Source organism: Dechloromonas denitrificans, assembly GCF_001551835.1.
Lineage (GTDB): Bacteria > Pseudomonadota > Gammaproteobacteria > Burkholderiales > Rhodocyclaceae > Azonexus > Azonexus denitrificans.
In genome coordinates this window covers 1-54,107 of the sequence record NZ_LODL01000007.1, presented here as the reverse complement: position 1 = coordinate 54,107, position 54,107 = coordinate 1, and the positions used below count along the sequence as shown (strand labels likewise).

Sequence of the window (54,107 nt, the reverse complement as noted above, 5' to 3'; positions counted from 1 at the left end):
ATAGGCTTCTTTCAGGCGAGCAGGGCAACTGCCTTGATCTGGGCGCGCAGGGCGAGGCCGGGGCGAATCCCCAGGCGCTCGGCCGAACGCCGGGTAATCCGGGCCAGCAGCGGCTCGCCGGCAACATCGAGCTTGACCAGGACATGACCCGGCGTGGCGGTCGGCGCCAGGTCGACGACGACGGCGCCGACGCAGTTCAGGATGCTGGTGTGGACTTGCGGCACCAGCGCCAGGCTGACATCGCGGGCATGGATGCGGCAGCGCAGGAAGGTGCCGACCGGCTCGTCGTGGCGCGAAACGAAAATGGTGCCGCCGGGAAATTCAAGGCGGGTCAGGTCGTCCGCCTCGTGGGCGGCAACGCTGGCTTCGATGACGACGCCAGCATCGTCGGCAAAGGCGCTCGGCAGGTCGATGCGGCTCAACACCTCGTTGAGCCGGCCGCTGGCGACCACCTTGCCGTCGTCGAGCAGGACCAGGTGGTCAGCCAGGCGGGCGACTTCGTCCGGGGCATGGCTGACGTAGATGATCGGAATGGCCAGTTCGCGGTGCAGGCGTTCCAGGTAGGGCAGGATTTCCAGCTTGCGCTTGAGGTCGAGCGCCGCCAGCGGTTCGTCCATCAGCAGGATCTGCGGCCCGGCGAGCAGGGCGCGGGCGATGGCGACGCGCTGGCGTTCGCCGCCGGACAGTTGGGCCGGGTTGCGTGCTAGCAGGTGGTCGATGCCGAGCATTTCGGCGATTTCGGGCAGCGCGAAGCGCAGGCCGGCGGTGGACGCGCGTTTTTGGCCAAATTCCATATTGCCGCGCACCGACAGGTGCGGGAACAGGCTGGCTTCCTGGAAGACGACGCCGAGCGCGCGCTGGTGGGTCGGCACGAAACAGCCGGCCGCTTCGTCCTGCCAGACTTCGTCGCCGATCGCGAAATAGCCGTCCGCCGCCCGTTCGAGGCCGGCCATGGCGCGCAGGCAGGTCGTCTTGCCGGAGCCGGAGTGGCCGAAGAGGGCCGTGATGCCGCGCCCGGGCAGGGTCAGGTCGACGGCGAGGCTGAAATCGCGGCGCTCGATGCGGAAGCGGGCCTGGATGGCTGAACTCATAGGGCTTTGCGGCGGGCCGGGTTGAAGGTGTACAGGCCGAGCAGCACAACAAAGCTGAACAGCACCATGCCGCCGGCCAGCCAGTGGGCCTGGGTGTATTCGAGCGCTTCGACGTGGTCGTAGATCTGCACCGAAACGACGCGTGTTTTTTCCGGAATGTTGCCGCCGATCATCAGCACGATGCCGAATTCGCCGACGGTGTGGGCAAAGCCGAGGATGGCGCCGCTCAGGAAGCCGGGCCGGGCGAGCGGCACGGCCACCGACCAGAAGGCATCCCACGGGCTGGCGCGCAGCGTCGCGGCGACTTCGAGCGGCCGCTCGCCGATCGCTTCAAAGGCGTTCTGGATCGGCTGGACAACGAAGGGCAGCGAGTAGAACACTGAAGCGATGACCAGGCCGGGAAAGGTGAAGGGCAGCAGGCCGAGGCCGAGGGCCTGGGTCAGTTGGCCGAGCGGCCCGTGCGGCCCCATGGTGAGCAGCATGTAGAAGCCGAGCACGGTCGGCGGCAGCACCAGCGGCAGGGCGACGATGGCGCCGACCATGCCCTTGAACGGCGAGCGGGTGCGGGCCAGCCACCAGGCGATGGGGGTGCCGACGACGAGCAGCAGTGTCGTCACCACCGTGGCCAGCTTTAGCGTCAGCCAGACGGCGGCGAGGTCCGTACTTTCCATGATCAGTGGCGTGAGAAGAGATCGCGCAGTTTACACAGGCTGGTCGTGATGTCGAAGCGCGGGTCGGGCAATGCCTCGCCGGCCAGGATGCGGGTGATGGCGATGGCCGGGTCGCTTTCGCCGGTCAGCAGCACTTCGGCGCCGCGTTTTTTCATATGGCGGATGAAGCCGTCGCCGGCACTGGCACAGACGACGAGGTCGATGCCGTCGAGCGGATGCGGTGCGTTGTCTGCGAAAACGTGGAGCACCTGGTCCTTGTCCAGATCGACCCGCTGCGGGCCGGGCAGCAAGCGGTTGGCGCGGTGCTCGCTCAGGTCGTAAACCAGCCATTGTCGGGTTTGCCCGGCATGGCCGCTGACGGCGGAGAAGTCCTTGGTGGCAATGGCGATTTTCATGGTTCAGGGCTCGGTGGTGGTCGGCAGGGCAGTCAGGGTCACGGCCACGTCGCGCGGCGCGGCGAAATACGGCGCGCTACTGACGAGGATTTGAGCGCCGGCCCGGGCATAAGCCTCGGCATTGCCGGCGTTGACCCCACCAGCCGCAGCAAGTCGCGTGCCCGGAATTTGCCGATGCAGGCGGTCGACCGCGTCTACGGGCAGTTTTTCCAGCTGCAGGATGTCGGCGCCGGCCGCCGCCCAAGCCAGCGCCTCGGTTTCGTCACCGACCTCGACGACGATGGCCCGTTCCGGCCACTGCCGGCGCAGCCGGGCGATGCTGGCGGCCGGCGGCTGGTCGCCCAGAAAGGCGCGATGTTCGGCGAAGACGAGCAGGGTTTCCGACAGGCTCAGGCGATGCGGGCTGGCCCCGCCGCAGAGCACGGCTTTGATCGCGGCCGGCTTGGTGCCGGGAAAGTTCTTGCGGGTGCAGACGACGGCACAGTCGGGATCGCCGCGGCGGGCGGCGGCGACGATGGCCGCCGTCGCCGTGGCGATGCCCGACAGGTATTCGATCAGCGTCTGCGCCGTTTTCCACACGCCATGCAGGCTGCCGGCGGTGCCTTCCAGGCTCAGGATCTCGGCGCCGGCCGCGAGTGTTTCACCGCTGGCGGCAACGCGGCCGACCGGGCGCAGGCCGCGCAGCTCGCCCATTCGCAAGGCTTCTTCGCTGCCGCACAGCACCATGTCGTAGCGGGCGCGGAAAACCAGGCGGCCGGGCTGCGGGCCGATGCCGAGCGCAAAACTGGTCGCGTCGCCGCACGGCGCGTCGTCGTGCAGCAGGGCTTCGAGCTCGCGGTCGGGCAGGGTGTAGGGATTCATCGCATCACCGTGGCGGCTGCTCGGAAAAACTGTAAAAGGCGCGGCCCGGCGTCTGCTCGTCGCCATTCTGGACCTGCCGGTAGATCAGCCAGCGCTCGTCGCGCAGCCGCCAGGCATGTACCTGCTCGCCGTAGGCGACGACCCGGTAGAAGTCCTCGTCGTCGTCGCTCCGGCTTTCCTCCAGCAGGTAGCGGTGGGCGTAATAGCAGAGGGTGCCGTCAGCGTCGTGGCCGAGGCTGCGGCTGGCCGGCATCTCGTATTCGCGGTGCTCGGTGAAATCGAGGGCGACGATCACTTGTTCGCGCCAGTCGGCCGGCAGGTGCTGCTGCCAGTCGATGGCCGGCGGGCTGGCGCGCAGGCGGTCCGCCTTGGGCCCGGCCTCGGCCGGCTGGAGATGGGTGGCGTTCATGTCAGGGCAACTCGTAGCCGAAACTGCGGATCACTGCCTTCGCCTTGTCGCCTTTCAGGTAAGCGAGCAGGGCGCCGGCGGCCGCCTTGTTGTGGCCTTTGGCGAGCAGCACGGCATCCTGGCGGATCGGCTCGTAAAGGTTGGCCGGGACGATCCAGGCCGAGCCGCTGCTCACCTTGCCATCCTTGAGGACCTGCGACAGCGCGACGAAGCCGAGTTCGGCATTGCCGGTGGTGACAAATTGCTGCGTCTGCGAAATGTTTTCACCCTGCACGAAACGCGGCTGCAGGTTGCTCAGCAGGCCGAGCTTGGTCATCGCCTCGATGGCGGCGCTGCCGTAGGGTGCAGTCTTCGGGTTGGCCAACGCCAGGTGCTTGAACTGGCCGCTTTTCAGCACGTCGCCCTTGGCATCGACCAGCGCCGGATCGGTCGACCACAGCACCAGCTTGCCGATGGCGTAGGTGAAGCGGCTGCCGGCCAGGCCGAGTGCTTCCTTTTCCAGTCGGGCCGGCGTTTCGTCATCGGCGGCAAGCAGGATTTCGAAGGGCGCGCCATTGACGATCTGGGCGTAGAACTTGCCGGTGGCGCCGAAGGCGAGCACGGCCTTGTGGCCGGTGTCCTTCTCGAACTGGGCGGCAATCTGCTGCATCGGGGCGGTGAAATTGGCGGCGACGGCGACCTGGACTTCGTCGGCATGACTGAGAGTGGCGATTGCTACGGTCAACCCGAAAAAAAGGGCATTTTTCATCGGAAATTTCCTTTCAGGCGTAAAGACAAAGAATGACGGCGGAAGCCTTGAACACGGCGCAGGCCTGTTCGCCGACGGCGAGGCCGAGCTTTTCGACGCTGTCGTGCGTGACGACGGCGCAGACGCTGCGGCCGCCGGGCAGGGCAAGGGTGACTTCGGCATTGACCGGGCCGTCGTGGATGCGGGTGATCTCGCCCCACAGGTGGTTGCGCGCCGTGGTCCGGATGGTCGGGTCGCTGAGCAGCAGCACCGACGACGACTTGACCAGCGCGCTGATCTCCATGCCGATGCTCAGGCCGAGCGTTTCGGCCGATTCGCGGGTGATGACGGCGACCAGTTCGTTGGTTTCGTCGAGCTTCAGGCGAACTTCGAAATCGACATGGCCTTCGCGCAGGCCGACGATCTGGCCGGCAAACTGGTTGCGGGCGCTGGTCTTCATCGACATCCGCTTCAGCAGTTGGCGAAACTGCTGGAAATCGCTGGCCAGGCCGTCATTCATGCTCGCTGACAGGCGGTCGAGCGCCGCCTGGTATTCGGCTTCGAGCGCCCGGTAGAGCGCCACCGTCTTGTGGCCGTACTCGGTGAGCAGCGTGCCGCCGCCGTTCTTGCCGCCGGTCGAGCGGATGACCAGCGGCTGGTCGGCCAGATTGTTCATGGCGTCGATGGCGTCCCACGCCGACTTGTACGACAGCGGTACGGCCTTGGCGGCCTGCGAGATCGAGCCGTGCTTGTCGATGGCTTCGAGCAGGCGGATGCGGGTGTCGCCGAGAAAGCTGCCGAACTCGGTATCGACCTCCAGCCTGCTGCGCAAGCGATGTGCGATTTGATCCATTTTGTCGCCTTTGCTACGTTGTGTTGTCGTGTATATAACGATAGCGCAACTGCTGCGGTGGACGTCGAAATATTACCGATTTTGCCTGCGCGCTATGGTTGATATCGCGCAACGGGCTTCAGTACAGTGACGACGTGCCTGCTTTGTTTCGCTATGATGTTTCATATATAGCGAAAAGCGGGCCAGCCTACCAACGGTTTCAGGAGAGCAGCATGAAAATCAGCGCACGCAATGTATTCGAAGGGCAGATCACGGCTTTGCGCGATGGTCAGGTCAATGCCGAGGTCGAGGTGACGACGCCGGGTGGCGACCGCATCGTTGCCATCGTTACCGAGGGCAGCGTGCAGGCGCTGGGCCTTGCCGTTGGCCAGCCGGCCATCGCCTACGTCAAGGCGCCTTGGGTGATGCTGCTGGCCGGTGAAGGGGGCGTCAGATTCAGCGCCCGCAACCAGTTGGCGGGGACGGTCGATAGCCTGCACAAGGGCGCGGTGAACAGCGATGTCGCGATCCGGCTGACCGGCGGCTCGCTGGTCCATGCCGTGATCACCAACGAGGCGGTGCTGGAACTTGGCCTGAAGCCGGGCGTGCCGGCCTGTGCGTTGATCAAGGCCAGCCACGTCGTGCTCGGCGTGCCGGCCTAGGCGTCGAAATGCAGGGCCAGGCTGGCCAGTACCTTGGGTAGCGGCAGGTTTTCTTCCGATTCGAGAATGCCCGGCACCGGGTGCGGGTATTCGTAGAAGATGCCGTAGGTGCCGCTACGCTGGCCATGCAGATAAACATGGGCGCGCAATTTTTCCAGTTCGGTATGGCGCAGGGTGACGATGCATGGATCGGCGCCGTCGTCGGGCACGATGTCGCAGGCCTGGGCGATGCGTTCGTCGAGCGACACGAGGACCCGGCGGATTTCGCGGGATTTGGGGGCGGCCCAGGGATTCACGTTCATGGCATCAGCTCCGGTCGGATTTGGGCCAGCCAGCTCTCCAGGCGTTGCTCGGTGAAGACCGGCTGGTTGATCTGGTCGAGGGCCAGGCCGAGGAAGTCGTCGCCATCGAGGGCCAGCGAGCCGGCGAATTCATAGCCGGCCGCCGGCCAGCGGCCGACGACGCGGGCGCCGGCGGCGACCAGGGCATCGTGGATCAGGCCGATGGCATCGACGAACTCGTCGGGGTATTTCTTCTGGTCGCCGAGGCCGTAGATGGCGGCCACCTTGCCGCTCAGGTCGGCCTCCGCCAGCAGCGGCAGGAACTCTTCCCAGCTCGGCTGGCTGAGGCCGGTGGACAGCCCGGGCAGTTCGCCGTCGCCCAGCGTCGGGCTGCCCAGAATGAAGGCGTCGTAAGCGAGGAATTCGGCAAGCGTCGCCCGCCCGATATTGACCGGCGCCGCGGCATCGTCACCGAGCTTCTTGGCGATCTGCTTGGCGATCAGCCGGGTGCGGCCGGTATCGGTGCCGAAGAAAATGCCGATTCTGGGCATGGCGGCTCCTCAGGCGCTGACCGGTTCTTCCTGGGTCAGTTCTTCCGGCAGGCAGCCGACCGGGTGGCCGAGGCTGCCCTCCGGGCCGTTTTCGAACTGGACCAGATAGATTTCCTTGCTTTCATCCATCTCGGCGACGCCGAAGTGCACGACGACGCCGCGCAGGCCGGCCGGGGCGATCAGGCCTTCCTCTTCCTCGATGCCAGGCATGCCGCCGTCGTTGAAAATGTCTTCGGCGGCGAAGACCATGTCGCCAATCTCGTATTGAACCTTGTCCATGATCTCAGGCCCAGACATCGGCCGGCGCCAGCAGGCGGGCAACCGGTTGGTCGAACATCAGGTGCTCGTCGATGATGGTGCCGACGTCTTCCGGCTTGACGCCGGTGTACATGATGGCGTCCGGGTACACCAGCACGCTCGGCCCGAGGTGGCAGGGGCCGAGGCAGCCGGTGTTGGTCAGCTGGAAGCCGGAGGCCCACAGGTTGCGGGTCGTGAATTCGTCCGAGAAGGCCTGCCAGGTCTGGGCGCAGGCCTTGTCCTGGCAGGAGCCGCGCGGATGGCCAGCCGGGCGACCCTGGACGCAGACGAGTACGTGTTTCTTCGGTTTGGGCATCTTGATCTCCTTGTCGATGGCTAAGCCATTGCAAGGGTGATGCCAGGTTTAAAGCCAATTAAATCAGCGCCTTGGCCTCAAGGTGCCGTGTCGGGTTTGCGACAAAAGGCGCTGGCGGGCCTGTTCAGGCGGCTGCGGCGGCGAAACGTTCGGTCAGCCACTGGCCGATATTGGCGATTTCTTCCGGGCAGACCGAGTGCGCCATCGGGTAATCGAACCAGGTGATCGGGTAACCCTGCTCAGCCAGTTGCTGGCAAGCCTGGCGGCCGAGGGCGAGCGGCACGACGTCGTCCTCGCTGCCGTGGCCGGCGAAGATCGGCGTCTGCCGGTTGGCCTGGCAGAGCGCCGGTTCGAGCAGGGCCGGGGCCGGCAGGTAGCCGGACAGCGCGATGATGCCGGCCAGCTTTTCCGGGTAGGTCAGGCCCAGCGTATAGGCCATGGCGCCGCCCTGCGAAAAGCCGGCAAGGACGATATTTCGGCTCGGAATGCCGCGTTCGTTTTCGCGCTCGATCAAGCGCCGGATGGCCGCGCAACTGGCGCGAATGCCGGTTTCGTCAACGCCGCGGTTGATGCCGTCAATGTAGGTGATGTCGTACCAGGCCGGCATCACGTAGCCGCCGTTGCAGGTCACCGGCATGGCCGGCGCATGCGGGAAGACGAAGCGGATGCCGAGATCTTCCGGCAGACCGAGGTAAGGCACGATGGGGGCGAAATCGCTGCCATCGGCCCCGAGGCCATGCAGCCAGATGACGGCGAAGCGCGGCTGGGCGGTGGTTTCGAGTTCGATGGCGGGGAGCAGTTTGGACATGGCGGGAATTCCGGTGAGCGCGTCGGCCGGGGCGGCAGGGCGCGGCTAGTGGGCGGTCGGCAGGGCGAAGGGCAGTACGAAAGAGAAGCGGCTGCCCTTGCCGGGCTGGCTCTCGATCCGCAGGGTGCCACCGAGCAGTTCGATCAGCTTGCGGGCAATCGGCAGGCCGACGCCGATGCCGCCATGCCGGCGGATGCTGCTGCCGTCGGCCTGGACCAGCAGGCCACTGAGCAGCGCCAGCTTGTCGGTCGGAATGCCGGGGCCGGTGTCGGCGACACAAAACTCGACTTCGGCTTGCTCAGCCTCGCTGCGGATCAGTCGAGCCGAAGTCCGGATCGTGCCGCGCTCGGTGAATTTGACGGCGTTGCCGGCCAGGTGGCTGAGGATCTTGCGCAGGTTTTCGATGTCACCGAGCAGCAGCGGCGGCAGCAGCGGGTCGGTTTCCTCAAGCAGGGTCAGCCCCTTGGCCTCGGCGGCGGCCTGTTCGTCACGCAGCAGGCTGGCGAGTATTTCACCGCTGGCGAAGAGTTCTGCCTCCGTGCTGAAGTGGCCGGCTTCGAGGGCGGACAGTTCGATCAGGTGGCTGATCTGGCGCAGCATGTCGTCGGCCGACTGGCGCAGCGGGGCGAGCAGTTCGCGCTGGCTGTCGCTCAGCGGCTCGTGCGAGAGCAGTTCGGCCATGCCGATGATGCCGTTCATCGGTGTCCGCAACTCGTGGCTGATATTGGCCAGAAACTCGGTCTTGGCGCGATTCGAACTCTCGGCGACAGCCTTCGCCTGTTGCAGGTTGGCGACCAGGCCGTCCTTTTCGTGCTCCAGCCGGAAGCTGGTTTGCAGCGTGTCGTTGAAGTGGTCGGCGCTGCGCGTGGCGCCGAGCAGAAAGATCAGCGCCATGATGCTGGCGGCGATGTGCATCGGGTCGTTGCCCAGGAGACCGACGATGACGGCGATATTGACCGGCCAGGTGTAGAGGCGAAAGGCCAGGCGGTCGGCGGCGAGCACCGGGATGGCGCCGGCTACCATGCCGGCCATGACGAAGGCGGTAAACAGTTGCAGCGCGATATTGCCGGCCAGCATCAGCAGCAGTGCGCCGGCCGCCCAGACCAGGCCGCCGGCGGCCGCCCCGAGCAGGGCGCGTTGCTGCCAGAAGCCGACTTCGGCCAGTCGTTCGGCTGGGCTGGCTTGGCGGTAGCGTTCGCCAAGTGCGATGCGCAGGCCGGCGACGAACACTGCCAGGCCGCCCCATAGTGCCAAGGCATGGCCGCTATAAAGCTGATAGCCGATCCAGACGAAAAAACCGGCATTGAGAATCGAGATGATCTGCCCGAGCCGCACATTGCGGTAGAGCAGTTCAACCTGGCGATGCAGGACGAAAGGGTCGGGCGCCCGGCTCAATGGATGGTTTCGTCGAACAGGCGGGCGACGTCTTCGGCCGAGAAGCGGTAATCGTGATTGCAGATGTCGTCGCGTATCAGGATTTCGCCGTGCTGGGCCAGGATCGTTTCGGCATCGGCCCGGCCCAGGCTGCGGATCATGTCGCGCACCTTGGTCCAGTCTTCCGGACAGTGATAGACAATCGGGCTCGGGTCGTAGAGGCGAATGCCCCGCTGTTCGATTTCTTCGTGGAACAGGCGGCCGAGCAGGGCTTCGGCATCCAGTTCGAGCAGTTCCGCCGGCTTGACGGTACTCGCCAGGTGGCTGATCCGTTGCCAGCCGTCCGGGTCGTGCTGATCGGCCTCCGGCATCTTCTGCAGGAACAGGCAGGCAGCGGCTTGCGGGCTGGCTGAGGCGAACAGGCGCGAGGGCTGTTGCTCGGACTGTTCGAGGTAGTGTTCGAAAATCGCGGCGATGCTGTCGCCGACCATCGGGACGTAGCTCTGGTAAGGCTGGCGGGCATCCGGCAGGTCAAGGCTCATCATCAACTGGCCGCCCTGCTGGGCGCCGAGCAGTTCCGGTACCGGCGCCGGCAGCACGACCGGGTTGCTGCGCGCCATGCCGCGCATCTGCAGTTGTTCGTTGCAGTCCATGACCAGCAACTGGATCGGGCCGTTGCCGCGCAGTTGCAGCGTCAGGCGGCCGGGCTGCTTGAGCTGGCCGGCGATCAGCGCGGTGACGGCGGCGGTTTCGCCGAGCAGTTGGGCGACGGTCGGCTGGTAGTTGCGGTCGACCTGCATCTGTTGCCAGGCGTCGCCGAGATGGACGACGGCGCCCCGGATGTCGAGGCCTTCGAACAGGAAGCGACGGACGGTGCTGGCGCTCATTTCAGTTCCTCCGCATAGGTTGCCGGGCTGAAGCCGACCAGCAACTGATCGCCACTGTCGAGCACCGGGCGCTTGATCAGGCTCGGGTATTGCGCCATTAGCTGCAGCGCCTTGCCTTCGTCGACATCGGCCCGCTCTGCGTCGCTCAGCTTCTTCCACATCAGGCCGCGCCGGTTGAGCAGCTTTTCCCAGCCGGCCCGCGCGTTCCAGTCGGCCAGATGCGCCGCGGCGACGCCGGCCTTCTTGTAGTCGTGAAATTCATAGGCGACGCCATTGTCTTCCAGCCAGTTAAAGGCCTTCTTCATGGTGTCGCAATTCTTGATGCCAAAAACCTTGATCATCGCTGCCAGTGTTCGTTCGAAAAAAACGCATGATAGCAGCCTGTCCGCCGCCGACCGAAGCGGCAGAAAAGGCTTGGCGTTAGCGGAACTCGAAGGCTTCGCGATGGAAGGCGGTGTGGGGCAGGCCGCTGCCGATCAGCTGGCGGCCGAGGGCGCGGCCCCAGGCGGCGGGGCCGCAGAACCAGACGCTGCTGCCGGGCTTGAGGCAGGCCTTGATCTCAGCCGGGTCGAGCGGGCCGTCATGTTCGGTCAGGCGCCGGTGCAGGCGCACGCCGGCCTTGCGGCACAGTGCTTCCAGCTGATCGGGAAAGGTCGTGGCGCGGGCGGTGCAGTAGAAGAAGTCGGTATCGGCTGCGGCCGGCGGGTTGGCCGCCCGTTCATCGAGCCGGGCGAGGAAAGGGGTGATGCCGATGCCACCGGCGACCCAGATTTGCGGCGCCGGCTGAGTGCTGCGGTCGACGTGCTCCTGGGCGGCAAAATCGAATTGCCCGTAAGGCCCTTCCAGGGTCAGCATCTGGCCGCTGCGCAGCAGGTTGGGCAGTTGCGCCGTGAAGTCACCGAGCGCCTTGACGGCCAGCGTCAGCGTACCGTCGGCTGCCTGCCAGGCCGAGGCGATGGTGAAAGGATGGGCGCCTTCGCCGGATTCGCCGAAGTCGGCGAACAGGAACTGGCCGGCGCGATGCCCCGGCCAGGTCGTCAGCGGCCGGCAGACGATTTCCAGCAACTGCCCTTGATGGCGGTGCAGCGCTTCGATTCGGGCCGGGTATTGGCGCCGGCGGCCGATCCGCCCGCTCAGCGAAAGCAGGGCGGCGCTGACGCCGGTTGCGGCCAGTGCCACCGTCAGCCAGCCGAGTGGCTGGCGCCAGAACGGGGCGGGCATCAGCATCAGACCATGAAAGACGCCGGCCAGGAAAACCAGGCCGAAAGCCTTGTGCACCAGCCTGAACCAGCGGTAGGGAATGCGCCTGATCAGGGCGATGACGACCATGCCGAGCAGAATGTAGCCGGCCCATTCGCCGACATCCTTGGCCAGGTCGACCCAGACGTCGGGCGGGCCTTTCGGGCCGCGCACCCGCGGTGCCAGCAGGCCGGCCTTGGCCAGTTTCTTGGGCAGCCATTCGCTCATCCAGTGGCTGAAAACGAGAACGCCGCTACCGATGCCGATGTATTTGTGCAGGCGGTAGAGCTTGTCGAGGCCGCCGAAGCGCTGTTCCAGCCAGCCCGGACGGGCGGCGAGCAGCATGCCGGCGCTCATCCAGCACAGGGCAAGGATGCCGGAAAGGATGACGATGGCCCGGCGCCAGTCCCAGAAGCCGGGATTGGTGGCGAGCAGGTCGGGCAAAACGAAAATGGCCCAGAGTCCGAGCGGGAGCAGGGCGAGCAGTAACAGCGGGCGTTTCATGGTGAGTTTTTGTACAGTTTTTTGAAGGGTGAACTGTACGCCGCCAGCATGTAAAAAGATGTTGGCAGGCTGTCGCCAGATGTAAGCAAATGCAACCCGCCCACCGTTGCGGCGAGCAAACAATATGGGTCTCAGGCATATTGTTTTCAGATGAGCAAAGCCATTGGCAACAAAAGAGAAGGCCCTCGGGGCTATACGCCAAACCAAGGGCCTTGCCAGCAGTTACTTCAAATCACCCTCCACGCTCCCACTCCGTAGAGCGTTTCAGCCAAGAGCATGAACTGATGCGATTCATCTTGCTGATAATTATTAGGCTGGAGAAACCGGGTGGAGTTCCGGTATTTTGCTATTTACTTCACCGCTAACCGACGAACCTGAGCCTGAGCGTCGCCATGGCCCATCAAGACGGTGGCAGAGCCTTGATGGAGCGAAGTATGTTGCGCGTAATCTCTTGCCGCTTTGAGAGGTCATTTAATCTGTTCGGCGTGTCGATGTTCAGTGCGAAAAATACCGGTCCAGTTGGCCACTCGACCCAGCCTACCCACCAGCCAATTTTTCCACTCCAGCCGGTCTTGGCCCGCAGTATCCAATCACGGCCGGCCTCATTCACCATCACGTCCTTGACGAGTCGCTGATGCTCGACCCGGAATGGCAGTTCATTACGATAGAGATGACCCAAAAACGATATCTGTTCATTTGCCGAAATTGCTAGGTCGCCTTCGACCCAGAAAGGTTTGCTGCCTTCAGCAACTGCGTTGCCATATGCAATCTTTCGCATGTACTCAATTTCACGCGCATCGCCAAGCTGTCTAGCAAATCGTTCGTAGACCCAGACAGTCGAATTACGCATCGCGGAGCGTAGGTTCTGGTCCTCATTCCACGCCTCTGTCGAACGCTTGATACCATCCCACGGGATTACCTGGAACTCATCACGGAGAATTCCCGCGTCAAGAGCAAACAAGCTGTGAGGAATTTTGAAGGTTGAAGCCGGCGAGTAGCGACGAGCTGCGCGCTCCGCGTCGTAAACGAACGCTACGTCCTTCCCGTTGCGGTTGTCCAGGACAACGATGGTGCCTTGTGCCTCAGCTTCGGCAAAGAAACGGGACCAGTCTGCGCGCTCTTGTGAAGTAGGGGCCGCGAGCGCCCCAAACGCAAGGACGGTTGATAGGACAAAGAGAATAAGGCTACGTCGATTCATTGTGCTAATTGTAGTTGTCTAACCAAGCTCGAATGACTGGTCGGTACCAGATTCCGGTCGCGCTGCCTGTGAATTGCAACCGGCGGTATTGGGTCGAAAGCGCTAGCCACCGCAAATCGTCAATGAACACTGACAGGCAAAAAGGCGACTTTTTAGCCGCCTTTTTGCTTTTTGCCGATTTTACCGGTCGACCGCAGGGGTAGTCTTTCCACCCCGGGGCGTAGCGCTTACTTCTTCAGCTTGGCGAAGGCGGCGGCCATCGCGTTGCCGGACGGGGCCGGGCCGCTGCTCCTTTGTTGTTGGCGAGGGTTCGCGGCACCGCGGCTGGCCGGGGCGTTGTCGTGGCGTTTGGCCTGGGTCGGTTCGTCGCCCATGCGCATGGTCAGCGCGATGCGCTGGCGTTGCAGGTCGACTTCGAGCACCTTGACCTTGACGATCTGGCCGGCCTTGACCACTTCGTGCGGGTCCTTGACGAAGGTGTTGGACAGTGCAGAGACGTGCACCAGGCCGTCCTGATGGACGCCGATATCGACGAAGGCGCCGAAGGCCGCGACGTTGGTGACGACGCCTTCGAGGATCATCCCCGGCCGCAGGTCGCCGACCTTTTCGACGCCATCGGCGAAGGTCGCCGTCTTGAACTCGGGGCGCGGGTCGCGGCCCGGTTTTTCCAGTTCCTTGAAAATGTCCTGCACGGTCGGCAGACCGAAGCGCTCGTCGGTGTATTTGGCCGGGTTGAGGCCTTTCAGGGCGCGGCTGTCGCCGAGGATTTCCTTGATCGACTTCTTCAGGTCGACAATGATTTTCTCGACGACCGGATAGGCTTCCGGGTGCACCGAAGAGCTGTCGAGCGGGTTGTCGCCGTTCGGAACGCGCAGGAAGCCGGCGGCCTGTTCGAAAGTCTTGTCGCCGAGGCGCGGCACTTTCTTCAGGTCGTTGCGGCTCTTGAAGGCGCCGTTGCTGTCGCGGTAGCTGACAATGTTGGCGGCCAGCCCGGCGTTCAGTCCGGAGATGCGGGTGAGCAGCGGAATCGAGGCGGTGTTGACGTCGACGCCCACCGCATTGACGCAGTCTTCGACGACGGCATCAAGGTTGCGCGCCAGCTTGGTCTGCGAGACGTCGTGCTGGTACTGGCCGACGCCGATCGACTTCGGCTCGATCTTGACCAGTTCGGCCAGCGGGTCTTGCAGGCGGCGGGCAATCGACACGGCGCCACGGATCGAGACGTCGAGATCGGGGAATTCCTTGGCGGCGAATTCGGAGGCGGAATAGACCGAGGCACCGGCTTCCGAGACGACGATCTTGGTCAGCCGCGCTTCCGGGTAGCGCTTCATGACGTCCTGTACCAGCTTGTCGGTTTCGCGGCTGGCCGTGCCGTTGCCGATGGCAACCAGGGTGACCTGATGCTTGGCGGCGAGGCGGGCGATGGTGGCCAGTGAGCCGTCCCAGTCGCAGCGCGGCTCGTGCGGGTAGATGGTGGCGTGGTCGAGCATCTTGCCGGTGGCGTCGACGATGGCGATCTTGCAGCCGGTGCGGATGCCCGGGTCGATGCCCATCGTGACGTGCTGGCCGGCCGGGGCGGCGAGCAGCAGGTCCTTCAGGTTGCGGCCAAAGACGCGGATCGCTTCCTCCTCGGCCCGTTCGCGCAGCTCGTTCATCAGTTCGAGTTCGAGGTGGGTATAGACCTTGACCTTCCAGGTCCAGCGCACGGTGTCGGCCAGCCACTTGTCGGCCGGGCGGCTCTGCGCCTTGATGCCGAAGCGGGCGGCGATGCGCTGCTCGCACGGATTGGGGCCGGGCTTGATGTTTTCTTCGTCGAGTTCGGAATCGAGCACCAGCGCGACCTGCAGCATGCCTTCGTTGCGACCGCGGAGCAGGGCCAGTGCGCGGTGCGAGGGCATGCTGGCAATCGGCTCGGCGAAGTCGAACCAGTCGCGGAACTTGGCGCCTTCGGTTTCCTTGCCTTCGACGACGGTCGACCGGACGTGGCCGTGTTCGTTGAGGTATTCGCGCAAGGTTTGCAGCAGCAGGGCGTCTTCGGCGAACTTTTCCATCAGGATCTGGCGGGCGCCGTCGAGCACTGCGCGGGCGTCGGCAAAGCCGGCCTCGGCGTTGATGAACTTCTCGGCTTCGTCATCCGGCGTCAGGTTTGGGTCTTCGAGCAGGCCCAGCGCCAGCGGCTCGATGCCGGCTTCGCGGGCGATCTGGGCCTTGGTCCGGCGTTTCTGCTTGTATGGCAGGTACAAGTCTTCCAGACGCTGCTTGGTTTCGGCATCGCCAATCTCGGCCTTCAGTTCCGGCGTCAGCTTGCCCTGTTCCTCAATGCTGGCCAGGATGGCGCTGCGGCGGTCTTCCAGGTCGCGCAGATAGGTCAGGCGTTCTTCAAGGTTGCGCAGCTGGGTGTCGTCCAGGCCGTCGGTGGCCTCCTTGCGGTAGCGCGAGATGAAGGGCACGGTGGCGCCTTCGTCGAGCAGGGCGATGGCGGCGTTGACCTGGGCCGGGCGGACGCCCAGCTCGATGGCGATGCGATGTTCTATCGGTGGCAGCATGGGTGCGGCAGTGCAGCAAAAAAGGGGGGTGAACTATGCGCAATCCGGGCCGAAAATACAACAGCGTTTCATTGGTGTAGCATGCTGAGCAGAAGTATTTCAATGACAAGGAGGAACAAGATGAAAGTTGAAACCTATTTGTTCGGCGCCGTAGAAATCAGTCCGGAAAAAGTCATCAACTTCCCGAGCGGCCTGGTCGGCTTCGAGGAAAGCAAGCGCTACACGCTGGTCCACGAAGACGACAAGGCCGAGGCGGCCAGTTTCACGCTGCAGTCGCTGGACGATCCCAACCTGGCCTTCCAGATCGTCGATCCGGCAACGCTGGGCTTCAATTATGAACTGCTGTTGAGCGATGCCGAGAATGCGCTGCTGCAGTCGCCGGCGACCGAGGACATCGCGGTGATGCAGTTGCTGTTCAAGAAGGAAGTCGATGGCAAGGCGGTGATCAGCCCCAATCTGCGGGCGCCGCTGGTCATCAACACGCGGGCCCGGGTCGGCCTGCAGAAGGTGATGGAATCGCTGCGGCCGAACATCACGCTGTCCAATCTGTCGAGCGCCGTCTGAACCTCGACCGCGCTTGAAAATGCGGGGCTGCGGCCCCGCGTTGTCGTTTACAGCGGCGTCAGCGTCGTACGGTAACGGCTGGCGTTATCGACATAGTGTTCGGCTGACTTTTGCAGATTGGCGACTTCGGCGTCGCTCAGTTCGCGCACCACCTTGCCCGGCGAGCCGACGATCAGCACGCGGTCGGGGAAGACCTTGCCTTCCGGGATCAGCGTGTTGGCGCCAACGATGCAACCCTTGCCGATTACCGCCCGGTTGAGGATCACCGAGCCGATCCCGATCAGACTGCCGTCGCCGACCGTGCAGCCGTGCAGCATGACGAGATGGCCGACGGTGACGTTGTTGCCGATGCGCATCGGCACCCCTTCGTCGGTATGCAGCACGGAGCCATCCTGGATATTGGTGTTGGCGCCGATGTGAATCGGATCGTTGTCGCCGCGCAGCGTGGCGTTGAACCAGATCGAAGCGTTGGCACCGAGCCGGATGTCGCCGATCACCGTCGCATTGGGGGCAACCCAGGCGTTTTCACCGAGTTGGGGCTGTTTGTCGCCGAGGCGGAACAGGGGCATGTCGTCTCCATTTTCTGAAAATTGGCCATTTTGCGGCGTCGACCGCAGGCATGACCCGATTCTACGGCGGCTGCGGATGCGGACCCAAGCGGATGAACTTTCAGTCGCCCCGGCCATTTTATTCCTTGGACATTTTCGCCTTCGTTTCCTAAGCTCAAACGACGGGGCCGCCGGCTCGGTGTGCCTGATTCAAGTCGCTCTGCCGAAGAGGAGAACACGATGATTCCCTGGTTCTGGATTTGGTCTCCGCAGTTGCATTACCCGTGGAGCGGCAGCGTTGCCCAGCAGATCGAGCCGAATACCAACTGGTTTTTCGACGCGATATTGCCAACTTCTGGCGTGGCCCGGATCGAAAAAAAGGCTTTCGAGCGCGCCTCCTACGGCAAGCAGCTCGGGCTGATTACCGAAGTCCTGCTTGAGTTGAGCGCGAAGGGCAAGATCGACTCGGCCAAGGTGACGAAGTCGCTTAAAGATCTGCGCCAGATTCATGACGATATCGAGACGCTGAAGAAAAAGGAATTCGCCGCCACGGCGCGCAGCATCGCCGACGATATCGAACGCCTGAAGGAGCAAAGTCCGGCCGAGTACGCCTTGCTGATGCAGCGTCTCGGCCGTTGATTACCAGACGACCGGAGGAGAAAACCATGCAGATCAGCGAGCAAGTCATCCGCAATGCACTGCCACTCTGCCGCGACCCGGCCGGCTGGGCGCCGGTGCTATCGGCCGCCATGCAGCATTACGAGATCAACACGCCGGCTCGCATCGCCAGCTTTCTGGCGCAGACGGGGCACGAGTCGGGGCAGTTCAACCGCCTGGTCGAAAGCCTCTATTACACGACCCCGCAACGCCTAATGAAGGTCTGGCCGAAGCGCTTTCCGAGCGAGGCAATTGCCGCCCCTTACGTCAAGAACGAGGAGCGCCTGGCAAATTATGTCTATGCCAATCGTCTCGGCAACGGCGATGCGCGCTCCGGCGACGGCTACAAGTACCGCGGTCGCGGGCTGATTCAGGTCACCGGGCGGAGCAATTACGCCGCCTGCGCCAAGGCGCTCGGCCTCGATCTGCTGAATGACCCGGGGCTGCTCATCCAGCCGCAGTATGCCGCCCTCAGCGCCGCCTGGTTCTGGAACTCACGGGGTTTGAATGCGCTGGCCGACGACCGGACCGGCGATGACGACCTCGAGGATTTTACAGTCATTACCCGCTCCATTAACGGTGGTACGCAGGGCTTGAAAGAACGGCTGGCGCTGCTCAATGCACTTGAGCGTCAGCTCGCCTGATGGCCCGGGCCATGAAAAAACCAGCTGCTTTATCCGCCTCGGCGGCGGGGCGTCGCCCGTCGGTTGTGACTAATCCAAGTAAAGAGGAAAAACAAATGGCGATCTTCCGGGAAAAGCCCTATACGGGCATCAATTTTGTCGTCGATCTGGGCAATGGCGATGAGTTCGGGCCGGAAAGCGGGTTGTGCGAGGTGGTTTTTCCCGAAGCCCGTGTGCAGATGCTGGATTACCGCAACGGCAACGACAAGGAGTCGCAACCACGTAAGCTCCAGACGCTGACCCGCTACGGCAACCTGTTGCTGCGCCGCGGCGTGATCGGCTCCCTGCTTTGGTACCAGTGGTGGAATGCCTTGCGTAACCAGGACATCAAGGCGACCCGCACCATCACTGTGAAACTGCTCAACGAAGATCGTAGCGAGGTCGTACTGATCTGGAAGTTCTTGCAGGCGAGACCGGTTAATTATCAAGTCTCGCCCCTGAATGCGCTGGGCTTGGAGCCGCTGATGGAATCCCTGGAAGTTGCCTTCGACCGTTTCGAAATGGAATGAAGTCTCAGGCGGCGACCGTATCGCTCCCGCTCAGGCGCTGAACGATCAGGCTGCCGACCATGTCGCCCTCGACATTGACGGCGGTCCGGACAGTGTCAAGGATGCGGTCGATCGGTAGCAGGATGGCGATGGCGGCACTGGGCAGGCCGACCGACTCGAGAACCAGCACCATGCTCAGCATGCCGACGCTCGGGATGCCGGGGGCGCCGATGGCGCCGAGCATGGCGACCAGGAAGATGATCGCCTGACTGGCGATGTCGAGTTCGATGCCGGCCAGGCGGGCGACGAAGAGGGCGGCCGCCGCTTCGTACAAGGCCGTGCCATCCATGTTGAGAGTGGCGCCGAGCGGCACGACGAAGTTGGCGATATCCTTTTTGACGTGTAGATGCTGCTCGGTGCAGCGCAACGTGATGGGTAGCGTGGCCGAACTTGAACTGGTGGCAAAGGCGGTGATCAGCGCTTCACGGGCGCCGCGCCAGAAGTGTAACGGCGACATGCGGGTCACGATGTAGAGCAGCAGCGGCAGGACGATGACGCCGTGGAACAGCGTGCTGCCGATGACAACGCCGATGAAGTGGAGCAGGCTGCCGAGCAGGGCGGCGTTCTGGCTGGCGACCAGTTGCAGCAGCAGGGCGGCGATACCGAGCGGCGCCAGGCGCATGATCCAGCCGACGATCATCAGGCAGAGTTCCTGCAACTCCTGGATCAGCAGGCGCAGGTTGCGATAGCGCTCGCCGCCGACGACCAGCGCAATGCCGAGAAAGAGGGCGATGATGACAATGGCCAGCATATCCCCCTGGGCCAGTGCCTTGAACGGATTCTGGAACAGGCCGTGGAGGAACTGGGCGATATATTCCGGCAGCGGCATCTGTCGCGCCTGAAAATTCCTGGTGGCCTCGGCAAACATCTCCAGTTGCATGCCTTTGCCCGGCTCGAACAGGTGCGCCGCGCCGAAGCCGATCAGGATGGCCAGCGCCATCGACAGGCCGAAGAAGGCGAGGGTCGTGATCCAGACCCGGTGCATCTTCTGGTTGGCGCGCAGATTGGCGACGCCGACGACAATCGAGGCGAAGATCAGCGGCACCAGCACCATGCGCAGCAGGTCGAGAAACAGGGTGCCGACCAGCTTGGCGCCATACAGGGTGTCCTGACGCAGCGCTGCCGATCCAGCAATATTCAGCCAGAGGCCACCGGCAATGCCGAGCAGGCAACCGATCAGGATCTGGCTATTCAGTGAGAGGCGGGGCATGGTTGTTTTTCTATGAACAAGTCGGCCGTATTCTAGCTGCCCGGTGTTGCATTGCCGCGCCGGGCGCAGGCTGGCATCATGGCCGGCATTCGACGGGGAGCTGAAATTGAACGATTTTGCCGGGTTGACCGCAGCACTGCTGGAATTTCGCGATGCCCGCGACTGGCGGCAGTTCCATTCGCTGCGCAACCTGATTACCTCGCTCAATCTCGAAGCCGCCGAATTGCTCGAATTGACGCAGTGGAAAAGCGATGCCGAAATCGACGCCTTGCCGGCCGAGGCGAAAAGCGCCGAAGCGCTGCGCGACGAATGCGCCGATATTCTGCTTTACCTGCTGCTGATCGCCGATACGGCCGGCATCGACCTGGCCGAAGCGGCGCGCGCCAAATTGCTCAAGAATGCCGCCAAGTACCCGGTGGACCAGGCCTACGGCTCGCGGGCGAAATATACGGAGCTGGGCACGGCAACCAAAAGCCGCTGATTTCGGCGGCGGAGGTGGCGAGCCGCCCTGCTGAGGTGGGTAGCTCGAATTGGCTAGACCGAATTTTCATTCGTCATCTATGCCATTTAACTGCGATAATGCCGGTCGCTTGGCGGGGCGTGCGCCCGAAATGGGATTTTTCGCCCGGCCAGGATAACGCCGCCAACGGCTTGCCATCGACGGCAAGTATCGATTCTCCCCGCCCTGAAGTTCCTCTTGCGATGAGCCTGTTCAATTATTTATCCCTGCGCCAGTGGCTGACGCTGCCGTATATCGCGCTGGTCTTCAGTGTCGCCCTGCTGATTGGCGGCCTCTCCTACCGCACCGGCAGCCAGACGGTCGATACCGTGGCCAATCACCTGCTGCTCGAAACGGTCGCCCGCATCGGGCAGGCCATTGACCGGCATGTGGTCGGGTCGGGCGCCGTCCTCGAAGCGGCCTTCCCGAATGGTATGGCAGCGCCCGATTCGATCGTCGGCGAACTGGATACCTTGCGGACGCGCTTCTGGATCGCCACTTCGCTGCATCTGGACCCGAACAACTATGTCTATTACGGCAACCTGCGCGGCGAGTTCTTCGGCTTATGGCGCTTCAATGGGCAGGACGCCGAGTTGCGGATCAAGCGCCAGGCCGAAAAGCCGCGTCAGATTTACCGCTTTTCGGGGATCAACGGTGCGCTGTCGGCACCAGACAACGAAGAAAAAATGTTCGAACCGCGCGCCCGCCCCTGGTACAAGGCCGGCGAAAGCAACAATTCCCATACCTGGACATCGATTTACATCGATTTTCGCAACGCCGAACTGGTCGCGACGCGGGCGCGCCGCGTTCTCGACGGGCAGGGCGACTTTCAGGGCGTCGTCGCCACCGACCTGTCGCTCAAGCGGCTCAACGAGTTTGTCCGCCGGCTCAGCGTCAGCATCAATGCGGTGGCCTTCATCATCGAGCCGGACGGCAAGCTGATCGCTTCTTCGCGCAGCCCGAATATCGCCCTCCAGCCGGACGGCACCAGCGCCCGGATCAACGCGGCGGATAGCGACAGCGCGCTGCAGCGGGCGGCCTATGCCGAGGTGCAGCAACACCTGGCGACGGCGCCGCGGATCGACAGCCCGATCAACCGGCGCTTCGACGGTCCGAACAATGAGGCAGTCGAACTGGCTTTCGACCGTGTTCGCGACGATGCCGGGCTGGACTGGATCATTGCCGTGGCGGTGCCACGCAGCGATTTCATGCAAGGGGTGACCGCCAACATCCAGCGTGCCGCGCTGATCGGCCTGCTGGCGGCCGTGGCCGCCGTGATGCTCGGCCTGGGCGTGCTCGAATGGGTCGGTCGCGACCTGCGGCGCCTGACCCGGGCTGCAGAGGAAGTCGGCGAAGGGCGCCTGGAAGTTGCGCTCGATGTACAGCGTAACGATGAAATTGGCGTCCTGGCCAATACCTTCCGCGAGATGCAGCACCGCCTGCGTACCGACGCGCTGACCGGCCTCGATAACCGGGATGTCATGCTGCGCCAGATCCGCCGGCGCATTCAGTGCGGGCGCCGGGCCGGGGATGCCAAGTCGTTTGCCGTGCTCTTCGTCGATCTCAACAACTTCAAGCTGATCAACGACCATTTCGGTCACGATGCCGGCGATCGGACACTGCTCGAAATCAGCCAGCGCCTGCGCGATGCGACCCGGTCCGACGACCGCGTCGCCCGTTATGCCGGCGACGAGTTCGTGCTGATGATCAACAATATTCCGTCAAGGGAAATTGCCGAGCAGGTTCGTCGGCAAGTCGAGGTGGCGCTGAGCCAGCCGCTGCAGACGGTCGATCTGTCGCTGCTGCCGGCTGGCATGCCGACCGGTGGCGCGGTCGGGATGGCCTTCTACCCGGAGGATGGTGACACCGCTGAGCAGTTGATCAAGCACGGCGACCGCGATATGTACGAGCGGAAGGGCCGCCGGCTGGAGAAGGCGAGCGCCTGAGCAAAGCGGGCCGGGCGGTCAGCCCGGCCGTAGCGTCAGGCCGACTGGCTTTCCAGGGTGTATTTGGCGCCGTCACCCTGGGCCAGCAGTTTGGCCAATTGAGGCAGCGTTTCGTGCAGTTTCTTTTCCAGCGTCCATGGCGGGTTGATGATGAACATGCCGCTGCCGTTCATGCCGAAGCCGTCTTTCGACGGGGCGCAGACTTCCAGCGTCGCATGCAGCCAGTTGGTGGCGCCCAGACCTTTCAGCTTGGCCGGCAGTTGCCGGGACTCCAGCTTGGACAACATCGGGTACCACAGGGCATAGGTGCCGGTGGCAAAACGCTTCAATGCTTCCTGCAGGCCCTTGACCACGTTGGTGTAATCGCTCTTCGTCTCGTAGGACGGGTCGATGAGGACCAAGGCGCGGCGCGGTGGCGGCGGCAGGATGGCTTTCAGGCCGACGAAGCCGTCGGTGGCATTGACGGTGACCTGGCGCCCGGCCGTCTTGAAACACTCCTGCAGCAGCTTGAGATCGGTGCTGTGCAGTTCGTAGAGGCGCAGGCGATCACTTTCGCGCAGCAACTGGCTGGCCAGCCACGGCGAGCCCGGATAGTGGCGCAACTGGCCATCCGGGTTGAGCATCTTGACGAAATCCAGATAATTTTGCGCCGCCGGCGGCAGGCCCTTGGCCTCCCACAGACGGCCGACGCCGTCGCGATATTCGCCGAGCTTGCTGGCGTGGGCTGATTCCAGCGCATAGCGGCCGGCCCCGGCGTGGGTATCGATGATCCAGAATGGCGCCGGTTTCTCGCCCATGTATTCGGCGATCTGGATCAGGATGAGGTGTTTCAGCACGTCGGCATGGTTGCCGGCGTGAAAGGCATGACGATAACTGAGCATTGGGCGGGGAACTTAGAGGGGAAATGGATCCAGAGCGAAGAATTTTAGCCCTTCGCCGGCTTCAATGCATTTTTCGATTGGCCGGGGCGAGGCGCGGCCAACCGATTTGCCGGCAATTTCTGTGAGCTTTGGCCGAGCTTGCGTATACTTGGCCGATGGACCTCTACGAATTACTCGCCCTCATTCTGCTGCTGGGGGGCGTCTGGCTGTGGCTCGACAGCCTGAAAACGCGCGAAATCGGCATGCAGGCAGCGCAGCAGGCCTGCGCTGAGGAAGGTCTGCAGTTTCTCGATGAAACCGTCGTCATCAGCAGCTTCCGGCTGGCCCGCGATGACGAGGGCCGTCTTCAATTGCGTCGCATCTACAGCTTCGAATATAGCGACACCGGCGACAACCGGCGTTCCGGCAGCGTCAGCATGCTCGGTCACCGCGTCGAGATGCTGCACGTTCGCCCCAACCTTTACGTGGTCCCGTCGGCCACCCAATCACCGAATTCTCATGACACCTTCCATTGAAGCAATCGAATTTCACGGCATCGCCGCCCTGCGTTTGAACGGGCCGAAGGGCTCGGTCGCCATTATCAGCAAGTTGGGTGCCCAGGTGCTTTCCTGGAAAACGCCGGATGGCCGCGAGCGCCTGTTTCTTTCCGAGCGGGCCGTCTTCGATGGCAGCGTCGCGATTCGCGGCGGCATTCCGGTCTGCTTTCCGCAGTTTGCCAATACCGGCGACCTGCCCAAGCACGGTTTCGTGCGCAACCGCGAATGGACGGTCAATGCCGAACGTTGCGGTGACGATTACGCCCTGGTCACGCTGGAATTGGCCGATGACGAGGCAACCCGTGCCCTCTGGCCGCACAGCTTTCTCGCCGAACTGACGCTGATGCTGGAAGCCGACCGCATCGACATCGAATTGAGTATCACCAATACCGGGGGGGCGCCCTTCGCGTTCACCGGGGCCTTGCATTCGTACCTGCGGGTGACCCAGGTCGAGGATGCCGCAATCGAGGGACTGTACGGCTACGACTACCGCGATGCGGTCAATGGTGATGCGGAGCGGCGCGAAACCGGTACCGAATTGGTCGTCGAAAGCGAGGTCGACCGCGTCTATTTCGACGTCAAGCGCCCGCAGTTGCTGAAGGCCGGCAATCTCAGCCTGGGTATCCAGAGCCAGGGCTTTCCCGATGTCGTGGTCTGGAATCCCTGGGTCGAGCGCTGCGCCGAACTCAAGGACATGCCGGTGGATGGCTGGCGGCACATGCTGTGCGTCGAGGCGGCGGCCGTGCGCGAGCCGGTGCAGTTGCCGGCCGGCGAGGAGTGGTACGGCCGGCAGACGCTGGTCGCCGTGTAAGCCGGGGCGGCCGGCAGTGTCGGCTTTGTCGCAATGCTGACCCGGCGAGCGCTGCCAAGTCCCTGATTCTGCTGGCCCGGGGGCGTGGTCCTGCTTTTGCTTGCGCTGAAGTATGGATGCCGCCCCTCACTCCCCTCATCATTCGCGCGATGCGCTGGCGCAATTCTCGCAACTCGGCTTCGAGCGTCGGGAGTTGGCCAAGGGCTGCCTGTTGTCGACGCCGACAGTCCGCCGGGATCAGGTTTTCATCGTGCACAGCGGCCGTTTGCGCGTCTATCTGGCCGGTGAGAACCGCGAACTGAGCCTCAGTTTTCTTGAGCCTGGCGATATCTACACCACGCACACACCGACCTATGTCGAAGCGGTGGCGCCCAGCACATTGCTCTTGATGGAGACGGCGGCCTTTGCCCGCAAACTGGCCACCGATCCGTCGATCACGCCGGTGATGATGCGGGTGCTCGGCCGCTTGCTAGCCAATGCGGTCAACCTGGTCGAGGACCTGGCTTTCCGCGAAGTGCCGGCCCGCCTCGCCCGCTTTCTGCTCGGGTTGGCCGACCGGCGAGGCATCGTCACCGACGAGGGCTGGCTGATTCCGCTCGATCTCGGTATGGAAGACATCGCCAGCCTGCTCGGCACGACGCGGCAAACCGTCTCACTGCTGATCAACCAATGGACTCGCGAAGGCGTACTGCAACGGCAGGGCCGCCGGCGTCTGCTGGTCTGCTCGCTGGCCGCCCTGGCCGAGCGCTGCCCCGATCCCGCGGCCTGACCAAAAAAACGTCGGCCAGCCGACGGAAAGCCTGGCGGCAAAACGCTACAGTGCGCTTCGGTTTGTTCTTACGGAGTGCAGCATGGAAGAGATTCAACTGGCGTCTGCCGACTGCGGTTGTGGCAGGAAAACCGACCGTTACACGACGTTCGACGGGATCGATTGTGCCGGCAATGCCCGCCGCGTGATGCTTCTAATTGAGCGCAATCTGCCCGAGGCCGGGCCGGACCGCTCATTCTGGGAATATTTCATGGCCAAGCGCCAGCCGCGCAGCGGCCCGGTGCCGGACGATCTGTTTCTCGTCCATTCGTATATCAACCAGATCCGGGAGTTGTTTGAAAGCTGTGCCGACGGCGAAGCGCTGACTTTGCTGACGCAGGTCGAGGAGGAGTGCTGCTGACCGCTGCTCGTCGTCTTACTTGACGGCTGCCTTGACTGGTTTGTTGAGGTTACCGTCGGGTAGATAGCCGACGCCGCCCCAGTTCGCCTGCAACAGGGCGCCGCGGTCGGTCATCTGGTACACCGAGAGCAGGGGATTGAAGGAGACCGTGCCGTCGAGGACCAGGTTGTCGCCTTTGTCCTTCAGCTTGAGCGTCGCATCGCCGCTCGCCGAAACGTCGGCACCGACCGTGCCGAAGGTCTTGAACAGGGTCTTGTCCTTGAAGATCAGAACCTGCTTGTAGCTCTTGTAGCCGAGGCCCGGGCCGGTGCCGAGGCGGGCCATTTTCATGAAGGTTTCCTGCTTGCTGGCATTGTCGACCGCAACACCGACGCCATGGCCGGTGACCAGCAGAATGATGTTGGATTGCGAGGCGTCGAAGACGGCATAGCCGACCGCTTTCCGGATTTCCTCACGGGCCTTGGGGTGAGCCTTGAACAATCGCTCCAGGGTCTCGTCGCGCATCTGGCGGATACTGTCGCGGCCTTTCTGTTGCTCCTCGGCGCTGAGCGAACTGGTCGGCGACTCCTCGGCGCCGGTTTCCTTTTGGCTTTCTTCTGCCAGCAAGGGCTGGCTGGCGAACAGAAAAGCAGCAGTGAGCAGCAGGGATGCTTGAGCTTTCATGGGCGATTACCTCTCAGTAAGTCGGCCGGCCAAGAGGGCTGATTCGAGGCCGGGATGCCGCCATCTTACACAGCCTGCATGCCTCCATGCGGCATGCCCGATAAATTTGTCGGCTTAGCGGCTGCTCCCCTTCCAGCTGCCGACGCAGTTCTGCTTGAAGTACTTCAGGGCCCGCTCCATGTAGGCATCGGGCATTTGCGGATCGTTGTCGGCCAGGTGAATTTCGGCATCCGGCTTCAGGTCCTGCGCCCACATCGCCTTCAGGCCATCCCGTTGTTCGAAGGGGGCGTAGGCGTCGATGAAGGCGAGCACGGCGTTCGAGTCGAATCCGTCGGTGCGAAAGGCCTGGATGATTGCCTTCGCTTCCTTGAGCAGGGCGGCCGCCTTCGGCGGCTGGCCGGTCGCGACGTTCAGGAAAATGGTGGCGAGCACCGCCGGGTCGTCGGCATCGCCCTTGGTGATGCGGACCCATTCGCGAGCGACCAGCTTGTCATAGGCGACGACATCCTCTTCCGGCACTTCGCGGACAAAGAAGGCGCCTTGCGCCTCGGCGTGCAGGATTTCGTCGACTGACTTGTCGGCCGACTTGAGGCGGGGCAGGGCGCTGGCGATGAATTCCTGCAGCGACTGGCGGGTCAGTGCGGCAAAGGCTTCCGGCGCTTCGCGCAGAAAGGCCTCAAGGCTGCTTTCCTTGAACTTGAACGACTTTTTGCGCAGCGCCTCGACCAGTTTGACGAACTGCGTCTTCGACGGCATTTCCAGCGTTTTCGGGCCGACGTAAAGCACCAGCATGGCGGAGTGGATGACTTCCTCGGCGCTGAAATTCTCGTACTCGTCCGGCTGCGCATTCAGGCGCCGCGCCAGCCAGCGGGCGAAATCGATGCGCAGCTGGTTGGCCTGGCACTGGCTGACTTGCGCCCGGTAGGTGGTCAGGCTGAGCGGGAAGGCGAAGCTGCGTTCGTTGACGAAAAACTTCTGGGCGGCCGGGTCGGTCTGCCGGGCGTGCAGGCTGGTGTCGCCGGGCATGGCGTGCAGGCGCTTCAGCATCTCGGAGCCGCCGCGCGAATGCGAGAGCAGCGTGTTGTCGCGCAGCGAGAGGGCGGCGGCACGCAGGTCGCCATTCGTGCTGTCTTCGAGATACAGGCTGATCAGGTTGGCCATCCGCGCCACCGCCGTTTCCAGATCGGTGCGCAGATAGGCGGTGCCGAAGTGGTCGGCGATCTGGACGATTCCCTTGGGGGCGTCGGCCTCGATCTTCTGCAGGTGGTCGCGGCTGAGCAGGCCGTGTTCCAGGCCGTAGCGGACGGCTTTTTCAAAGAACGGACGGTGGTCGGCAATGGCAACTGAGTTTTTCACGTCATCGCTCCCTTACAGCGCCGATTCTTCTTCCTCGGCGGCCGCCTTCGGGCTCGGCTGCTGGTCGGCCGCGACGCCTTCTTCGAGATCCTCGACGTGATGGGCCAGGCGGTCGCGCAGGGCGATGACGATCTGTTCGAAGATGTCCGGCAATTCGTAGCGCAGCACCCAGGCCGTTTCCATCCAGTCATGGTCGGCGATTTCGGCGCGCGGCACTTTCGGGCGCGAACTGGTCAGCGAATTGCCTTCATGCAGGGCTTCGTCGATTTCCTCGATCTTCTCGTTCAGCCAGGAGATGGATCGCGATTCCAGGCCGCGGTCGCTGTTGAAGTCTTCGGCGAACTGGCCGCTCATCGCAAAGTCGAGCAGTTCTTCGTCGCGCTCGGCGAAGTAATTGGTCAGTGCCTCGTAGCCGCCATCAATCTCGCCGATCGCTTCGAGGTATTCGGCAGTCATGTCCTCGTCGCGGTAGATCACGGCATTCATCATGCCGTGCAGGGCGGCGTGGGTCTGGTCGCGATAGCGCGCTTCGAGCACGACGGCGCGGGCGAACTGCTCCGGGGTGACCAGCATGTTGACCACCGACTGCTTCGAGCCATCGAAGCCGCGCATGATCGCCAGCAGGTCTTTCGGCGGCACATCGTTCAGGACGGTGACCAGGGCGTCGTCGCCCTCGGTGTCGGCCAGGGTGGCCAGCGCGGTTTCCGCGCCGCTCAGATCGCCGGCCAGAATCAGTTGGGAGGCCTTGGTTACAACTGGATGTGTCATGAAATGCCCTGTCAATAATTCGAATTTTTGTGTACTTCTGCTGCGGCTTGGCGCCGGCTCAGGAATTGCGCGAATCGAAGCCCTGTTCGGCCAGCCAGTCGTTGCCGGCCTCGCCGAGATCCCGATCGTCGTCGTCGCCATCCTCGTCGTCGCCTTTCTCGCGACCGGACTCATCCTCTTCAGCCGTGGCGACGGGGGCGGCGGTATCGAACTGGCGAATGTATTCCAGGCAGGCGGCGGTCACCATGAAGGATTCGCCGGCGCCTTCGCTCAACACGGCGGCGAGGTAGGGGGCGGCCCAGGCTTCCAGCGTCAGGCTGGCCGAGAGAGCGTCCCAGGTCGGGAAGTCGTCATCGTCCGGCTCGCAGTTCACGGCAGCGGCCATCGCCTTGGTATTGGCGAAGGAGAAGGCGTTGTAGAAAACGGGCACCACCATTTCCGGGCAGAACTCGATCATCGGCAACAGCGACTGCAATTCCTGGCGCTTTTCCTTCAAGCGGGTTTTCAGCGCCGGGCTGCCTTCCGAGTCGGTCAGCAGGTCCTGAATCTCGGCGTCGTAGGAAAACGCCAGTTCGGAAAAATAATAGGATTTTTTCACTTTTGCATGTTTCCCAAGTAGTTTGTCCAGATTTCACGCGCCACCACCAGGGGCTCATCAATCAAGCTCGTGCGCCGGGTTTCGTCGTAAACCTTGCGCCGATCGGTATCGGTCAGGACTTCGTAGGCTTCCTGCACGGCCCTGAATTTGGCCGCCGCATCCGGCTCCGGATTGCGGTCGGGGTGAAACTGCGCCGCTTTCCTGCGGTAGGCGGTCTTGATGTGCTCCACGCTCGCGTCCGGCGCGACGCCCAGTAGTCCGTAATAATCTTTCATAGTGCCTTTGTCTGTATTTTGCTGGCCGACGCATCGACCCGCGCGGGCTCATTCCGGGCGCGCGATCAGCGCCCGCAATTCCTTGCCGGGCTTGAAGTGGGGCGCGTACTTGCCGGGTACCGCGACCTTTTCGCCGGTTTTCGGGTTGCGGCCGATACGGGGCGGCCGGTAGTTCAGCGCAAACGAACCGAAACCGCGAATCTCGACCCGGCCGCCGTTGGCCAGCGTGCGGGTGATCGAATCGAGAATTTCGCCGACCGCCAATTCGGCATCCGGACGAACCAGTTGGGGAAAGCGCTGCGCCAAAGTGGCAATGAGTTCAGATCGGGTCATGGCGTAATTTTACGATAGCCGGCCGTAAGCTCGCGTAGACAATGCGTATTTCCGTATAAATGCGTGCTCTGGAGATCGGAGCGTGGCCCGAGTTTTGATCTGCCTTACTTTCGCAATACCTGTTCGTCGGCTATAGTCTGCCCCATGCACGCGCTGCTTCGTCTCCTTTCCCGTTATCTGCTGCTGGTCATGCTGGCCACGGTCTTCTCGCCGAGTTTCGGCTGGGAGGCGGTGCAGGGCATGGAGGCGCACGACGACATGGCGGCCATGCAGGCGCACGATGCCGGTGCGCTGGCGGCTGACGAGGCCTGCAGCGATTGCCCCGGTCACGAACACGACAGTTGCCCCGATACCCTGCATCACTGCTGCCCCGGCCATGTGCTCGGTCATTTGCCGGGCCATATTGCCGATGGTCTGAGCTTGGCCGTGCCAAGCGATGGCAGTGCTGCGGTCGACGCGGAAAAAAACCGTTTTTCAACGCGTATCCCCGAAGGGCTCGAACGCCCTCCCAGAGCCTCCGCCGCCTGATCGTCGGCGGTTCGCCAGTCATTTTCCCTTGAGTTGTTGACAGCCTTTCTGGGCTGTTCTGGTCAGCCGCCGGTTGTGTTTCCATCAGCCGGAGAATTGCCATGCGTATCCATTCCTGGATCGCCCTTTGCCTCGTCGTGGCGCTACCTGCCCACGCCGAACCCAATCCCACACTGGCCGGGGCCTTTGCCGCCGCCTGGGGGCGCCAGCCTGTCGCCCAGGCGCTGGCCGAACGCGAACGGGCGGCGCAAGCCCGCCGTTCGGCGGCCGATGCCTTGACGCCCGAACCGCCGAGTCTCGAACTCGGTGGCCGGAGCGACCGTTTCAACCGCGACCGCGGCAACGCCGAATACGAAGTCGGCCTCGCCTTGCCCTTATGGTTGCCCGGCGAACGCGGCGGCAGCCAGGCCGTGGCCGATGCCGAAATGACGGCGGTGGCCGGCCGCGCCGCCGCGCTACGCCTGCAACTGGCCGGCGAAGTCCGCCAGGCCTGGTGGGCCTGGCAGCAGGCGCGCAACGAGCAGGCGCTGGCCGACGAACGGGTGACGGCGGCCCGCCGCCTGCGCGACGACGTGGCGCGCCGGGTGGCGGCCGGCGACCTGGCGCGTTCCGACCAGCATCAGGCCGATGGCGCCCTGGCCGCGGCCCTGGCCATTCAGGCCGAAGGGCTGGCCGCCGCCGATGCGGCGCGTCTGCAATTGCAGACGCTGACCGGTCAATTGCCTGGCGAACCGCTTTTCGCCAGCGAAAGCGCGGTCGTCGAAACGCAGACCGAAAACCTGCTGGCCGCCCATCCCCGGCTGAAGAACCTGGAGAACCTGGGCGATGTGTCGCGGCGCAGCCTGGAACTGGCCCGCACGCGCAGCCGGGCCTCGCCCGAAATTGCCGTATCGACGCGGCGCGAGCGCAGCCTTGCCGGCGAAGCGATGGAGCAGACCTGGGCGCTCGCACTGCGCATTCCGTTTTCCTCGGGACCCCGGCAGGATGCCCGGCTGGCCGAGGCCAATGCCGATCTGATCGAAGCCAGCCTCGGTGCCGAGCGCGAACGCGAGCGGCTGGCGCAGGAGGTGGCCGCGGCGCGCAGCCGGCTCGGCGCGGCGCACGCCCAGTTGGCGGCCAGCGACGAGCGGGCCCGGCTGGCCCGGGAAAGTCGGAGCTTCTTCGAAAAATCCTTCCGCCTCGGCGAAACCGATCTGCCGACCCGGCTGCGCATCGAGCAGGAGGCCTTCGAGGCCGAACGCCAGGCCAGCCGCGCCCGGATCAACCAGGCGCAGAGCTTTTCCGCTTACCGGCAGGCGCTTGGCCTGCTGCCCGAATAAGGGAGAAAAACGCAATGAAAAAACTGATTTTCGGGCTGTTCACCGCAGCCATCGTCGGGCTCGGGCCGCTGCAGGCGGCCGAGATGCCGACGCCGATCCCGGTCGTCGTCGCCGAAAGCGAGGAATTCGAGATCGTCGGCCGGCTCGATGAAAAAGGCTTCGTTTTCCATATCGACCGCAGCGCCAGCAACGCCCCGGTCCTTGCCGCCAAGCTGGAGGTCGAGGCGGACGGTCGTCTGGCGCCGGCCCGCTTCCGGCCGGAGAGCGGCGATTACCTGATCGACGACGCGGCCTGGCTCAGCCCCTTGCGGACGCCGGGCGAGCATGCGCTGGCCTTCACGCTGCTGGCCGGCGAGGAGAGCGATCTGCTGAGCGCCGATTTTGCCGTTTTGCCGGCGTCGACCGCAGGAACCGGCACTGTTTCGGGTCTGGCCTGGCCGCTGGCGGGCACCGCCCTGCTGGTCCTGGCCGTACTTGGCTGGCGCTTCAGCCGGCAGCACAAAGGAGATCTGGCATGAAACGACTGAGCTTGCTGATGGCCGCTGCGCTGCTGGTCGCCCAGCCGCTGCTGGCCCATGAAGGGCACGAGCATGGCGACGAGAAAAAGGCCATGCCCAACCTCGGCGATACGCCGCAACGCCTGCCCGATGGCGTGGTTTTCCTGCCCAAGCCGGCGCAACGCCAGATGGGCGTGCTGACGCTGAAAGTGGTGGAGCAGGATCTGCCGCGCAGCATCGAGTTGCCGGGCAAGGTGATCATGGACCCGCACCTCGGCGGTCGCGTCCAGGCGATGATTACCGGCCGTATCGAACCGGCCGGCGAGCACGGTTTGCCGAGCGCCGGCAGCCGGGTCAAGAAGGGCGACGTGCTGGCCTGGGTGGTGCCGGCGGCCGGGCAGATCGAACGTTCCAACCAGTCGGCCTTGTTGGCCGAACTGAAGGCCAGCCGCCAGCTGGCCGAAAAGCGCCTGCACCGTCTGAACGAACTGGCCGATACGGTACCGCGCAAGGAGATCGAGGCGGCGGAAAGCGAAATCCTCAGCCTGAACGGACGGATCGCCGCCGTCGGCAGCGGCCTGTCGGGGCGCGAGGCGCTGGTCGCGCCGGTGGCCGGCATCATCGCCGCCAGCAATGCGGTGGTCGGCCAGGTTGTCGAGTCGAAGGAGCTGGTTTTCGAGATCGTCGATCCGGACAGCCTGCACATCGAGGCTCTGGCCTACGAGCCGCTCGAATTGGGCGAGGTGGCTTCGGCCAGCATAGCGCTCGGTGGGCGGGCGGTGCCGCTGAGCTTCATCGGCGCCAGCCGCCGGCTGCGCGAACAGGCCTTGCCGCTGCTCTTCGAAAACCACGCGGTCGGCGCCGGGCTGGCGCTGCCGCTCGGCCAGCCGGTAAAAATCCAGGTCTTGCTGCGGTCGACCGTCAAGGGGCTGCCGATTCCGCAGAAGGCGCTGGTCCGCAGCCCGGCCAACGAGTTGATGGTCTGGGTCAAGGAGTCTCCCGAACGCTTCGTGCCGCGCCCGGTACGCACCCAGCCTTTCGACGGCGTGCAGGTGATGGCGGCGGACGGCTTGAAGCCGGGTGACCGGGTCGTCGTCGACGGCGCCGGGCTGATCAACCAGATTCGCTAGGAGCGGCCATGTTCCAGTGGTTATTGCAAAAGAGCCTGGCCAGCCGTCTGCTGGTGCTGGTCGTCAGCCTGGTGCTGATGGGCTACGGCGCCTTCCAGGCTGGCCGGCTGCCGGTCGATGTCTTTCCCGATCTGAACAAGCCGACGGTGACGCTGATGACCGAGGCCGGCGGCATGGCGCCGGAGGAGGTCGAGCAGTTGGTCACTTTTCCGCTCGAAACGGCGTTGAACGGCCTGCCCGGCGTCGCCTCGGTGCGTTCGGTGTCGAGCCCCGGTCTGTCCTTCGTCTATGTCTCCTTCGACTGGGGCATCGACCTCTATCGCGCCCGGCAGATGGTCAGCGAACGGCTGAGCGCGCTGCAGGGCGTCCTGCCGTCGACGGTCGTGCCGCTGATGGGGCCGATATCGTCGATCATGGGCGAAGTGATGATGCTGGCCATTCCGCTCGATGCCGCCAACGGCGACCCGATGCGCGCCCGCGAGTACGCCGACTGGGTCCTGCGGCCGCGACTGATGGCGGTGACCGGGGTGGCCCAGGTCATCCCGATCGGCGGCGAGGTTCGGCAGTTCCAGGTGCAACCGGATACCCGGCGCATGGCCGACCTCGGCATTTCGCTCGAGCAGCTGGAGAGCGCCTTGCGCGGTTTCTCGGCCAATACTTCGGGCGGCTTTCTCGAAGTGAACGGTCGCGAATACCTGATCCGCCATCTCGGCCGGACCTCGCGCCTGGACGACCTGCAGAATGTCGCGCTGACCGCCCGCAACGGCCAGTCCATCCTGCTCCGCCAGGTCGCCGGCGTTGCCTTCGCACCGGCCATCAAGCGCGGCGATGCCGGCTTCAATGGCACGCCGGCCGTCATCCTGAGCATCCAGAAGCAGCCGACGGCCGATACGGTCGACCTGACCCGGCGCCTGGAAAGCGCCCTGGCCGGCATGAAGCAAGGTCTGCCGGCCGGCGTGCTGGAACCGCGGGTGATCTTCCGCCAGGCCGACTTCATCGAGGCCTCGCTCGGCAACCTGCAGGCCAAGCTGCTCCTTGCCGCCTGTCTGGTCGCCGCCGTGCTCTTCTTCTTCCTCGGCAATCTGCGCACCATGCTGATCTCGCTGACCGCCATTCCGCTGTCGATCCTGATCGCGGTGCTGGTCTTTCGCTGGTTCGGGCTGTCGATCAACACGATGACGCTGGGCGGGCTGGCGATTGCCATCGGCGAGCTGGTCGACGATGCGGTGGTCGATGTCGAGAACATCCTGCGCCGTCTGCGCGAAGCCTCGGCCCGCGGCGAGCCGTTCCAGGTGCGCGAGTTGGTGGTCAAGGCTTCGCTCGAAGTGCGCTCGGCCATCGTCTATGCGACGCTGATTATCGCGCTGGTCTTCGTGCCGCTGTTCGCGCTGCCCGGCATCGAAGGGCGGCTGTTCGTGCCGCTCGGCATCGCCTATATTGTCTCCATCCTCGCCTCGCTGCTCGTTTCGGTGACGGTGACACCGGTCTTGTCGTACTACCTGCTGCCCAAGCTGGCGGCCGGGGCGCATGGCGACACCCGGCTGGTCGGTTGGCTGAAAAGCAACTACCAGCGCCTGCTCGAACGCGTGCTGGCGGCGCCGCGCCGGCCGGTGGCGGTAGCCGCCGTCGCTGTCGTGCTGGCCGGCAGCGCGGTGCCGTTTTTCCCGACCACTTTCCTGCCGCCGTTCAACGAAGGCTCGATGACGGTCAGCCTGCGCCTCAACCCCGGCGTCACGCTGGCCGAGTCGGTGCGCGTTGCCAGCCAGGCCGAGCGGCTGCTGCTGACGGTGCCGGAGATCGAGCACATCGGCCGCCGTTCCGGGCGGGCCGAGCTGGACGAGCATGCCGAAGGCGTCCATGTCTCGGAGCTGGAAATCCGCCTGAAGCCGAGCGACCGCAACAAGGAGGCGATCTATGCCGACATCCGGCAGCGCCTGAAGGATCTGCCGGCCAGTCTCAATCTCGGCCAGCCGATTTCGCACCGCATCGACCACATGCTGTCCGGTGTCCGGGCGCAGATCGCCATCAAGATTTTCGGCGAGGATCTCGACACCCTGCGTGCTCAGGCGACCCTGCTCGGCAAGCGTCTGCAGCAGATTCCCGGGGTCGCCGACCTGGAAGTCGAAAAGCAGGTGCTGGCGCCGCAGATCAAGGTGCGGGCCGATTTGGCAGCCGCCGCCCAGTACGGGCTGTCGTCGGCGCAGTTGCTGCGCACCTTGCAGACCCTGGTTGGCGGCGAAAAGGTGGCGCAGATCGTCGAATCCAACCGCCGCTTCGATCTCGTCGTCCGCCTGCCGGAAAGCGGACGTTCGCTCGACGGCCTGCGCAACCTGCTGGTCGAGACGCCGGCCGGGCCGGTGCCGCTGTTCCGGCTGGCCAGCATCGAGGATGCCGACGGCCCGAACCAGATCGCCCGCGACGACGGCCGCCGGCGCATCGTCATCGCCCTCAATGCGCAGGGCCGGGCGTTGTCCGACGTGGTCGCCGACATTCGCGGCGTGACGGCCGAGTTTCCGCTGCCCGAGGGCTATTTCATCACCCTCGGCGGCCAGTTCCAGGCCCAGGAAGAGGCGGCGCGGCTGATCGCGCTGCTCGCCCTCGGCTCGACGGCGCTGATCTTCATGGTGCTCTACAGCCGCTACCGTTCTGCGCTGCTGGCCGGGCTGATCATGGCCAACGTGCCGCTGGCGCTGATCGGCGCCGTCTTCGGCCTGTGGCTGTCCGGGCAGCCGCTGTCGGTCGCGGCGCTGATCGGCTTCATCACGCTGGCCGGCATCTCGACCCGCAACGGCATCCTGAAAGTCAGCCATTACCTGAACCTGATGCGCTTCGAGGGCGAGAGCTTCTCGATCCCGATGATCGTCCGCGGTTCGCTGGAACGCCTGACGCCGGTGCTGATGACCGCGCTGGTCGCCGCCTTCGCACTGGCGCCGCTGCTCTTCGAAGCCGAACAGCCGGGCACCGAGATTCTGCATCCGGTCGCCGTCGTCATCTTTTCCGGTCTGGTCGGCGCCACGCTGCTCGACACCTTTGTCACCCCGGCGCTGTTCTGGCTATTCGGTCGCGCCGCGGCCGAGCGCCTGCAGCGCGAACAGTTCAACGAAGCACTCTGATCAATCAACCTCAGGAGAAACCACCATGAAAAAGCTGCTTGCCGTTTTTTGCCTTTTTTCGCTGTTCACCGCCGGAGTCGCCTCGGCCCATGAAACCCACGGTCAGCCGCAATACGGCGGCGTCGTTGCCGAAGCCGGCATGGCCCAGTTCGAGATCGTTGCCAAGGATGGAAAACTGACGGTTTATGTCACCAACCATGGCGCACCGGTCGATACCGCCGGCGCCAGCGGCAAGCTGACCATGCTGGCCGGTAGCGCCAAGTCCGAAATCGACCTCAAGCCGGCCGGCGACAACCGCCTGCAGGGGACGGGCAGCCTGGCCAGCGGCGCCAAGCTGCTGGTCAATGCCCAGTGGCCGGGGCAAAAAGCCCTGCAGGCCCGCGCTGTCGCCCGCTAATCGAGGGAGGAAGCAACCATGAACGGATCAGGAATTGGCATTGCCCGTCGCCGTCTGTTGCTCGCCGGTCTGGGCCTGGGGGCGAGCTTGGCTTTGCCGTCAGTTGCCCGGGCGGCGACGCGGGCGCCGCTGGTCGAGGTCTGGAAAGACCCGAACTGCGGTTGCTGCAGCGACTGGATCAAGCATATCGAGGACAGTGGCTTTGCGGTGCGTGTCTTCGATACCGGCAACCAGGCGGCCCGGCAACGCTTCGGCCTGCCTGAGCGCTACGGCTCCTGCCACACGGCGCGCGTCGGCGGCTATGTCGTCGAGGGCCATGTGCCGGCCAGCGACATCCGCCGCCTGCTGGCCGAGAAACCGGCCGCGCTCGGCATCGCCGCGCCGGGCATGCCGGTCGGTTCGCCGGGCATGGACGGGCCGGCCTACGGCGGTCGGCGCGACGCCCACGACGTGCTGCTGGTGCTGCGCGACGGCAGCGCCCGGGTTTTCGCCAGCTATCGCTGAGTCGGGGCCTGGCCGAGCGGTGCTCGGGCGAGTTCAGGCACTTTCGGTCTGCAGGGCGCCGGCCACCCGGTTGCGGCCATTTTGCTTGGCCTGATAGAGCCATTGGTCGGCTTCGCGAATCAACTGGTCGAGCGATTCATGTTCGCCAAGCTGGGCGATGCCGAAGCTGGCTGAGAGCTTCATCGGATAGCCGGTCGGGCCGAGCTTCAGGCCCTCGATTTCAGCGCGTAGCCGTTCGGCGAGCTGGGCGGCCTGGCGGGCATCGGTGTCCTGCAGCAGCATGACGAACTCCTCGCCACCCCAGCGGGCGGCGATGTCGCTGTTGCGGCAGGCCTCTGCCAGGCGCCGGGAAACGGCGGCCAGCACCTTGTCGCCGGTGGCATGGCCATGGTTGTCGTTGATGCTCTTGAAATGGTCGATGTCGGCCATGATCACTGACAGCGGCCGCTGGTTGCGCAAGGCGGCGCTCCACAGCGGCCCGGCATGTTCGAAAAAGGCGCGCCGGTTGAGCAGGCTGGTCAGCGGGTCGGTCCGGGCCAGTTGTTCGGCCTGCAGGCGGGCGTTCTGATGCTGGCGCATGCGGTAGGCGAGGGCCAGAGCGAGCAGGATGCCCTCGAAGACCACACCCCAGCCGGCGGCATGGAAGGCGAGCGTGCTGTAGGGCAGGCCCTGCCAGACGGCGAGGGCGGTTGTCGTGCTGCCGAGCAGCGTGGTCAGCGCGGCGGCGATGAAATAGCGGCCGGCGATCCGCCCGTGGCGAATGGTGATGATGCCGAGCCAGACCATGGTCACCGAGAAGATCAGCACGAACAGGAAGGCGATCGTTACCGCGGCCTGCGGGCTTCGCAGCAGGACCGCGCCGAAGACCAGGCCGAGGATGCTGACGATCAGCCAATAGACCAGGCGATGGGCAAGCGGCGCATGCTGGCGCAGGTTCAGGAAGCCGCTGGCGAAACGCAGGCCGAGGCAACTGAAAGTGACCATCATCAGCGGAATGGCGTATTGCTGGAAAACGGCTTGGCCGGGCCACAGCCAGGCGTAGGCGTGACCGCTGTAGGCCAGGTGGAGAATGACGAAGCTGCCAAGATAAAGGGTGTAATCGAGATAGCCGCGTTCGCGCAGGCCGATGAAAAGCATCGCGTTATAGGCAATCAGCGCCAGCAGGAAGCCGTAGAGCAGGCCGTAGCCATAGTCGTGCTGCTGCTTGAGGGTCGCCGCCTGCGCTGCGTCGAGCAGGCGTAGCGGGGCGACCAGTGGGTCGGTGGTGGCCACGCGCAGGTAGATGTCGTTGCGGCCGGGCGGCAGTTGCACGTCGAACACGTAGCCGAGGCCGGGCAGCGGATGCTGGAAGGAGGCGTCGCCGTCGCCGGCCAGCCATTGGCCGACGACCTTTGTTCCCTGGGTGTGATAGACCTCGATCCGGTCGAGCCAGGAGATTTCGAGCTGCAACTGGCGCCGCACGGCCTGATCGCTGTCATTGCTGACGGCCAGGTGCAGCCAGATTGGCGGCGAACCGATGCCGAATTTGGGTACCACCTGCTCGGTGGAACGGAACTGCCCCTGCTGCTGTTGGGCGACGGCTTCCGCCAGTGTCAGCGGCTGTTTCATTTCCGGTAGGATGCCGAGGTGGCGGCCCAGTGCCTGCTCGGGTAGCGCGCTTAGCGCGGGCACTTCGGCACGACTCGTCGACGCCAGCGCTAGCCAGAGCAGCGCGAGCCAGATCCACCAGCGACGTTCTGGCAGGAAACCGGCTGGGCGAACTCGCGGCAGGGGGCGGAACAGGCTGGGCATGACTGCTAGGATAACGGCCCAAGCCGCCTGTTTGCGTGAACTTTTACCGAAATTTAGGTGTTGGTCATGGCGCGAGCCGCCGAATGTTTGATCTGGATTGGTGACCGAGCGGCATTCATCGGCTAGGCTGGGCACTCCCCCATCCGTTTCCGTGGCCGTCATCATGCCTATCCAATCCTTCAGCAGCGCAACAATCTGGCGGGCATTGGCCGATGGCTGGCGTTTGGCCAGTGCGACACGGGGTGTCAGCATCGCCTATTCGCTGATCTTCGTCTTCGCCGGCGGCCTGATTTTCGGTGGTTTGCTGCTCCAGGGCTGGACGCCTTTCGTGATTGCCGCGGCCGGTGCCTTCATGCTGGTCGGGCCGGTCATTCTGGCCGGTTTTTACGGCATTGCCGGCGCCTACGAGCGAGGTGAGCGCATCGCCTTCGGCAACGTGCTGGCCGGCTTTGCCGTTGCCTCGCGGGCGCTGTGGGCGCTGGCCCTGGTCTGCGGCCTGCTGTTCATGATCTTCGTCACTGATGCGGCCATTCTCTATGCCTACATGCTCGGCCAGACCCCTGTCTGGGTGGCCGATCTGGCTACGGCGGCCGGGGTCCTCAAGTTCTTCCGCTGGGCCTCCGTCTCCGGTCTGGTGGTGGCCTTGCTGCTCTTCGGCGTCTCGGCTTTTTCCGTGCCGCTGCTTTGCGAACGGCGGGCCGGGCTGGTCGAGGCGGTGGTGCTCAGCGTCCGGGTCGTCTTCGACAGTTTTCCGGCAGCCATGCTGTGGGCGGCCGTGCTGGCCGCCCTGACCATCGGCAGCGTGCTGTTGCTGCCGCTGTTGCCGCTGACCTTGCCCTGGATGGCCTATGCCAGCCGGGCCTTGTACCGGCAGGTGCTGCCTGCGTCGTAAACGCCGGTGCTTGCCGGGCTGTGCAGATCAGGGCATAAAACCGTGGTCTGTCTACCGCATTATTTCCTCAGAAATATCGTTTTACACGGGCAGATATCAGCCTCAATTTCCCTACGCCCACAGAATTGCAGGCATGCTTCCAACGAAGGTTGCCTCGTAAACCAGTCGGGGCTTAGCCAGCCTGCTTTTCCATAAAAATCCGATTTGATACAGCTACTACCTTCTGGATTTTCTACACCTTGCCGCAGGATGGCTTTGTATTCTGGTTGCGTAAGACTATGGTTGAAGCTTTCCACTCTTTCTGCCGAGACATAGCCCTTGTCGCGCGCGGCCCTTTCAATCGCATCCGTTAAGCCGTTATTGACGATGAGATTGATGTGCTTGAATTCGGTGGGAAGTTCTGCCAAATTGATCCGTTGCCACGAACCACCCGTATATTTGAAAACGACGTATGGGGGATTGGGGCGACCCCATTTGTTGTAGGCGAGGCAGAGATTGGGCTCAGCTACCAGATAGGGGGAATCGTCTTGGATGTGGAGCGCCAATACATTGAAATTGGTGCGACCAAGTTCTGGACCATAGTCGCTTTTCCAGGTCACGGTCTGAGCGGATTGGAGCAACTGGAAACGAATCGTGTGTTCCCTGACCGGACTGCTCTGCCCAATTTCATGCTGACCGCCATAGGTTTGAGAGCGCTCAACAATGATCTTCTGCCCATCGTGCAGCAGGACTTCCTCCTGCCAACTGTCGCTGCCTAATCCGAACAACCCGGCACAAGCGTTCAGGCTAAGGGTGGCGATCAAGACAGTAATCGCCAGCGCCTTGCGAGGTACATTCCGGTTCATGCCGCGTTCCTTGGCAGGTAAAAGCAGGCGGCGTTGGCAGCCATTTTGAGCGAGAGGGGACAGGCCACGTTTTTGCTGGTTCTTCTTTGAGGACAGAGGATTCTGGAGTTCTGTCTATGCTAAGTCAATACGCGCGCTGCCGTCGGTGGGTAACGCATGGCAACCAGCTTATCTCGCTTGATCGAAAGAATGGCGGGGCGCTTGGATGCCGCTTTTTTTGCATTCACATTTTCAATTTTGGTTGTTTTCCCCGGTTGACCGTAGCAATAGGCCGCATCGTGCGCTTGCGCGGCAAGCCCCGGTGCTTGCCGGGCAGCGCGGGTATAATCGCCGACTTTCCGCTTTTTGAAGCCTGCCGTGACTGCTCTCGACACTGAAATCGCCCGCCGGCGTACTTTTGCCATCATTTCCCACCCTGACGCGGGTAAAACCACGCTGACCGAAAAACTGCTGTGGTTCGGCGGCGCCATTCAGGTGGCCGGCGAAGTGCGCGCCCGCAAGGCGTCGCGCCATGCGACCTCGGACTGGATGGAGCTGGAGAAGCAGCGCGGCATTTCGGTGACCTCGTCGGTGATGCAGTTCCCGTACCGCGAATGCATGGTCAACTTGCTCGACACGCCGGGTCACGAAGACTTTTCGGAAGACACCTATCGCACGCTGACCGCCGTCGACTCGGCGGTGATGGTGATCGACTCGGTGAACGGCGTCGAAGCCCAGACCATCAAGCTGCTCAACGTTTGCCGCATGCGCGACACGCCCATTCTGACCTTCATCAACAAGCTCGACCGCGAAGGCAAGGAGCCGATCGACCTGCTCGACGAAATCGAGTCGGTGCTCGGCATCCAGTGCGCCCCGATGACCTGGCCAATCGGCATGGGCAAGCGTTTCCGTGGCGTCTATCACCTCTACGACGACGCCATCGCCTTCTTCGATCCGCAGGCCGAGAAGGGCACCGCCGAGATCATCCAGGGCCTCGACAACCCGCGCCTCGACGAGCTGATCGGCACGCAGGCCGACGAGTTGCGGGTCGATATCGAACTGGTCCGTGGCGCTTCGCACGCCTTCGACGCCGAGGCCTACCTGAGCGGCAAGCAGTCGCCGGTCTTCTTCGGTTCGGCGGTCAACAACTTCGGCGTGCAGAGTTTGCTCGATGCCGTGGTTGACCTGTCGCCGCCGCCGATTGCCCGCCCGGCCGTGACCCGCCGCGTCGAGCCGGACGAAGGCAAGTTCTCCGGCTTCGTGTTCAAGATCCAGGCCAACATGGACCCCAAGCACCGCGACCGCATTGCCTTCCTGCGCGTCTGCTCGGGGCGTTTCGACCGCGGCATGAAGGTCAAGCAGGTGGCGACCGGCAAGACCCTGTCGATTAACAACGCCATCACCTTCATGGCGCGTGACCGCTCGACCACCGACGAAGCCTGGCCGGGCGATATCATCGGCATCCCGAACCACGGTTCGATCCGTCTCGGCGAAACCTTCACCGAGGGCGAAGACCTGCGCTTCACCGGTATTCCGTCCTTTGCACCGGAACATTTCCGCCTCGCCCGCATCGCCAATCCGCTGAAGATCAAGCAACTGCAGAAGGGCTTGCAGCAGCTGGCGGAAGAGGGCGCAACGCAGCTCTTCCGGCCGCTCGCCGGCACCGACATGATTCTCGGCGCGGTCGGCATCCTGCAGTTCGACGTCGTCGCCAGCCGGCTCGAGAACGAATACGGCGTCAAGGTCATCTTCGAAAGCTACAACTGCTCGACGGCGCGCTGGATTCACGGCGACGCCAACGAACTGCGCCAGCTTTCCGACCGCTACAGCGCCAACGTCGCGCTCGATGGTGCTGATGACCCGGTCTACCTGGCACCGAACAATGTTTACCTGAACATGGTCAAAGAAAAGTATCCCAATCTGCGCTTCCTCGAAGCGCGCGAGGTGATCTGAGATGAAGGTCCGGGTTCAGGAAGCGGATTTTGATGTCGGTGCCGAGCTGGCCGCGCTGCGCGCCGGCGACGCCCGCGTCGGTGCCCAGGCCAGTTTCCTCGGCTTGGTGCGCGACCTGAACGATGGCGCGGCGGTGTCGGAAATGACGCTGGAGCATTACCCGGGGATGACCGAGAAGGCGCTGGAAGAGATCGTCGCCCAGGCCAAGGGCCGCTGGGAGATTTACGATGCGCTGGTCATCCATCGCGTCGGGCCGCTCAAGCCCTGCGACCAGATCGTGCTGGTCGCCGTGACCAGCGCCCATCGCGGCGAAGCCTTTGCCGCCTGCGAATTCATCATGGATTACCTGAAGACCCGCGCTCCGTTCTGGAAGCGCGAAGCGACGCCGGACGGCGGGCGCTGGGTTGATGCCCGCGAGACGGACGACAGCGCCGCTGCGCGCTGGGAAAAGCACGCCGGCTGACAGCGCCTTCGCTTTTTGCCCTTTAGGGAAACGCTGAAATATTCGTCATCCCCGCGCAGGCGGGGATCCAGTTCGTTGATTTTTCTGGATTCCCGCCTTCGCGGGAATGACTAATCGGATTTAATCAGCGCTTCCTTAGTGGAAATCGCGGCTGGAAGTTTCCAGCCGACCCAGCCAGGCGGACAGATCGACCAGCCGCTTGGCGACCAGATGCACCACCTCGCCCTCCTTCTGCAACTGGCCATAAACGCCGAGCAGCCTGGCGCCGAGCAGTTCGCGGCGCTGCTGGTCGACCAGTTGCGGCTGAACGACGACATTGGTCAGCCCGCTTTCATCCTCCAGCGTCACGAAGACGACACCGGTCGCCATACCCGGCCGCTGGCGGCCGACGACGATGCCGGCGACGCGGACCAGCGCCCGATGACCGGTGGTCTTCAGTTCGGCCGCCGTGACAAAACGGCGTTCGAACAACTGCGGCCGCAAAAGCGTCAATGGATGCTGGCGCAGCGTCAGGCCGAGGCTGTGGTAATCGGCCACCAGATTTTCACCGGCACCGGGCGCCGGCAATTCGGTATTCGCCTCACGGGCCGGCAAACCGTCGAACAGATCGCCTTGCACGACGGCGGCGCTGGCTTCCCATGCTGCCTGCCGCCGATGACCGGCCAGGCTCTGCAGGGCGTCGGCGGCGGCCAGCAGGTCGAGATCGCGCCGCTGCAGGCCGAGCCGTGCCGCCAGATCGGCGACGCTGGAAAATGGCCTTTTTTGCCGGTCGACCGCCAGACTTTCGGCGACACGCCGGGAAAAACCACTGATTTCACGCAGTCCGAGGCGGACGGCGCCGCGCTCGTCGATCCGGCTCTCCCAGTCGCTGGCCGTGACGTCCGGCGGCAGCACCTGGACGCCGTGGCGCCGGGCGTCCTGGATCAGCATCGACGGCGAGTAGAAACCCATCGGCTGGCTGTTGAGCAGGCCGCACAGGAAGGCCGCCGGGTGGTGGCGCTTGAGCCAGGCCGAAACGTAAACCAGCAAGGCGAAACTGCTGGCGTGGCTCTCGGGAAAGCCGTATTCGCCGAAGCCCTGGATCTGCGCGATGATGCGCGTCGCAAAACTGTCCGGCAGCCCGTTGGCGGCCATGCCGGCGCGCAGTTTCTGCTCGAATGGCTCTAGCCCGCCCTTGCGTTTCCAGGCCGCCATCGCCCGCCGCAACTGGTCGGCCTCGCCCGGCGTGAAATTGGCAGCGACGACGGCCAGTTGCATGACCTGTTCCTGAAAGATCGGCACGCCGCAGGTGCGCGCCAGCACGGCATCGACGCCCGGCGAAATTTTCTCGATGCGCTCCAGCCCCTGCCGCCGCTTCAGGTAGGGATGCACCATGTCGCCCTGGATCGGCCCCGGCCGGACCAACGCCACTTCGACCACGAGGTCGTAAAAAAACTGCGGCCGCAAACGCGGCAGCATCGCCATCTGGGCGCGCGATTCAACCTGGAAAACGCCCATGCTGTCGGCCCGGCCAAGCATGGCGTAGGTCGCCGGGTCCTCGGCCGGGATTTCGTGCATTTTGAGCGGTCGACCGCCGGCCTCGCCGACCGTCTGCAACATCCGGCGAATCGCCGTCAGCATGCCGAGGGCCAGGATATCGACCTTCATCAGGCCCATCGCATCGAGATCGTCCTTGTCCCACTGGATCACGCTGCGCTCGGACATCGCCGCGTTCTCGACCGGTACCAGCCGGGACAGCGGCCCGCGCGAGATGACAAAGCCGCCGACGTGCTGCGTCAGATGCCGGGGAAAACCGCGCAGGGCTTCGGCAATCGCCAGCCATTTCTCGACGCGCGGCGCCTGCGGATCGAGGCCCAATTCGGCGAAACGCTCCGGCAATTGCTCGCGCTTGTCCCACCAGGCCAGCGAGGCGGTTAGCGCGTTGATCTGGGCGATACCGAAACCGAGCGCCCGGCCGGCATCGCGCAAAGCGCCCTTGGTCCGGTAGGTGATCAACGCCGCGGCCAGCGCCGCCCGCTCACGCCCGTACTTTTGGTAGATGTACTGGATGACCTCCTCGCGTCGCTCGTGTTCAAAATCGACGTCGATGTCCGGCGGCTCGCCGCGTTCCTTCGAGACGAAACGCTCGAACAGCAAGGCCGAGCGGGCCGGATCGACCTCGGTCACGCCGAGCGCGTAGCAGACGGCCGAATTGGCCGCCGAACCGCGCCCCTGGCAAAGGATGTCCTGGCTGCGGGCAAAGCAGACGATGTCGTAGACGGTCAGGAAATAGGCTTCGTAAGCCATCTCGGCGATCAGCGTCAGTTCGTGCTCGATCCGCTCACGGACGCTGGCCGGGACGCCGGCCGGATAGCGCCGCTGCAGGCCGCGTTCGGTTTCGGCGCGTAGCCACGAGGCCGGCGTTTCGCCAGGCGGGACGATTTCCTCGGGATATTCGTAGCGCAGTTCATCAAGCGAAAACGCGCAGCGCGCGGCGATCTGCACGCTCTCGGCCAGCATTTCCGGCGGGTAGAGGCGCGACAGGCGCAGCCGCGAGCGCAGGTGGCGTTCGCCATTCGGAAAGAGCCGGTAGCCGGCTTCGAAGACCGAGGTTTTCAGGCGCAAGGCGGTCAGCACATCCTGCACCGGCCGCCGGGCGCGGACATGCATATGCACATCGCCCGCCGCCACCAGCGGCAAGTTGCAGGCCGCGCCGAGCGCCTGCAAGGCTTCCAGCTTTGCTGCATCGTCCGGCCCGGCGTGCAGTTCGACCGCCAACCAGGCGCGGCCGGGAAAACGCCGGGCCAGCCAGCGCCCGTCGTCCGCCGAGGCATTTTCGTCGGCCACCCAGAGGACAAGGCAATCAGGCAAGGCGCCGCTCGGCGAAATCGCCTCCAGGTCCTTGCGCTGCAGGGTGTAAGTCCCTTTTTCGGCGCGCCGCCGGGCGAGCGTGATCAGCGCCGAGAGATTGCCGTAGCCGTGACGATTGCAGGCCAGAAAGACGAGCTTCAGGCCATCAAGCATCGTCATTTCGCTACCGACAATGAATTTCAGGCCAGCCGCCTTGGCCGCCTGATGTGCCCGCACGACGCCGGCCAGCGAACATTCGTCGGTCAGAGCCAGCGCCGCATAGCCCTGCCCCTGCGCCCGCTCGACCAGTTCCTCGGGGTGCGAGGCGCCACGCAAAAAGCTGAAGTTGGAAAGGCAGTGCAGCTCGGCGTAATCCGGCAGTTCCATCGTACCCTCCCGGCGTTCAGGCAAACAGGCCGTGCAGGAACCAGCCTTCCGCGTCGCGGAAAATCCAGGCCCACTGGCCCTGCGCATTGCGGGCGACGAAATAGTCGCGCCTGACATCGCCCGCCGTCGCCGCGGACGTCGCTCCGGCCTGCATTTCCCCCTGCATTTCCCCCTGCATTTCCCCCTCATCCCACCAGCCGCTTTCCAGCCGCTCGGCCCGCGACAGCAATTTCAACGGCCCATGCCAGTGCGGGCCGTCCGCCCGTTCGGCCAGGGGTTGCGGCGCCGGCAGCAGCCAGAGCGGACGGGCGGCCTGGAGTCCGGCGGTCGACACCGCCGAAACGGCAAAATCCGCCAGCGCCGCCTGCCGACGCGTCGCGCATTCCGGCCGGTAATCAGGCGCGGCGCCCAGCACCTGAACGGCGCCCGGCCCCAGGCGAGCCTGCAGGCGCTCCAGGCAAAGCAGCGCCCCCTCCCCGGCCACGGCCTGATCGAACAAGGGGGCGCTGGCGCCGGGCTTGGCCACCACCTCGTCCGCCACCAGTTGCATCGCCTCGACCGGCGCCGCCAGTTGCCAACGCCCCAGATATTCGCGCAGCAGGCGGGCAAAACGCCCCTCGTCGGCCGCCGGCTCGGCAAAGCGCAACGGCAAGGCGCTGCTCGAGCCATCGTCGTGCGTCAAATGCAAGGCGCAGGCCCGGACCAGCAACTGCCGCCCCTGCAGCCAACCGGCCAGCGCCGCGAACAGGCGCTGCCCGGCAAAGGCGAGCGCCTCGGCATGCTCGACCCGGGCCGGCAACTCGATCTTCTGACTGAAGGTCTCCGGAAAAACGAAAGGCTTTTGCGGATGCGGCAACTCGCCCCAGGCCCGGCTCAGATCATCCAGCGGCGCATTGCCAAGCCGCCGGCGCAGGCCGGCCGCCGGCAAGGCACGCAGATCTCCCAGTCGCTGCAGGCCGAAGGCATCGAGCCGGGCCTGCACCTCGGCCGGCCAGCCGGCAACCGCGCAAGGCAAAAGAGCCAGGGCACGCTGCATCTCGACCGGTTCGGCGCACAAACTGGCCGCCCCGGCTCGCGCCAGCCAGAGCGCGGCAAGCGGCGTCGGCGCCGTGGCCCAGGACAGGGAATAGAACTGCGTCCGGCAGCCGGCCTGCACCGCCTCGACAATCGCCAACAGGCCGCCGAAAAGCCGCAGGCAACCGCCGATTTCAAGGAGCAAGGCATCCGGCGGCAACAGGCTGACCGTCGGCGTAAAGCGGCCGGCCCAGCAGGCCAGGCTTTCCAGCGCCGTGCTTTCAGCGGCGGCATCGCGCTCGAAAACCGCCAGCCCCGGCTGCAAACCCAATGCCGTCGACAGTTTCTGGCCGGGTGCGACGCCGGCAGCGGCCGCCGCTGCATCGCCGCACACCACCCGCCCGCGACTGACCAGTGCGCTAGGCGACTGCCGCAAGGGCAGCGCTTCGAGCGGCAGCAGGGGAAAGTGCAGGGCCAGCCAGAGCACGAACGGATCTCCCGGGGCGAGGTAGGGACAAATGAAGCGGCTGCGCCGCCGGTCGGCCACGCCGCTTGAGAATGCGCACCGACAGGCTGTTTTCAGCCGCCGCCAGTTCGAGCCGCAAGGGGGCCGGCGATGGCGAGGCGGCGGCTGCGGTCGACCGCCACAAACAGGCAAAAACCGGCCGTCCTTCCGCCGCCACCTGCAGACGGCGCAGAGCCCGTGCATCGATACCGGCCCCCGGCCAGGCCAGCACGCCGGCAAAACCGCCACAGGCCAGCAGCTGTTCGACCGACCAGGCCGTTTGCTTGCCCGCCGGCAGCACCACCAGACGTTCGAGCGCCAGACCGGCTGCCGCCCAAGCCGGGGCGTGCGGCATCCAGGGCGGCGCGACCAGCGCCAGCCAGCCACCGGCGTTCGACAGACTAGCCAGGGCCGGCAGCAACAAGCTCATTTCGCCGAAACCGCTGCGGTCGACGAGGATTTCGGTCAGGTTTCCCCGCGGCCAGCCGCCGCCCGGCAACTCGGCATCGAGTTCTGGGTGGCCGCTCGGAATCGCGCTTTCCGGCAGGGTGGCCAGCGTATCGCCGCGCCAGACATCGCCTCTGGCCAGCACGTCAGCCAAAGCGGTCGGCAACGGCATGGCGCTCATGACAGGGTGCTGATCGCCCCGCGAATCAGGCCGACCGCAATGCCTTCGATGGCAAAGTCGACCTCTTCCGGATGAACGATGATCGGCTGGAAATCCGGATTCTCGGCAATCAGATGAATCTCGCCCTTGCTGCGCTGCAGGCGCTTGACCGTAACCTCTTCATCGAGACGGGCGACGACGATCTGCCCGTCGCGAGCCTGCGTCGTTTTGTGCACGGCGAGCAGATCGCCATCGCAAATGCCGGCATTGATCATCGACAGGCCGCGCACCTTGAGCAGGAAATCGGCCCGCGGGCTGAACAGGCCGGCATCCAGCGCATAGCGCCCCTGCACGTTTTCGACGGCGAGAATCGGCGAACCGGCGGCGACCATGCCGATCAGCGGCAAGCCGAGCTGTTCGACCAGCCGGATACCGCGTGCCGAGCCCGGTTCGAGCACGATGGCGCCTTTTTTGGCCAGCGCCTTGAGGTGATCTTCGGCCGCATTGGGCGAAGCAAAGCCAAAGGCACTGGAAATTTCCATGCGCGTCGGTGGCGCACCGAGCACCTCCAGGGTGCTTTTGATGAAGTCGAGAATTTCCTGCTGACGTGGCGTGAGTTTCATGGCCTGCTCCGCTAAAAACCATTGACTGTATTTTTGTACAGTATTGGCTTTTTGGCAAGTGGAGATTGCTCGTTGAGGCCGGAAACCGCTTGCGGCAAACTGCTACTATCGCGGCCTGCACCAAGGAGTACCGACCATGAAGCTACAACACATCCCGCTCGGCGGCCGCTTCGAATTCGAAGGCAAGGTCTTCGTCAAAACCGGGCCGCTGACGGCCTCCTCCGAACAAGGCGGCCAGTGCATGATTCCGCGCTACGCCCACCTCAAGCCGCTCGACCTGCCGGCGACGGAAGACAAACCCGGTCTTCGCCGCAAACTGGACGAGAAAGCCGTCAAGGCCGCCTTCAACGACTTCTACGGCACCTGCAGCGCCCTGCTCGGCGAGTCTGCCCAGCCGGAACTGGAAGCCGCCCGCCAGCGTTTCCTGGCGGCGCTCAAGTAAGCCTCAGGTCGGCAGGTCGAAGCCCTTCAGCTTGCGGAACATATCAATGGCGTAGGAGTCGGTCATCCCGGCCACGAAATCGGCGACCTGCAGCAGGCGGATATAGGGATCGGGGTCCGGCTCGCCGCCATGGCCGAGGAATTGCGTCGGCAACAGCTTGAGCAGCATGCGGTCGCGGGTCGTGAAGCGACCATGCCCGGCCCTGGCCTCGACGGCATTGCTGAACAGGCCAAGCAATGCACCTAGCACTTCAAAGCCCGCCGTCTCGATCTCCAGCGCCGGCCGCGCCGTGTAGATCGTTTCCTTGGCCAAGCGAAGCACAGCCTGCAACGGGATGGCGATCGGCGACTGCTCAAGCAGTTCCTCATCGAACTCGCCATTCAGGATGGCATTCTCGTTTTCGAGGAAGACCGAGGCCGCACTTTCCAGCAGGCGGCCGATGGCCTTGGCGCGCAGGTATTCGAGACGCTCCTTCGGATCGTGCAGACGCTCCAGCCGCCCACCATTCACCGTGCTGCCGGCCAGGTCGGCGAGCAGCAGTTCGGCATCCTTGTAGGGCACAAAACCGAGCTTGGCCGCATCTTCGAGATCGACAATCAGATAACAGGTGTCGTCCGCCACCTCGACCAAGAAGGCCAGCGGGTGGCGCCGCCAGACCGTACCCGGAATTCGCTCGATCAGACCGGTCGACCACGCGACTTGCTGAAAAGCGGCAGCATCCTGCTGAAAGAAACCAAACTTCTTGGCACTCTTGCCATCAAGCTCGTCCGTACCGATATCAGACGGCCGCGGATACTTGGTGAAGGTCGCCAGCACCGCGCTGGTCAGCTGCAAGCCCGGGTTGGCCGGGCTTTGCAGGCGCGTCACGATGCGAAAGCCTTGGGCGTTGCCTTCGTAACGCTCGAAGTCGGCACGCTGCGCCGGCGTGAATTGATGCCGTTCCAGCAAATCGGAGGTGCGGAACCACTCGCGAATGGCATCCTCACCGGCGTGACCGAAAGGCGGATTGCCAATGTCGTGCGCCAGACAGGCGGCCGCGACAATCGCCCCGAAATCGCCCGACTCGACGTGCTGCAAGCCATGCCGGGCAATGATCTCGCGCCCGACCACGGCGCCGAGCGAACGGCCGACGCAACTCGTTTCCAGGCTGTGGGTCAGGCGGGTACGCACGTAATCGCTCTTCGAGAGCGGGAAAACCTGTGTCTTGTCCTTCATGCGGCGGAAGGCGGAAGTAAAGACGATGCGGTCGTAATCCTGCTGAAAAGCCGTGCGCTCCGGCGTTCCCGGCGCCTTGCCGGCGCCCAGGCGGTCGGCCGACAACAGCTTTTCCCAGATTTTTCGTTTGCCCATGCTATTCAGAAGTCTCGATGCAATGGGCCGCGAGTTTACTCCGCTTCCAGTGCCGCCCGCACATGATCCGGCAAGGGCACCGATTTTCCGGTCTGCGTATTCATCCAGACCACCTTGGCCGCACCCTCGGCGTAAATCCGCTCGTCACCCTCGATACGCATTTCAACATGCGTCTGCACGCTGGAACGCCCGGGATAGCCCACGTAGGTCCGCACCTCGACCATGCCCGGATAAGTCATCGGGATCAGGAAGGTGCAAGCGGCATTGATGATCACCGGCCCATCGCCGCCCGGCCGCACCGGAACCTTCATCTCCTCGATCCACTCGACCCGGGCTTGCTCCATGTAGCGAAAGTAAACCGTATTATTGACATGACCATAGGCATCCATGTCGCCCCAGCGAATAGGCATCTTTGTTACGTGGATAAGTTTCTTTTTGTGTTCCATGTCTTTGAAATTCAAGAGGGGTTGATCAATGCGTTTCCATACTGTACCGTATTGTTTACAACGTAACAACCAACCAAATACAAACTAAATACAGGAGACATCATGGAACGCGAAGCCATGGAATTCGACGTCGTCATCGTTGGCGGCGGACCGGCCGGTCTGGCCTCGGCGATCCGGCTGAAACAGCAGGCGGCAGAAAAAGGCACCGACCTCTCGGTCTGCCTGATCGAGAAAGGCGCCGAAATCGGCGCGCATATTTTATCAGGCGCCGTCATGGACCCACGCGCGTTGACCGAACTGCTCCCCAACTGGAAGGCAGACGGCGCACCGCTGAATGCCCCGGTTTCCGAAGACCGCTTCTTCATTCTCTCCGAAGACGGCGCCACCAAAATCCCGAACAGCCTGCTGCCGAAGTGCTTTCACAATGAAGGCAACTACGTCATTTCGCTCGGCAACGTTTGCCGCTGGTTGGGCGAACAGGCCGAAGCCCTCGGCGTCGAAATCTACCCGGGCTTTGCCGGTTCCGAAGTGCTGTTCAACGAACAGGGCGCCGTCAAAGGCGTCGCCACCGGCGACATGGGCCGCCTGCATGATGGCTCCGAAGGCCCGAATTTCCAGCTGGGCATGGAACTGCACGGCAAATACACCTTCTTCGCCGAAGGCTGTCGCGGCCATCTCGGCAAGCAGTTGCAGGCCCAGTTCAACCTTAACGAAGGGGTTGATCCGCAAACCTATGGCATCGGCCTCAAGGAACTCTGGGAAATCGATCCGGCCAAGCACCAGCTCGGTCTGGTCGTCCACAGCGGCGGCTGGCCAATGGATTCCGCCACCTACGGCGGCGGCTTTCTCTACCATCTCGAAAACAATCAGGTCGCCGTCGGCTTCGTCGTCGGTCTCGGCTACAGCAATCCTCACCTGGCCCCCTTTGAAGAATTCCAGCGCTTCAAGACGCATCCGGAAATCCGCAAATTCCTCGAAGGCGGCAAACGCATCGCCTACGGCGCCCGCGCCCTGACCGCCGGCGGTATCCAGTCCCTACCCAAACTGACTTTCCCGGGCGGCGTCCTGGTCGGCGACGATGCCGGCTTCCTCAACGCCGCACGCATCAAAGGCTCGCACTGCGCCATCAAGTCCGGCATGCTGGCTGCCGAAGCCTGCTTCGAAGCGCTGGCCGGCGAACGCCAGCACGACGAACTGACCGCCTACCCCGAAGCCTTCAAACAAAGCTGGCTCTACGACGAACTGCACCAGGCGCGCAACTTCAAGCCGTGGATGAACAAGGGTCTGAAACTCGGCTCGATCATGTTTGGCATCGACCAGCTCGTCTTTGGCGGCAAGGCACCGTGGACCTTGCATAACACCACGCCTGACCACGCCAAGCTGAAACTGGCCGCCGACTGCCCGCCGATCAGCTATCCCAAACCGGATGGCGTGCTCACCTTCGATCGCCTGTCCTCGGTCTTCCTGTCGAGCACCAACCACGAAGAAGACCAACCCTGCCACCTGCAACTGAAGGATGCCGCCGTACCGATCACCGTCAATCTGGCGCAATACGACGCCCCGGAACAGCGCTTCTGCCCGGCCGGTGTTTATGAAATCCTGCGTGATGAAAGTGGCCAAAATCCCCGTTTGCAGATCAACGCGCAGAATTGTGTGCACTGCAAAACCTGCGATATCAAGGATCCAACGCAAAATATCAACTGGGTCGTGCCACAAGGCGGTGAAGGGCCAACCTATCCGAACATGTGATGCTTTATAATCTCAAGGCTAAACCCCTAAGGGAGAACAACACATGGGCTTTCTCGCCGACAAGAAAATTCTGATCACCGGTCTGCTGTCCAAGCACTCCATTGCCTACGGCATCGCCAAGGCCTGTCACCGTGAAGGCGCTCAACTCGCCTTCACGTACCAGAACGAGCGCTTCGAAGACCGCATCAAGAAATTTGCTGCCGAATTTGGCAGCGATATCACCATCCCGGTCGACGTCGGTAGCGATGAACAAATCGACAACCTGTTCGTCGAACTGGGCAAACACTGGGACGGTCTCGATGGCTTGGTGCACTCCATTGCCTACGCGCCGACCGAAGCCATCGAAGGTGACTTCCTGAACGGCATCACCCGCGATGCCTTCCGCATCGCCCACGAAATCTCTTCGTACAGCTACCCGGCGCTGGTCAAAGCCGCACGGCCGATGATGCAGGGCCGCAAGAGCGCAGCGCTCGCCCTCTCCTACCTCGGTGCCGAGCGGACCATGCCGAACTACAACACCATGGGCCTGGCCAAGGCCAGCCTGGAAGCGGCAACCCGCTACCTGGCCTTCTGCCTCGGCCCTGAAGGTATTCGTGCCAACGCCATTTCAGCCGGCCCGATCAAGACGCTGGCCGCTTCCGGCATCGGCAACTTCGGCAAACTGCTCGCCTATAACTCGCACAATGCTCCGCTGCGCCGAAACGTGACCATTGAAGAAGTCGGCAATGCCGCCGCCTTCATGCTCTCCGATCTGGCAAGCGGGATCACCGGCGAAATCATGTACGTCGATGGCGGCATGAACACCGTCGCCTTGGGCAACGCCGACCCGCTCCCCGCCTAAAAAACCAAAAGCATTACCTGCGCTCACCGCGCAAAAATGCCGGCCAGGCTTAAAACCTGGCTGGCATTTTTATTGGTGACAAACGAAGCAATCTTGCCAAGGCGGCGCTTTGTATTTTCCGCTGCAGGAATGCCGAAAGCCCCGTCTGCGAATGCAGAAGGGGCTTTGGGTATTGGGAGCCTGGCGGTGACCTACTTTCGCGAGCGGAA

The 54,107-nt window shown here is 63.8% G+C and carries 60 protein-coding genes; 24 read left to right on the top strand and 36 right to left on the bottom strand.

What is annotated here, in order from left to right; translation table 11 throughout:
- Positions 1-11: 11 nt before the first annotated feature.
- Genes modC through AT959_RS02840 form a run of 7 tightly spaced genes read right to left on the bottom strand, consistent with a single transcriptional unit; the run spans position 12 to position 5,007 of the window.
- On the bottom strand, positions 12-1,091 hold the full coding sequence (modC, locus tag AT959_RS02870) for a molybdenum ABC transporter ATP-binding protein (protein WP_066880384.1): 1,080 nt from the start codon (positions 1,089-1,091) through the stop codon (positions 12-14).
- Positions 1,088-1,762, bottom strand: coding sequence for a molybdate ABC transporter permease subunit (gene modB, locus AT959_RS02865; RefSeq protein WP_066880382.1), 675 nt, complete (start codon positions 1,760-1,762; stop codon positions 1,088-1,090). Before modB ends, modC begins: the two co-directional genes overlap by 4 nt.
- 2 nt (positions 1,763-1,764) lie before the next feature.
- A complete protein-coding gene (locus AT959_RS02860; RefSeq protein ID WP_066880380.1) occupies positions 1,765-2,157 on the bottom strand; it encodes a NifB/NifX family molybdenum-iron cluster-binding protein in 393 nt (130 codons plus the stop codon).
- Positions 2,158-2,160: 3 nt separating this feature from the next.
- Positions 2,161-3,018 (bottom strand): ModD protein, encoded by an 858-nt coding sequence (gene modD, locus AT959_RS02855; protein WP_066880378.1) that lies wholly within the window; start codon positions 3,016-3,018, stop codon positions 2,161-2,163.
- A gap of 4 nt (positions 3,019-3,022) precedes the next feature.
- On the bottom strand, positions 3,023-3,427 hold the full coding sequence (locus AT959_RS02850) for a hypothetical protein (RefSeq protein ID WP_066880376.1): 405 nt from the start codon (positions 3,425-3,427) through the stop codon (positions 3,023-3,025).
- 1 nt (position 3,428) lies between these two features.
- A complete protein-coding gene (modA, locus tag AT959_RS02845; protein WP_066880374.1) occupies positions 3,429-4,175 on the bottom strand; it encodes a molybdate ABC transporter substrate-binding protein in 747 nt (248 codons plus the stop codon).
- Between the two features lie 13 nt (positions 4,176-4,188).
- Positions 4,189-5,007, bottom strand: coding sequence for a TOBE domain-containing protein (locus AT959_RS02840; RefSeq protein WP_066880372.1), 819 nt, complete (start codon positions 5,005-5,007; stop codon positions 4,189-4,191).
- 212 nt (positions 5,008-5,219) lie between these two features.
- On the opposite strand from AT959_RS02840, the gene AT959_RS02835 reads away from it, so the two are divergent.
- On the top strand, positions 5,220-5,648 hold the full coding sequence (locus tag AT959_RS02835; protein ID WP_066880370.1) for a TOBE domain-containing protein: 429 nt from the start codon (positions 5,220-5,222) through the stop codon (positions 5,646-5,648).
- On the opposite strand, the gene AT959_RS02830 is transcribed toward AT959_RS02835, so the two are convergent.
- From AT959_RS02830 to AT959_RS02780, 11 genes are all read right to left on the bottom strand, one after another.
- A complete protein-coding gene (locus AT959_RS02830; RefSeq protein WP_066880368.1) occupies positions 5,645-5,950 on the bottom strand; it encodes a hypothetical protein in 306 nt (101 codons plus the stop codon). The genes AT959_RS02835 and AT959_RS02830 overlap by 4 nt on opposite strands.
- Positions 5,947-6,480 (bottom strand): flavodoxin, encoded by a 534-nt coding sequence (locus tag AT959_RS02825; protein WP_066880366.1) that lies wholly within the window; start codon positions 6,478-6,480, stop codon positions 5,947-5,949. Before AT959_RS02825 ends, AT959_RS02830 begins: the two co-directional genes overlap by 4 nt.
- Before the next feature lie 9 nt (positions 6,481-6,489).
- Positions 6,490-6,759 carry a nitrogen fixation protein NifZ gene (locus AT959_RS02820; protein ID WP_066880364.1) on the bottom strand — a complete coding sequence of 90 codons (270 nt, stop codon included), beginning with the start codon at positions 6,757-6,759 and terminating at the stop codon, positions 6,490-6,492.
- Positions 6,760-6,763: 4 nt separating this feature from the next.
- Positions 6,764-7,093, bottom strand: a complete 330-nt coding sequence (locus AT959_RS02815) for a (2Fe-2S) ferredoxin domain-containing protein (RefSeq protein WP_066880362.1) — start codon at positions 7,091-7,093, stop codon at positions 6,764-6,766.
- 124 nt (positions 7,094-7,217) lie between these two features.
- Positions 7,218-7,901, bottom strand: coding sequence for an alpha/beta hydrolase (locus AT959_RS02810; protein ID WP_066880360.1), 684 nt, complete (start codon positions 7,899-7,901; stop codon positions 7,218-7,220).
- Positions 7,902-7,946: 45 nt separating this feature from the next.
- Positions 7,947-9,296, bottom strand: coding sequence for a sensor histidine kinase (locus AT959_RS02805; protein ID WP_066880358.1), 1,350 nt, complete (start codon positions 9,294-9,296; stop codon positions 7,947-7,949).
- Positions 9,293-10,162 (bottom strand): Hsp33 family molecular chaperone HslO, encoded by an 870-nt coding sequence (gene hslO / locus AT959_RS02800; protein WP_066880356.1) that lies wholly within the window; start codon positions 10,160-10,162, stop codon positions 9,293-9,295. Before hslO ends, AT959_RS02805 begins: the two co-directional genes overlap by 4 nt.
- Positions 10,159-10,503, bottom strand: coding sequence for an arsenate reductase (locus AT959_RS02795; protein ID WP_066880354.1), 345 nt, complete (start codon positions 10,501-10,503; stop codon positions 10,159-10,161). Before AT959_RS02795 ends, hslO begins: the two co-directional genes overlap by 4 nt.
- A gap of 79 nt (positions 10,504-10,582) precedes the next feature.
- Positions 10,583-11,905: a ferredoxin reductase family protein gene (locus AT959_RS02790; protein ID WP_066880352.1), complete on the bottom strand. Its 1,323-nt coding sequence runs from the start codon at positions 11,903-11,905 to the stop codon at positions 10,583-10,585.
- Positions 11,906-12,305: 400 nt separating this feature from the next.
- Positions 12,306-13,103: a class D beta-lactamase gene (blaOXA, locus tag AT959_RS02785; RefSeq protein WP_066880350.1), complete on the bottom strand. Its 798-nt coding sequence runs from the start codon at positions 13,101-13,103 to the stop codon at positions 12,306-12,308.
- Between the two features lie 227 nt (positions 13,104-13,330).
- A complete protein-coding gene (locus tag AT959_RS02780) occupies positions 13,331-15,649 on the bottom strand; it encodes a Tex family protein (RefSeq protein ID WP_066880348.1) in 2,319 nt (772 codons plus the stop codon).
- Positions 15,650-15,769: 120 nt separating this feature from the next.
- Between AT959_RS02780 and fliW the strand changes: the two genes are divergently transcribed.
- Entirely contained in the window at positions 15,770-16,213 is a 444-nt protein-coding gene (gene fliW, locus AT959_RS02775) for a flagellar assembly protein FliW (protein ID WP_066880347.1), read from the top strand.
- A gap of 47 nt (positions 16,214-16,260) precedes the next feature.
- On the opposite strand, the gene AT959_RS02770 is transcribed toward fliW, so the two are convergent.
- On the bottom strand, positions 16,261-16,782 hold the full coding sequence (locus tag AT959_RS02770) for a gamma carbonic anhydrase family protein (RefSeq protein ID WP_066880345.1): 522 nt from the start codon (positions 16,780-16,782) through the stop codon (positions 16,261-16,263).
- 219 nt (positions 16,783-17,001) lie between these two features.
- On the opposite strand from AT959_RS02770, the gene AT959_RS21545 reads away from it, so the two are divergent.
- From AT959_RS21545 to AT959_RS02755, 3 genes are read left to right on the top strand one after another with little or no spacing between them, the layout of a single operon-like run.
- On the top strand, positions 17,002-17,400 hold the full coding sequence (locus AT959_RS21545) for a hypothetical protein (protein WP_066880343.1): 399 nt from the start codon (positions 17,002-17,004) through the stop codon (positions 17,398-17,400).
- 26 nt (positions 17,401-17,426) lie between these two features.
- Positions 17,427-18,062 (top strand): glycoside hydrolase family 19 protein, encoded by a 636-nt coding sequence (locus tag AT959_RS02760; RefSeq protein ID WP_066880341.1) that lies wholly within the window; start codon positions 17,427-17,429, stop codon positions 18,060-18,062.
- 11 nt (positions 18,063-18,073) lie between these two features.
- Positions 18,074-18,610 carry a phage tail protein gene (locus tag AT959_RS02755; protein WP_157651191.1) on the top strand — a complete coding sequence of 179 codons (537 nt, stop codon included), beginning with the start codon at positions 18,074-18,076 and terminating at the stop codon, positions 18,608-18,610.
- A gap of 4 nt (positions 18,611-18,614) precedes the next feature.
- Here the strand turns inward: AT959_RS02755 and AT959_RS02750 are convergent, their stop codons facing one another.
- Positions 18,615-19,859 carry a dicarboxylate/amino acid:cation symporter gene (locus AT959_RS02750; protein ID WP_066880337.1) on the bottom strand — a complete coding sequence of 415 codons (1,245 nt, stop codon included), beginning with the start codon at positions 19,857-19,859 and terminating at the stop codon, positions 18,615-18,617.
- 106 nt (positions 19,860-19,965) lie between these two features.
- Here AT959_RS02750 and AT959_RS02745 point away from each other — a divergent pair, with 106 nt between their 5' ends.
- Entirely contained in the window at positions 19,966-20,340 is a 375-nt protein-coding gene (locus AT959_RS02745) for a nucleotide pyrophosphohydrolase (protein WP_066880335.1), read from the top strand.
- Positions 20,341-20,561: 221 nt separating this feature from the next.
- Positions 20,562-22,304, top strand: a complete 1,743-nt coding sequence (locus AT959_RS02740; protein WP_066880333.1) for a sensor domain-containing diguanylate cyclase — start codon at positions 20,562-20,564, stop codon at positions 22,302-22,304.
- 35 nt (positions 22,305-22,339) lie between these two features.
- Here the strand turns inward: AT959_RS02740 and AT959_RS02735 are convergent, their stop codons facing one another.
- The gene (locus AT959_RS02735) at positions 22,340-23,185 is read right to left on the bottom strand and encodes a 23S rRNA (adenine(2030)-N(6))-methyltransferase RlmJ (protein WP_066880331.1); all 846 of its coding nucleotides are present in this window, start codon (positions 23,183-23,185) and stop codon (positions 22,340-22,342) included.
- Positions 23,186-23,340: 155 nt separating this feature from the next.
- Here AT959_RS02735 and AT959_RS02730 point away from each other — a divergent pair, with 155 nt between their 5' ends.
- From AT959_RS02730 to cowN, 4 genes are all read left to right on the top strand, one after another.
- Positions 23,341-23,700, top strand: a complete 360-nt coding sequence (locus AT959_RS02730) for a DUF3301 domain-containing protein (RefSeq protein WP_066880329.1) — start codon at positions 23,341-23,343, stop codon at positions 23,698-23,700.
- The gene (locus AT959_RS02725) at positions 23,684-24,532 is read left to right on the top strand and encodes a D-hexose-6-phosphate mutarotase (protein ID WP_066880327.1); all 849 of its coding nucleotides are present in this window, start codon (positions 23,684-23,686) and stop codon (positions 24,530-24,532) included. The genes AT959_RS02730 and AT959_RS02725 overlap by 17 nt, the downstream gene beginning before the upstream one ends.
- Positions 24,533-24,644: 112 nt before the next feature.
- Complete coding sequence (locus AT959_RS02720) at positions 24,645-25,301, top strand: Crp/Fnr family transcriptional regulator (protein WP_066880325.1); 657 nt, start codon at positions 24,645-24,647, stop codon at positions 25,299-25,301.
- Positions 25,302-25,383: 82 nt separating this feature from the next.
- Entirely contained in the window at positions 25,384-25,701 is a 318-nt protein-coding gene (gene cowN / locus AT959_RS02715) for a N(2)-fixation sustaining protein CowN (protein ID WP_066880323.1), read from the top strand.
- Positions 25,702-25,716: 15 nt separating this feature from the next.
- Here the strand turns inward: cowN and AT959_RS02710 are convergent, their stop codons facing one another.
- From AT959_RS02710 to AT959_RS02685, 6 genes are all read right to left on the bottom strand, one after another.
- On the bottom strand, positions 25,717-26,364 hold the full coding sequence (locus AT959_RS02710; protein ID WP_066880321.1) for a lipid-binding SYLF domain-containing protein: 648 nt from the start codon (positions 26,362-26,364) through the stop codon (positions 25,717-25,719).
- 114 nt (positions 26,365-26,478) lie between these two features.
- The gene (locus AT959_RS02705) at positions 26,479-27,720 is read right to left on the bottom strand and encodes a hypothetical protein (RefSeq protein WP_066880319.1); all 1,242 of its coding nucleotides are present in this window, start codon (positions 27,718-27,720) and stop codon (positions 26,479-26,481) included.
- Positions 27,721-27,732: 12 nt separating this feature from the next.
- Complete coding sequence (locus tag AT959_RS02700; RefSeq protein WP_066880317.1) at positions 27,733-28,488, bottom strand: hypothetical protein; 756 nt, start codon at positions 28,486-28,488, stop codon at positions 27,733-27,735.
- Between the two features lie 58 nt (positions 28,489-28,546).
- Positions 28,547-29,086, bottom strand: coding sequence for a hypothetical protein (locus tag AT959_RS02695; protein WP_066880316.1), 540 nt, complete (start codon positions 29,084-29,086; stop codon positions 28,547-28,549).
- Positions 29,083-29,361 carry a DnaJ domain-containing protein gene (locus tag AT959_RS02690; protein WP_066880314.1) on the bottom strand — a complete coding sequence of 93 codons (279 nt, stop codon included), beginning with the start codon at positions 29,359-29,361 and terminating at the stop codon, positions 29,083-29,085. Before AT959_RS02690 ends, AT959_RS02695 begins: the two co-directional genes overlap by 4 nt.
- 48 nt (positions 29,362-29,409) lie before the next feature.
- Positions 29,410-29,694 carry an integration host factor subunit beta gene (locus AT959_RS02685; protein WP_066880312.1) on the bottom strand — a complete coding sequence of 95 codons (285 nt, stop codon included), beginning with the start codon at positions 29,692-29,694 and terminating at the stop codon, positions 29,410-29,412.
- A gap of 144 nt (positions 29,695-29,838) precedes the next feature.
- Here AT959_RS02685 and AT959_RS02680 point away from each other — a divergent pair, with 144 nt between their 5' ends.
- The 7 genes from AT959_RS02680 to AT959_RS02650 all read left to right on the top strand — a co-directional run bounded on the left by AT959_RS02680 (position 29,839) and on the right by AT959_RS02650 (position 37,182).
- A complete protein-coding gene (locus AT959_RS02680; protein WP_066880310.1) occupies positions 29,839-30,222 on the top strand; it encodes a hypothetical protein in 384 nt (127 codons plus the stop codon).
- Between the two features lie 101 nt (positions 30,223-30,323).
- Positions 30,324-31,541, top strand: a complete 1,218-nt coding sequence (locus AT959_RS02675; protein WP_083518169.1) for a TolC family protein — start codon at positions 30,324-30,326, stop codon at positions 31,539-31,541.
- Positions 31,542-31,555: 14 nt separating this feature from the next.
- Positions 31,556-32,059, top strand: coding sequence for a hypothetical protein (locus AT959_RS02670; protein WP_066880308.1), 504 nt, complete (start codon positions 31,556-31,558; stop codon positions 32,057-32,059).
- Positions 32,056-33,168, top strand: a complete 1,113-nt coding sequence (locus AT959_RS02665) for an efflux RND transporter periplasmic adaptor subunit (RefSeq protein ID WP_066880306.1) — start codon at positions 32,056-32,058, stop codon at positions 33,166-33,168. Before AT959_RS02670 ends, AT959_RS02665 begins: the two co-directional genes overlap by 4 nt.
- An 8-nt stretch (positions 33,169-33,176) precedes the next feature.
- Positions 33,177-36,281 carry an efflux RND transporter permease subunit gene (locus tag AT959_RS02660; protein ID WP_066880304.1) on the top strand — a complete coding sequence of 1,035 codons (3,105 nt, stop codon included), beginning with the start codon at positions 33,177-33,179 and terminating at the stop codon, positions 36,279-36,281.
- Between the two features lie 25 nt (positions 36,282-36,306).
- Entirely contained in the window at positions 36,307-36,678 is a 372-nt protein-coding gene (locus tag AT959_RS02655) for a hypothetical protein (RefSeq protein ID WP_066880303.1), read from the top strand.
- Positions 36,679-36,696: 18 nt separating this feature from the next.
- Positions 36,697-37,182: a DUF411 domain-containing protein gene (locus tag AT959_RS02650; protein WP_066880300.1), complete on the top strand. Its 486-nt coding sequence runs from the start codon at positions 36,697-36,699 to the stop codon at positions 37,180-37,182.
- A 33-nt stretch (positions 37,183-37,215) separates the two neighbouring features.
- Here the strand turns inward: AT959_RS02650 and AT959_RS02645 are convergent, their stop codons facing one another.
- Positions 37,216-38,973: a sensor domain-containing diguanylate cyclase gene (locus AT959_RS02645; protein WP_066880298.1), complete on the bottom strand. Its 1,758-nt coding sequence runs from the start codon at positions 38,971-38,973 to the stop codon at positions 37,216-37,218.
- Positions 38,974-39,136: 163 nt separating this feature from the next.
- Between AT959_RS02645 and AT959_RS02640 the strand changes: the two genes are divergently transcribed.
- Positions 39,137-39,865, top strand: a complete 729-nt coding sequence (locus tag AT959_RS02640) for a DUF2189 domain-containing protein (RefSeq protein ID WP_066880907.1) — start codon at positions 39,137-39,139, stop codon at positions 39,863-39,865.
- 59 nt (positions 39,866-39,924) lie between these two features.
- Here AT959_RS02640 and AT959_RS20260 read toward each other — a convergent pair whose 3' ends face one another.
- Together AT959_RS20260 and AT959_RS20965 are read right to left on the bottom strand one after the other, a co-directional pair.
- Positions 39,925-40,710 (bottom strand): hypothetical protein, encoded by a 786-nt coding sequence (locus tag AT959_RS20260; RefSeq protein ID WP_205629818.1) that lies wholly within the window; start codon positions 40,708-40,710, stop codon positions 39,925-39,927.
- Positions 40,711-40,829: 119 nt separating this feature from the next.
- Positions 40,830-41,084 carry a hypothetical protein gene (locus AT959_RS20965; RefSeq protein ID WP_157651190.1) on the bottom strand — a complete coding sequence of 85 codons (255 nt, stop codon included), beginning with the start codon at positions 41,082-41,084 and terminating at the stop codon, positions 40,830-40,832.
- Between AT959_RS20965 and AT959_RS02630 the strand changes: the two genes are divergently transcribed.
- Positions 41,068-42,642, top strand: coding sequence for a peptide chain release factor 3 (locus AT959_RS02630; protein ID WP_066880905.1), 1,575 nt, complete (start codon positions 41,068-41,070; stop codon positions 42,640-42,642). The two genes, AT959_RS20965 and AT959_RS02630, sit on opposite strands and share 17 nt — an antisense overlap.
- 1 nt (position 42,643) lies before the next feature.
- Positions 42,644-43,105: a molybdopterin synthase catalytic subunit MoaE gene (gene moaE, locus AT959_RS02625; protein WP_066880295.1), complete on the top strand. Its 462-nt coding sequence runs from the start codon at positions 42,644-42,646 to the stop codon at positions 43,103-43,105.
- A 135-nt stretch (positions 43,106-43,240) separates the two neighbouring features.
- Here moaE and AT959_RS02620 read toward each other — a convergent pair whose 3' ends face one another.
- The 4 genes from AT959_RS02620 to lexA are packed head-to-tail and all read right to left on the bottom strand — an operon-like array spanning position 43,241 to position 49,070.
- Positions 43,241-46,321, bottom strand: a complete 3,081-nt coding sequence (locus AT959_RS02620) for an error-prone DNA polymerase (protein WP_066880293.1) — start codon at positions 46,319-46,321, stop codon at positions 43,241-43,243.
- A 16-nt stretch (positions 46,322-46,337) separates the two neighbouring features.
- Positions 46,338-47,822, bottom strand: coding sequence for a Y-family DNA polymerase (locus AT959_RS02615; RefSeq protein ID WP_066880291.1), 1,485 nt, complete (start codon positions 47,820-47,822; stop codon positions 46,338-46,340).
- Positions 47,755-48,468, bottom strand: coding sequence for a translesion DNA synthesis-associated protein ImuA (gene imuA, locus AT959_RS02610; RefSeq protein WP_240481687.1), 714 nt, complete (start codon positions 48,466-48,468; stop codon positions 47,755-47,757). The genes AT959_RS02615 and imuA overlap by 68 nt, the downstream gene beginning before the upstream one ends.
- Entirely contained in the window at positions 48,465-49,070 is a 606-nt protein-coding gene (gene lexA, locus AT959_RS02605; RefSeq protein ID WP_066880288.1) for a transcriptional repressor LexA, read from the bottom strand. Before lexA ends, imuA begins: the two co-directional genes overlap by 4 nt.
- 136 nt (positions 49,071-49,206) lie before the next feature.
- On the opposite strand from lexA, the gene AT959_RS02600 reads away from it, so the two are divergent.
- Positions 49,207-49,512: a hypothetical protein gene (locus AT959_RS02600; protein ID WP_066880286.1), complete on the top strand. Its 306-nt coding sequence runs from the start codon at positions 49,207-49,209 to the stop codon at positions 49,510-49,512.
- 3 nt (positions 49,513-49,515) lie between these two features.
- Here AT959_RS02600 and dgt read toward each other — a convergent pair whose 3' ends face one another.
- On the bottom strand, positions 49,516-50,862 hold the full coding sequence (dgt, locus tag AT959_RS02595) for a dGTP triphosphohydrolase (protein WP_066880284.1): 1,347 nt from the start codon (positions 50,860-50,862) through the stop codon (positions 49,516-49,518).
- Positions 50,863-50,897: 35 nt separating this feature from the next.
- A complete protein-coding gene (locus AT959_RS02590; protein ID WP_066880282.1) occupies positions 50,898-51,308 on the bottom strand; it encodes an acyl-CoA thioesterase in 411 nt (136 codons plus the stop codon).
- Positions 51,309-51,410: 102 nt separating this feature from the next.
- Between AT959_RS02590 and AT959_RS02585 the strand changes: the two genes are divergently transcribed.
- Positions 51,411-53,057, top strand: a complete 1,647-nt coding sequence (locus AT959_RS02585) for an electron transfer flavoprotein-ubiquinone oxidoreductase (protein WP_066880280.1) — start codon at positions 51,411-51,413, stop codon at positions 53,055-53,057.
- Between the two features lie 43 nt (positions 53,058-53,100).
- The gene (fabI, locus tag AT959_RS02580) at positions 53,101-53,898 is read left to right on the top strand and encodes an enoyl-ACP reductase FabI (RefSeq protein ID WP_066880278.1); all 798 of its coding nucleotides are present in this window, start codon (positions 53,101-53,103) and stop codon (positions 53,896-53,898) included.
- Positions 53,899-54,107: the final 209 nt, after the last annotated feature.

Coding starts and splice junctions, on each gene's coding strand:
- modC (WP_066880384.1), bottom strand. CDS start 1,091: ATGAGTTCAGCCATCCAGGCCCGCTTCCGCATCGAGCGCCGCGATTTC.
- modB (WP_066880382.1), bottom strand. CDS start 1,762: ATGGAAAGTACGGACCTCGCCGCCGTCTGGCTGACGCTAAAGCTGGCC.
- AT959_RS02860 (WP_066880380.1), bottom strand. CDS start 2,157: ATGAAAATCGCCATTGCCACCAAGGACTTCTCCGCCGTCAGCGGCCAT.
- modD (WP_066880378.1), bottom strand. CDS start 3,018: ATGAATCCCTACACCCTGCCCGACCGCGAGCTCGAAGCCCTGCTGCAC.
- AT959_RS02850 (WP_066880376.1), bottom strand. CDS start 3,427: ATGAACGCCACCCATCTCCAGCCGGCCGAGGCCGGGCCCAAGGCGGAC.
- modA (WP_066880374.1), bottom strand. CDS start 4,175: ATGAAAAATGCCCTTTTTTTCGGGTTGACCGTAGCAATCGCCACTCTC.
- AT959_RS02840 (WP_066880372.1), bottom strand. CDS start 5,007: ATGGATCAAATCGCACATCGCTTGCGCAGCAGGCTGGAGGTCGATACC.
- AT959_RS02835 (WP_066880370.1), top strand. CDS start 5,220: ATGAAAATCAGCGCACGCAATGTATTCGAAGGGCAGATCACGGCTTTG.
- AT959_RS02830 (WP_066880368.1), bottom strand. CDS start 5,950: ATGAACGTGAATCCCTGGGCCGCCCCCAAATCCCGCGAAATCCGCCGG.
- AT959_RS02825 (WP_066880366.1), bottom strand. CDS start 6,480: ATGCCCAGAATCGGCATTTTCTTCGGCACCGATACCGGCCGCACCCGG.
- AT959_RS02820 (WP_066880364.1), bottom strand. CDS start 6,759: ATGGACAAGGTTCAATACGAGATTGGCGACATGGTCTTCGCCGCCGAA.
- AT959_RS02815 (WP_066880362.1), bottom strand. CDS start 7,093: ATGCCCAAACCGAAGAAACACGTACTCGTCTGCGTCCAGGGTCGCCCG.
- AT959_RS02810 (WP_066880360.1), bottom strand. CDS start 7,901: ATGTCCAAACTGCTCCCCGCCATCGAACTCGAAACCACCGCCCAGCCG.
- hslO (WP_066880356.1), bottom strand. CDS start 10,162: ATGAGCGCCAGCACCGTCCGTCGCTTCCTGTTCGAAGGCCTCGACATC.
- AT959_RS02795 (WP_066880354.1), bottom strand. CDS start 10,503: ATGATCAAGGTTTTTGGCATCAAGAATTGCGACACCATGAAGAAGGCC.
- AT959_RS02790 (WP_066880352.1), bottom strand. CDS start 11,905: ATGAAACGCCCGCTGTTACTGCTCGCCCTGCTCCCGCTCGGACTCTGG.
- blaOXA (WP_066880350.1), bottom strand. CDS start 13,103: ATGAATCGACGTAGCCTTATTCTCTTTGTCCTATCAACCGTCCTTGCG.
- AT959_RS02780 (WP_066880348.1), bottom strand. CDS start 15,649: ATGCTGCCACCGATAGAACATCGCATCGCCATCGAGCTGGGCGTCCGC.
- fliW (WP_066880347.1), top strand. CDS start 15,770: ATGAAAGTTGAAACCTATTTGTTCGGCGCCGTAGAAATCAGTCCGGAA.
- AT959_RS02770 (WP_066880345.1), bottom strand. CDS start 16,782: ATGCCCCTGTTCCGCCTCGGCGACAAACAGCCCCAACTCGGTGAAAAC.
- AT959_RS21545 (WP_066880343.1), top strand. CDS start 17,002: ATGATTCCCTGGTTCTGGATTTGGTCTCCGCAGTTGCATTACCCGTGG.
- AT959_RS02760 (WP_066880341.1), top strand. CDS start 17,427: ATGCAGATCAGCGAGCAAGTCATCCGCAATGCACTGCCACTCTGCCGC.
- AT959_RS02755 (WP_157651191.1), top strand. CDS start 18,074: ATGAAAAAACCAGCTGCTTTATCCGCCTCGGCGGCGGGGCGTCGCCCG.
- AT959_RS02750 (WP_066880337.1), bottom strand. CDS start 19,859: ATGCCCCGCCTCTCACTGAATAGCCAGATCCTGATCGGTTGCCTGCTC.
- AT959_RS02740 (WP_066880333.1), top strand. CDS start 20,562: ATGAGCCTGTTCAATTATTTATCCCTGCGCCAGTGGCTGACGCTGCCG.
- AT959_RS02735 (WP_066880331.1), bottom strand. CDS start 23,185: ATGCTCAGTTATCGTCATGCCTTTCACGCCGGCAACCATGCCGACGTG.
- AT959_RS02730 (WP_066880329.1), top strand. CDS start 23,341: ATGGACCTCTACGAATTACTCGCCCTCATTCTGCTGCTGGGGGGCGTC.
- AT959_RS02725 (WP_066880327.1), top strand. CDS start 23,684: ATGACACCTTCCATTGAAGCAATCGAATTTCACGGCATCGCCGCCCTG.
- AT959_RS02720 (WP_066880325.1), top strand. CDS start 24,645: ATGGATGCCGCCCCTCACTCCCCTCATCATTCGCGCGATGCGCTGGCG.
- cowN (WP_066880323.1), top strand. CDS start 25,384: ATGGAAGAGATTCAACTGGCGTCTGCCGACTGCGGTTGTGGCAGGAAA.
- AT959_RS02710 (WP_066880321.1), bottom strand. CDS start 26,364: ATGAAAGCTCAAGCATCCCTGCTGCTCACTGCTGCTTTTCTGTTCGCC.
- AT959_RS02700 (WP_066880317.1), bottom strand. CDS start 28,488: ATGACACATCCAGTTGTAACCAAGGCCTCCCAACTGATTCTGGCCGGC.
- AT959_RS02690 (WP_066880314.1), bottom strand. CDS start 29,361: ATGAAAGATTATTACGGACTACTGGGCGTCGCGCCGGACGCGAGCGTG.
- AT959_RS02685 (WP_066880312.1), bottom strand. CDS start 29,694: ATGACCCGATCTGAACTCATTGCCACTTTGGCGCAGCGCTTTCCCCAA.
- AT959_RS02680 (WP_066880310.1), top strand. CDS start 29,839: ATGCACGCGCTGCTTCGTCTCCTTTCCCGTTATCTGCTGCTGGTCATG.
- AT959_RS02675 (WP_083518169.1), top strand. CDS start 30,324: ATGCGTATCCATTCCTGGATCGCCCTTTGCCTCGTCGTGGCGCTACCT.
- AT959_RS02670 (WP_066880308.1), top strand. CDS start 31,556: ATGAAAAAACTGATTTTCGGGCTGTTCACCGCAGCCATCGTCGGGCTC.
- AT959_RS02665 (WP_066880306.1), top strand. CDS start 32,056: ATGAAACGACTGAGCTTGCTGATGGCCGCTGCGCTGCTGGTCGCCCAG.
- AT959_RS02660 (WP_066880304.1), top strand. CDS start 33,177: ATGTTCCAGTGGTTATTGCAAAAGAGCCTGGCCAGCCGTCTGCTGGTG.
- AT959_RS02655 (WP_066880303.1), top strand. CDS start 36,307: ATGAAAAAGCTGCTTGCCGTTTTTTGCCTTTTTTCGCTGTTCACCGCC.
- AT959_RS02650 (WP_066880300.1), top strand. CDS start 36,697: ATGAACGGATCAGGAATTGGCATTGCCCGTCGCCGTCTGTTGCTCGCC.
- AT959_RS02645 (WP_066880298.1), bottom strand. CDS start 38,973: ATGCCCAGCCTGTTCCGCCCCCTGCCGCGAGTTCGCCCAGCCGGTTTC.
- AT959_RS02640 (WP_066880907.1), top strand. CDS start 39,137: ATGCCTATCCAATCCTTCAGCAGCGCAACAATCTGGCGGGCATTGGCC.
- AT959_RS20260 (WP_205629818.1), bottom strand. CDS start 40,710: ATGAACCGGAATGTACCTCGCAAGGCGCTGGCGATTACTGTCTTGATC.
- moaE (WP_066880295.1), top strand. CDS start 42,644: ATGAAGGTCCGGGTTCAGGAAGCGGATTTTGATGTCGGTGCCGAGCTG.
- AT959_RS02620 (WP_066880293.1), bottom strand. CDS start 46,321: ATGGAACTGCCGGATTACGCCGAGCTGCACTGCCTTTCCAACTTCAGC.
- imuA (WP_240481687.1), bottom strand. CDS start 48,468: ATGAGCGCCATGCCGTTGCCGACCGCTTTGGCTGACGTGCTGGCCAGA.
- lexA (WP_066880288.1), bottom strand. CDS start 49,070: ATGAAACTCACGCCACGTCAGCAGGAAATTCTCGACTTCATCAAAAGC.
- AT959_RS02600 (WP_066880286.1), top strand. CDS start 49,207: ATGAAGCTACAACACATCCCGCTCGGCGGCCGCTTCGAATTCGAAGGC.
- dgt (WP_066880284.1), bottom strand. CDS start 50,862: ATGGGCAAACGAAAAATCTGGGAAAAGCTGTTGTCGGCCGACCGCCTG.
- AT959_RS02590 (WP_066880282.1), bottom strand. CDS start 51,308: ATGGAACACAAAAAGAAACTTATCCACGTAACAAAGATGCCTATTCGC.
- AT959_RS02585 (WP_066880280.1), top strand. CDS start 51,411: ATGGAACGCGAAGCCATGGAATTCGACGTCGTCATCGTTGGCGGCGGA.
- fabI (WP_066880278.1), top strand. CDS start 53,101: ATGGGCTTTCTCGCCGACAAGAAAATTCTGATCACCGGTCTGCTGTCC.